Annotated in this window: 51 protein-coding genes and 1 riboswitch (1 of these 52 running past the window's edge); of the genes, 21 read left to right on the plus strand and 30 right to left on the minus strand. The window is 56.9% G+C overall.

The features are described 5' to 3' along the window. Together APT89_RS12850 and yvcK are read right to left on the minus strand one after the other, a co-directional pair. Positions 1–616 (minus strand): DDE-type integrase/transposase/recombinase (locus APT89_RS12850; RefSeq protein WP_446717759.1); only part of this gene is annotated, 616 nt, incomplete at its 3' end. A gap of 134 nt (positions 617–750) precedes the next feature. Then, a complete protein-coding gene (gene yvcK / locus APT89_RS12855) occupies positions 751–1659 on the minus strand; it encodes a uridine diphosphate-N-acetylglucosamine-binding protein YvcK (RefSeq protein WP_028012420.1) in 909 nt (302 codons plus the stop codon). A 225-nt stretch (positions 1660–1884) separates the two neighbouring features. Then, positions 1885–2018, plus strand: a riboswitch (molybdenum cofactor riboswitch). Between yvcK and moaA the strand changes: the two genes are divergently transcribed. The 6 genes from moaA to APT89_RS12885 all read left to right on the plus strand — a co-directional run bounded on the left by moaA (position 2006) and on the right by APT89_RS12885 (position 5485). Beyond that, positions 2006–2995 carry a GTP 3',8-cyclase MoaA gene (moaA, locus tag APT89_RS12860; protein WP_060572560.1) on the plus strand — a complete coding sequence of 330 codons (990 nt, stop codon included), beginning with the start codon at positions 2006–2008 and terminating at the stop codon, positions 2993–2995. Its footprint overlaps the riboswitch before it by 13 nt. 24 nt (positions 2996–3019) lie before the next feature. Next, complete coding sequence (gene moaB / locus APT89_RS12865; protein WP_023292963.1) at positions 3020–3532, plus strand: molybdenum cofactor biosynthesis protein B; 513 nt, start codon at positions 3020–3022, stop codon at positions 3530–3532. 3 nt (positions 3533–3535) lie between these two features. Then, on the plus strand, positions 3536–4021 hold the full coding sequence (gene moaC / locus APT89_RS12870; RefSeq protein ID WP_008501142.1) for a cyclic pyranopterin monophosphate synthase MoaC: 486 nt from the start codon (positions 3536–3538) through the stop codon (positions 4019–4021). Beyond that, positions 4014–4259, plus strand: a complete 246-nt coding sequence (gene moaD / locus APT89_RS12875; RefSeq protein WP_041910730.1) for a molybdopterin synthase sulfur carrier subunit — start codon at positions 4014–4016, stop codon at positions 4257–4259. Before moaC ends, moaD begins: the two co-directional genes overlap by 8 nt. A gap of 1 nt (position 4260) precedes the next feature. Beyond that, positions 4261–4713, plus strand: coding sequence for a molybdopterin synthase catalytic subunit MoaE (moaE, locus tag APT89_RS12880; protein ID WP_041910729.1), 453 nt, complete (start codon positions 4261–4263; stop codon positions 4711–4713). Between the two features lie 64 nt (positions 4714–4777). Beyond that, complete coding sequence (locus APT89_RS12885) at positions 4778–5485, plus strand: Bax inhibitor-1/YccA family protein (RefSeq protein ID WP_010428846.1); 708 nt, start codon at positions 4778–4780, stop codon at positions 5483–5485. A 105-nt stretch (positions 5486–5590) separates the two neighbouring features. On the opposite strand, the gene APT89_RS12890 is transcribed toward APT89_RS12885, so the two are convergent. From APT89_RS12890 to APT89_RS12900, 3 genes are read right to left on the minus strand one after another with little or no spacing between them, the layout of a single operon-like run. Then, positions 5591–6553, minus strand: a complete 963-nt coding sequence (locus APT89_RS12890) for a lysylphosphatidylglycerol synthase domain-containing protein (protein WP_028012425.1) — start codon at positions 6551–6553, stop codon at positions 5591–5593. After that, positions 6553–7791: a cardiolipin synthase ClsB gene (gene clsB / locus APT89_RS12895; RefSeq protein ID WP_045259955.1), complete on the minus strand. Its 1239-nt coding sequence runs from the start codon at positions 7789–7791 to the stop codon at positions 6553–6555. The genes APT89_RS12890 and clsB overlap by 1 nt, the downstream gene beginning before the upstream one ends. Continuing rightward, complete coding sequence (locus APT89_RS12900) at positions 7788–8549, minus strand: endonuclease/exonuclease/phosphatase family protein (protein ID WP_041910727.1); 762 nt, start codon at positions 8547–8549, stop codon at positions 7788–7790. Before APT89_RS12900 ends, clsB begins: the two co-directional genes overlap by 4 nt. A 133-nt stretch (positions 8550–8682) precedes the next feature. On the opposite strand from APT89_RS12900, the gene APT89_RS12905 reads away from it, so the two are divergent. Next, positions 8683–9093 (plus strand): YbhQ family protein, encoded by a 411-nt coding sequence (locus tag APT89_RS12905; RefSeq protein ID WP_028012428.1) that lies wholly within the window; start codon positions 8683–8685, stop codon positions 9091–9093. On the opposite strand, the gene APT89_RS12910 is transcribed toward APT89_RS12905, so the two are convergent. The 5 genes from APT89_RS12910 to cecR are packed head-to-tail and all read right to left on the minus strand — an operon-like array spanning position 9055 to position 14695. Next, on the minus strand, positions 9055–10161 hold the full coding sequence (locus APT89_RS12910) for an ABC transporter permease (protein ID WP_041910726.1): 1107 nt from the start codon (positions 10159–10161) through the stop codon (positions 9055–9057). The two genes, APT89_RS12905 and APT89_RS12910, sit on opposite strands and share 39 nt — an antisense overlap. Before the next feature lie 9 nt (positions 10162–10170). After that, positions 10171–11304, minus strand: coding sequence for an ABC transporter permease (locus APT89_RS12915; RefSeq protein WP_028012430.1), 1134 nt, complete (start codon positions 11302–11304; stop codon positions 10171–10173). Next, positions 11294–13033, minus strand: coding sequence for an ATP-binding cassette domain-containing protein (locus APT89_RS12920; protein WP_041910725.1), 1740 nt, complete (start codon positions 13031–13033; stop codon positions 11294–11296). Before APT89_RS12920 ends, APT89_RS12915 begins: the two co-directional genes overlap by 11 nt. After that, positions 13026–14021 carry a secretion protein HlyD gene (hlyD, locus tag APT89_RS12925; protein ID WP_060572561.1) on the minus strand — a complete coding sequence of 332 codons (996 nt, stop codon included), beginning with the start codon at positions 14019–14021 and terminating at the stop codon, positions 13026–13028. The genes APT89_RS12920 and hlyD overlap by 8 nt, the downstream gene beginning before the upstream one ends. Beyond that, complete coding sequence (gene cecR / locus APT89_RS12930; RefSeq protein ID WP_060572562.1) at positions 14021–14695, minus strand: transcriptional regulator CecR; 675 nt, start codon at positions 14693–14695, stop codon at positions 14021–14023. Before cecR ends, hlyD begins: the two co-directional genes overlap by 1 nt. A 205-nt stretch (positions 14696–14900) precedes the next feature. Here cecR and rhlE point away from each other — a divergent pair, with 205 nt between their 5' ends. Both rhlE and dinG read left to right on the plus strand, forming a co-directional pair. Further along, positions 14901–16283, plus strand: a complete 1383-nt coding sequence (gene rhlE / locus APT89_RS12935) for an ATP-dependent RNA helicase RhlE (RefSeq protein ID WP_028012434.1) — start codon at positions 14901–14903, stop codon at positions 16281–16283. Between the two features lie 97 nt (positions 16284–16380). After that, on the plus strand, positions 16381–18558 hold the full coding sequence (gene dinG / locus APT89_RS12940; protein WP_060572564.1) for an ATP-dependent DNA helicase DinG: 2178 nt from the start codon (positions 16381–16383) through the stop codon (positions 18556–18558). Here the strand turns inward: dinG and APT89_RS12945 are convergent. The 5 genes from APT89_RS12945 to APT89_RS12965 form a co-directional block, all read right to left on the minus strand. Beyond that, positions 18545–19048 carry a fimbrial protein gene (locus APT89_RS12945; protein ID WP_047362738.1) on the minus strand — a complete coding sequence of 168 codons (504 nt, stop codon included), beginning with the start codon at positions 19046–19048 and terminating at the stop codon, positions 18545–18547. The two genes, dinG and APT89_RS12945, sit on opposite strands and share 14 nt — an antisense overlap. A gap of 5 nt (positions 19049–19053) precedes the next feature. Then, complete coding sequence (locus APT89_RS12950) at positions 19054–20043, minus strand: fimbrial protein (RefSeq protein ID WP_060572566.1); 990 nt, start codon at positions 20041–20043, stop codon at positions 19054–19056. A 22-nt stretch (positions 20044–20065) separates the two neighbouring features. Further along, positions 20066–22609, minus strand: coding sequence for a fimbria/pilus outer membrane usher protein (locus tag APT89_RS12955; RefSeq protein ID WP_157846187.1), 2544 nt, complete (start codon positions 22607–22609; stop codon positions 20066–20068). 24 nt (positions 22610–22633) lie between these two features. Next, a complete protein-coding gene (locus APT89_RS12960) occupies positions 22634–23308 on the minus strand; it encodes a fimbrial biogenesis chaperone (RefSeq protein ID WP_060572569.1) in 675 nt (224 codons plus the stop codon). A 69-nt stretch (positions 23309–23377) separates the two neighbouring features. Further along, on the minus strand, positions 23378–23914 hold the full coding sequence (locus APT89_RS12965; protein ID WP_028012440.1) for a fimbrial protein: 537 nt from the start codon (positions 23912–23914) through the stop codon (positions 23378–23380). 255 nt (positions 23915–24169) lie between these two features. On the opposite strand from APT89_RS12965, the gene ybiB reads away from it, so the two are divergent. After that, positions 24170–25132, plus strand: a complete 963-nt coding sequence (ybiB, locus tag APT89_RS12970; RefSeq protein ID WP_041910719.1) for a DNA-binding protein YbiB — start codon at positions 24170–24172, stop codon at positions 25130–25132. A gap of 119 nt (positions 25133–25251) precedes the next feature. On the opposite strand, the gene ybiJ is transcribed toward ybiB, so the two are convergent. The 3 genes from ybiJ to mcbA all read right to left on the minus strand — a co-directional run bounded on the left by ybiJ (position 25252) and on the right by mcbA (position 26456). Continuing rightward, positions 25252–25512 carry a DUF1471 family protein YbiJ gene (gene ybiJ, locus APT89_RS12975; RefSeq protein WP_014883102.1) on the minus strand — a complete coding sequence of 87 codons (261 nt, stop codon included), beginning with the start codon at positions 25510–25512 and terminating at the stop codon, positions 25252–25254. A gap of 286 nt (positions 25513–25798) precedes the next feature. Next, entirely contained in the window at positions 25799–26065 is a 267-nt protein-coding gene (locus tag APT89_RS12980; protein ID WP_028012442.1) for a DksA/TraR family C4-type zinc finger protein, read from the minus strand. A gap of 124 nt (positions 26066–26189) precedes the next feature. Then, on the minus strand, positions 26190–26456 hold the full coding sequence (gene mcbA / locus APT89_RS12985) for a DUF1471 family periplasmic protein McbA (protein ID WP_028012443.1): 267 nt from the start codon (positions 26454–26456) through the stop codon (positions 26190–26192). A gap of 243 nt (positions 26457–26699) precedes the next feature. Here mcbA and rlmF point away from each other — a divergent pair, with 243 nt between their 5' ends. Next, positions 26700–27611 carry a 23S rRNA (adenine(1618)-N(6))-methyltransferase RlmF gene (gene rlmF / locus APT89_RS12995; protein ID WP_041910718.1) on the plus strand — a complete coding sequence of 304 codons (912 nt, stop codon included), beginning with the start codon at positions 26700–26702 and terminating at the stop codon, positions 27609–27611. 45 nt (positions 27612–27656) lie between these two features. Here rlmF and ybiO read toward each other — a convergent pair whose 3' ends face one another. From ybiO to rhtA, 6 genes are all read right to left on the minus strand, one after another. Continuing rightward, positions 27657–29870 (minus strand): mechanosensitive channel protein, encoded by a 2214-nt coding sequence (gene ybiO / locus APT89_RS13000; RefSeq protein WP_028012445.1) that lies wholly within the window; start codon positions 29868–29870, stop codon positions 27657–27659. Between the two features lie 124 nt (positions 29871–29994). Beyond that, the gene (gene glnQ / locus APT89_RS13005) at positions 29995–30717 is read right to left on the minus strand and encodes a glutamine ABC transporter ATP-binding protein GlnQ (RefSeq protein ID WP_028012446.1); all 723 of its coding nucleotides are present in this window, start codon (positions 30715–30717) and stop codon (positions 29995–29997) included. Next, complete coding sequence (glnP, locus tag APT89_RS13010; protein ID WP_003858462.1) at positions 30714–31373, minus strand: glutamine ABC transporter permease GlnP; 660 nt, start codon at positions 31371–31373, stop codon at positions 30714–30716. Before glnP ends, glnQ begins: the two co-directional genes overlap by 4 nt. A gap of 93 nt (positions 31374–31466) precedes the next feature. Continuing rightward, the gene (gene glnH / locus APT89_RS13015; protein ID WP_014831177.1) at positions 31467–32210 is read right to left on the minus strand and encodes a glutamine ABC transporter substrate-binding protein GlnH; all 744 of its coding nucleotides are present in this window, start codon (positions 32208–32210) and stop codon (positions 31467–31469) included. Between the two features lie 361 nt (positions 32211–32571). Beyond that, complete coding sequence (gene dps, locus APT89_RS13020; protein ID WP_008501171.1) at positions 32572–33075, minus strand: DNA starvation/stationary phase protection protein Dps; 504 nt, start codon at positions 33073–33075, stop codon at positions 32572–32574. A gap of 299 nt (positions 33076–33374) precedes the next feature. After that, complete coding sequence (rhtA, locus tag APT89_RS13025) at positions 33375–34262, minus strand: threonine/homoserine exporter RhtA (protein WP_049136965.1); 888 nt, start codon at positions 34260–34262, stop codon at positions 33375–33377. A 355-nt stretch (positions 34263–34617) separates the two neighbouring features. On the opposite strand from rhtA, the gene ompX reads away from it, so the two are divergent. Next, positions 34618–35136: an outer membrane protein OmpX gene (ompX, locus tag APT89_RS13030; RefSeq protein WP_028012448.1), complete on the plus strand. Its 519-nt coding sequence runs from the start codon at positions 34618–34620 to the stop codon at positions 35134–35136. A gap of 117 nt (positions 35137–35253) precedes the next feature. Here ompX and APT89_RS13035 read toward each other — a convergent pair whose 3' ends face one another. Both APT89_RS13035 and mntS read right to left on the minus strand, forming a co-directional pair. Next, positions 35254–36837, minus strand: coding sequence for a phosphoethanolamine transferase (locus tag APT89_RS13035; protein WP_028012449.1), 1584 nt, complete (start codon positions 36835–36837; stop codon positions 35254–35256). 269 nt (positions 36838–37106) lie between these two features. Next, positions 37107–37235: a manganase accumulation protein MntS gene (gene mntS, locus APT89_RS13040; RefSeq protein ID WP_014831181.1), complete on the minus strand. Its 129-nt coding sequence runs from the start codon at positions 37233–37235 to the stop codon at positions 37107–37109. 183 nt (positions 37236–37418) lie between these two features. Between mntS and mntR the strand changes: the two genes are divergently transcribed. The 7 genes from mntR (at position 37419) to iroN (ending at position 46949) form a co-directional block, all read left to right on the plus strand. After that, positions 37419–37892, plus strand: a complete 474-nt coding sequence (mntR, locus tag APT89_RS13045; RefSeq protein ID WP_028012450.1) for a manganese-binding transcriptional regulator MntR — start codon at positions 37419–37421, stop codon at positions 37890–37892. Then, positions 37889–38998, plus strand: a complete 1110-nt coding sequence (locus APT89_RS13050) for an anion transporter (RefSeq protein WP_028012451.1) — start codon at positions 37889–37891, stop codon at positions 38996–38998. Before mntR ends, APT89_RS13050 begins: the two co-directional genes overlap by 4 nt. 101 nt (positions 38999–39099) lie before the next feature. Further along, positions 39100–40194 (plus strand): HlyD family secretion protein, encoded by a 1095-nt coding sequence (locus APT89_RS13055; RefSeq protein ID WP_041910714.1) that lies wholly within the window; start codon positions 39100–39102, stop codon positions 40192–40194. Beyond that, positions 40191–41762 (plus strand): DHA2 family efflux MFS transporter permease subunit, encoded by a 1572-nt coding sequence (locus APT89_RS13060; protein ID WP_028012453.1) that lies wholly within the window; start codon positions 40191–40193, stop codon positions 41760–41762. Before APT89_RS13055 ends, APT89_RS13060 begins: the two co-directional genes overlap by 4 nt. Then, positions 41762–43285, plus strand: coding sequence for an efflux transporter outer membrane subunit (locus tag APT89_RS13065; RefSeq protein WP_060572571.1), 1524 nt, complete (start codon positions 41762–41764; stop codon positions 43283–43285). Before APT89_RS13060 ends, APT89_RS13065 begins: the two co-directional genes overlap by 1 nt. Before the next feature lie 102 nt (positions 43286–43387). Further along, entirely contained in the window at positions 43388–44428 is a 1041-nt protein-coding gene (locus APT89_RS13070) for an aldo/keto reductase (protein WP_041910712.1), read from the plus strand. Between the two features lie 346 nt (positions 44429–44774). Further along, positions 44775–46949, plus strand: coding sequence for a siderophore salmochelin receptor IroN (gene iroN, locus APT89_RS13075; RefSeq protein WP_120787296.1), 2175 nt, complete (start codon positions 44775–44777; stop codon positions 46947–46949). 44 nt (positions 46950–46993) lie between these two features. Here the strand turns inward: iroN and APT89_RS13080 are convergent, their stop codons facing one another. The 4 genes from APT89_RS13080 to iroB form a co-directional block, all read right to left on the minus strand. Further along, positions 46994–47950: an alpha/beta hydrolase gene (locus APT89_RS13080; protein ID WP_032647796.1), complete on the minus strand. Its 957-nt coding sequence runs from the start codon at positions 47948–47950 to the stop codon at positions 46994–46996. An 83-nt stretch (positions 47951–48033) separates the two neighbouring features. Beyond that, the gene (locus APT89_RS13085; RefSeq protein ID WP_032102662.1) at positions 48034–49263 is read right to left on the minus strand and encodes an esterase family protein; all 1230 of its coding nucleotides are present in this window, start codon (positions 49261–49263) and stop codon (positions 48034–48036) included. A gap of 101 nt (positions 49264–49364) precedes the next feature. Then, on the minus strand, positions 49365–53024 hold the full coding sequence (gene iroC / locus APT89_RS13090) for a salmochelin/enterobactin export ABC transporter IroC (protein ID WP_060572572.1): 3660 nt from the start codon (positions 53022–53024) through the stop codon (positions 49365–49367). Positions 53025–53165: 141 nt separating this feature from the next. Further along, a complete protein-coding gene (gene iroB, locus APT89_RS13095) occupies positions 53166–54281 on the minus strand; it encodes a salmochelin biosynthesis C-glycosyltransferase IroB (RefSeq protein WP_017384908.1) in 1116 nt (371 codons plus the stop codon). A 670-nt stretch (positions 54282–54951) separates the two neighbouring features. Here iroB and APT89_RS13100 point away from each other — a divergent pair. After that, complete coding sequence (locus tag APT89_RS13100) at positions 54952–56139, plus strand: efflux RND transporter periplasmic adaptor subunit (protein WP_023303343.1); 1188 nt, start codon at positions 54952–54954, stop codon at positions 56137–56139. Next, a protein-coding gene (locus APT89_RS13105) for a MacB family efflux pump subunit (RefSeq protein ID WP_060572574.1) crosses the window boundary here: on the plus strand, positions 56136–57671 show its 5' portion. Its footprint extends 405 nt past the window's final position; only the first 1536 of its 1941 coding nucleotides appear in the window; it begins with the start codon at positions 56136–56138; its stop codon lies beyond the right edge, outside the window. Before APT89_RS13100 ends, APT89_RS13105 begins: the two co-directional genes overlap by 4 nt.

The following is a 57671-nucleotide window of genomic DNA, read 5'->3' on the forward strand; positions in this document are numbered from 1 at the left end:
AGCCGTTGTCCATCGTCATCCTGTCCGGCAGGCCGTAGCGTTCAAACACGCTGACCAGCTGCTGCTGCACGGTCTCGCGCCGTTCATCGGTACAGTGCGCCAGGCACAGGGAAAAACGGGAGTGGTCGTCCAGCAGGGTGAGCGGATGGCAGCGGCCACCGCCATAGGGAAAGTGGCCCTTAAAATCCATCTGCCAGAGCCGGTTCGGCGCGTCATGTTCGAAGCGTCCCGTAGCCGGAACGCCCGGTGATGCGCCCGGCAGCAGACCGTGACGGGCCATCAGGCTATGGACGGTGCTGAAGGCGGGCATACGGTCCCCCTGGTCTTCAAGCCAGCGCTTAATCTTGCGGGCGCCCCAGCGTTGATGACGGTCATGCGCCATGCGCAGCAGGGCCGTGATGTCGTCAGATGAGCGGTTCGGGGAATGATGAGGTGCGCGGGAGCGGTCCTGAAGATCGGAGGCACCTTCCTCAGCCCAGCGCTGAAGCCACTTGTAGCCGGTGGCAGGAGAAATGCCGAACTGACGGCAGAGGAAACGGATGTTCGCCCCGTCCTGCGAGGCGAACAGTACAAACTCGGTACGTAATGACATGGTATCTCTCGCATCCCAGGGCATAAGCGACTCCATAAACGGGTTCTTATGCCTCAGTTGTAAGTGTCTACCATGTCCCCGAACAAGTGTTCACTATGTCCCCGGACCGTACAGTGGGAGAGGGCTGGGGTGAGGGCATCAGGCCGCACAAAGCGAACCTAACCCAACGCCTGAATCGCTTTCTCCAGCGCCTCGCGCAGCAGGTGGCGGTCGTGACGATATTTAATATCGCTGGCTTCCAGCGGCTCCTGCACCACCACGCGATCGCCAATCCCTGTCACATCCACTTTTGGCCCAACCACGACACCGTCGATAATTTTCTTACCGACGTACTGCTCCATCAGGTCCAGCTTGTCCGCCAGCGACAGGCTCGCCGCTGCCGGGCTCAGCTCACGGCCCAGGTTACCGATATAGACCATCGGGGCAGGGGTGCGACGTAGCGCCTGCGCCAGCTCTTTTACCAGCAGAATGGGCATCAGGCTGGTATAAAAACTGCCTGGACCGATCAGGATAAGATCCGCTTCACCAATGGCCTCCACCGCTTCCCGCGTGGCGGGCACGCTCGGATAGGTCATCAACTCCGTTGGCGGCAGGAGGAGCTGGTCAATATTCACCTCGCCGTAAACTTCATGCCCTTCGGCATCGATTGCCATCAAGTCAACCGGTTGTTCAGACATGGGGATCAGGAATGCATCCACCTTGAGCAGATTACGGATTAAGTTGATGGCTTCCAGAGGCCTTACGCTCAGATGATCCAGCGCCTTTAACATCAGATTTCCGAGGTTATGCCCGGAAAGTTCGCCATTGCCGCCAAAACGGTACTCAAACATCGCCGACGCGACGCTCGGCTCGGTAATTAACTGGTTCAGGCAGTTGCGCATATCTCCCCAGGCAATGCCGCCTTCAGCCCGCCTGATCCGCCCGGTTGAGCCGCCGTTGTCGGTGGTTGTCACTATCCCTGTCAGCCGTGAGCCCAGTGACGACAAAGAGGACATGACGCGGCCCAGGCCGTGGCCTCCGCCAAGAGCGACCACTCGGTCAAGATCCGCAAAAGTGCGATTGCGCATACGTATTCCTTATCACGTTCGATCGCGTAACAGTAACCTAACTACCCCCAAAAGACGATGCCTCACCCAATGCAAAATGACGTATATCAATGCGAAAATGCGGTTTTTAGGTATTCTGTAGCGAAAATGCAGGACTGAATCGCTATATACATAATTATATAGCGAAAAGCGACAATGGCGGAGTGTCGATTTCCACGCTACTATCGCCATAACCACGTTTTCAAAACTGAAAACATACACTCTAGCCCTGGCGCCTGTGTCGAATGATATGGCGCCCTGGCCGTGGCGGATTTGCCACCAGGGTACAGAAAGAAATGACTGTGCCTCCCGATCTGGAAAGGTGTACATGGCTTCACAACTTACTGATGCTTTCGCGCGTAAGTTTTACTACTTGCGTCTGTCGATTACCGATGTGTGCAACTTCCGTTGCACCTACTGCCTGCCCGATGGCTACAAGCCGGGCAGCGTCACCAATAATGGCTTTCTCTCCGTGGATGAAGTGCGCCGCGTCACGCGTGCGTTCTCTGAGCTCGGTACCGAAAAAGTCCGTCTGACCGGTGGCGAACCCTCCCTGCGCCGCGATTTCCCCGACATCATTGCCGCCGTACGCGAAAACGAACGCATCCGCCAGATCGCGGTGACCACCAACGGTTACCGCATGGCGCGTGACGTGGCCAACTGGCGCGACGCTGGCTTAACCGCGATCAACGTCAGCGTGGACAGCCTTGATGCCCGGCAGTTTCACTCCATTACCGGTCAGGACAAGTTCCGCCAGGTGATGGACGGCATCGATGCGGCGTTTACCGCCGGGTTCGAAAAAGTCAAAGTCAACACGGTGCTGATGCGCGACGTAAACCACCATCAGCTGGACACCTTCCTGGCGTGGATTAAATCCCGTCCCATTCAACTGCGTTTTATCGAGCTGATGGAAACGGGCGAGGGCAGCGAGCTGTTCCGCCGTCACCATATTTCCGGCATGGTGTTGCGCGATGAGCTGCTGAAACGCGGCTGGATCCACCAGATCCGCCAGCGCAGCGACGGCCCGGCACAGGTCTTTTGTCACCCGGATTACGAAGGCGAAATTGGGCTGATCATGCCCTATGAGAAAGACTTCTGTGCCAGCTGCAACCGCCTGCGCGTCTCTTCCGTCGGCAAACTCCATCTCTGCCTGTTTGGCGACGGTGGCGTGGATCTTCGCGATCTGCTGGAAGACGATGCGCAGCAGGCCGCGCTTGAAGCGCGCATTTCTGAAGCGCTGACGCACAAAAAGCAGACCCACTTCCTGCATCAGGGCAATACCGGCATTACTCAGAACCTGTCCTACATCGGCGGGTAATCAGTCTTTAGAAGGAACCAGAAGATGAGTCAGGTCAGCGCAGAATTTATCCCGACACGCATTGCTATTCTTACCGTTTCCGACCGCCGTGGCGAAGAGGATGATACCTCCGGCCACTGGCTGCGCGAGGCGGCCCATGACGCGGGGCATCACATCGTCGATAAAGCGATCGTGAAGGAGAACCGCTACGCCATTCGCGCGCAGGTCTCTCAGTGGATCGCCAGCGATGAGGTGCAGGTGGTGCTGATCACCGGCGGCACCGGCTTTACCGCAGGCGATCAGGCGCCTGAAGCGCTGATCCCGCTGTTCGACCGCGAGGTGGAAGGCTTCGGCGAGGTGTTCCGCATGCTCTCCTTTGAAGAGATTGGCACCTCCACGCTGCAGTCGCGCGCGGTGGCCGGCGTGGCAAACAACACGCTGATTTTCGCCATGCCGGGCTCGACCAAAGCCTGCCGCACCGCATGGGAAAATATTATTGCCCCGCAGCTGGATGCCCGTACCCGTCCGTGTAATTTTCATCCCCATTTGAAGAAGTAAACTATGTCACAACTGACCCACATTAACGCCGCTGGCGAAGCGCATATGGTGGATGTCTCCGCCAAGGCCGAAACGGTGCGCGAGGCGCGTGCTGAGGCATTCGTCACCATGCTGCCTGAGACGCTGGCGATGATTATCGACGGCAGCCACCATAAGGGCGACGTCTTTGCCACCGCCCGCATCGCCGGTATTCAGGCTGCAAAACGGACCTGGGACCTCATCCCGCTCTGCCATCCGCTGATGCTGAGCAAGGTGGAAGTGAACCTGCAGGCGCAGCCGGAGCACAACCGCGTGCGTATTGAGTCCCTCTGCCGCTTAACCGGCAAAACCGGCGTGGAGATGGAAGCCCTGACGGCGGCCTCCGTCGCCGCGCTGACCATCTACGACATGTGCAAAGCGGTGCAGAAAGATATGGTGATTGGCCCGGTTCGTCTGCTGGCAAAAAGCGGCGGCAAATCCGGTGATTTTAAGGTGGACAGCCATGATTAAGGTGCTCTTTTTCGCCCAGGTGCGTGAGCTGGTTAATACCGACAGCCTGACGCTGGACGGCTCTTTTGAAAACGTCGCCGCCCTGCGCGCGCACCTGGCGGCACAAAGCGACCGCTGGGCGCTGGCGCTCGACGAAGGCAAGCTGCTGGCGGCCGTTAACCAGACGCTGGTGGAGTTCACCCACCCGCTGACTGAAGGGGATGAAGTGGCCTTCTTCCCGCCGGTCACAGGGGGCTAAGATGGCTGAAACCCGAATTCTGGTCGGTCCCGAGCGCTTTAACGTCGGTACAGAATATGACTGGCTGGCGGAGCGCGATGAAGACGGCGCGGTCGTTACTTTCACCGGTAAAGTGCGTAACCACAATCTCGGCGACAGCGTAAAAGCGCTGACGCTGGAGCACTATCCGGGCATGACGGAGAAATCGCTGGCGGCAATTGTGGATGAAGCGCGAGGCCGCTGGCCGCTCGGGCGGGTCACGGTGATCCACCGCATCGGCGAGATGTGGCCCGGCGAAGAGATTGTCTTTGTCGGCGTGACCAGCGCGCACCGCGGTAGCGCCTTTGCGGCAGGGGAGTTCATTATGGATTACCTCAAAACCAAAGCGCCGTTCTGGAAGCGCGAAGCCACGCCGGAAGGCGAGCGCTGGGTGGAATCTCGCGACAGCGATAAACAGGCCGCCAGCCGTTGGTAGTCGGTTTACGTGGATGTGTTACTCTTAACGTGTGTGTCTTCTTAACCTTAATCAGGAGTGAATCATGGACCGATTTCCGCGTTCCGATTCAATAGTACAGCAGACCCGTAGCGGCCTGCAGACGTATATGGCTCAGGTGTACGGCTGGATGACGGTCGGCCTGCTGCTTACCGCGTTTATTGCGTGGTATGCGGCGAACACGCCTGAACTGATGATGTTTATCTTCTCCAGCAAAATCACCTTCTTTGGGCTGATTATCGCGCAGCTTGCGCTGGTGTTTGTGCTTTCTGGCCTGGTACAAAAGCTGAGTGCCGGAATGGCGACCACGCTGTTTATGCTCTATTCGGCGCTGACCGGTTTGACGCTCTCCAGTATTTTCATCGTCTACACCTACTCCTCCATCGCCAGCACCTTCGTGGTGACCGGCGGGATGTTCGGCGTGATGAGCCTGTACGGTTACACCACCAAACGTGACTTGAGCGGCTTAGGTAATATGCTGTTTATGGGGTTGATCGGGATTGTGCTGGCATCGCTGGTGAACCTGTGGCTGAAGAGCGACGCGCTGATGTGGGCCGTGACCTATATCGGGGTGGTGGTCTTCGTTGGCTTGACGGCCTACGACACCCAGAAGCTGAAAAACATCGGCGAGCAGATCGACGTGCGCGACAGTTCAAACCTGCGCAAATACTCGATTCTGGGCGCGCTGACGCTCTATCTGGACTTCATCAACCTGTTCCTGATGCTGCTGCGGATTTTCGGCAACCGTCGCTGAGGTTGCTTTGCCGGGTGGCGGTGCGGTCTGGTGCCCTCACCCTGACCCTCTCCCACGGGAGAGGGAACAAACACTAAAAACGGCAACAAAGTTGCCGTTTTGCTTTTATTTCGCCATTGCCTTTTCATTTTTCGCCCGTAACTTTTTCGCCCGGCTCTCCAGCACCAGATAACAGACCGTTGCCAGCGCCAGCGGCAGGAAGTAATAGAGCATGCGGTAGGCGAGCAGGGCGGCAATAATCGTCCCCTGTGAAACATGTTCTCCGGCCAGCAGCGCGATAAACACCGCCTCCAGCACACCAATTCCCGCCGGAATATGCACGATAACCCCGGCGATACTGCTCACCAGCAGCACGCCCAGCACGAAGAAGTAGTTCACGTCCTCGCCAATCAACAGCCAGATGATCGCCCCCATCGCCATCCAGTTGGCGCTGGATACCGCCATCTGCAGCACCGCGAACTTCCATGACGGCAGTACCAGTTTCTGCCCTTTAATGGTCATATGGCGGCGTTTGGCAAAGGCGCAGGCCCACAGATACACGGCGATGATCAGCAGCAGCACGATGCCGAGAATGCGCAGCGTGGCCTCGTCGATATACCAGTGCGCGGGCAGCTGCACCACGCCGATGGTGAAAATCACCCCGCCCAGCAGAATGTACCCCAGCCAGTTGGTGGTGATACTCAGTGAGAAAATGCGGGTGATGGTGCCACCCGGTAATCCGAGACGCGAGTACAGGCGATAGCGCATGCCGATGCCGCCCACCCAGGTGCTCAGCGTCAGGTTGAAGGCGTAGCAGATAAACGACACCAGCATCACCTGACGTTTAGCCAGCTTGTGGCCGCAGTAGGCGCGACCGAGCAGGTCGTAGCAGCCGTACATCAGGTAGCTGACGATAACCAGCCCTACGGCACCCAGCAGCACCAGCCGGTTATAGTTGCGGATAACCTTCCACACCTCTTCCCAGTCCACTTTCTGCGCGTAGACCACCAGCAGTACCGCGACCGCGATAAAAAATACCCAGGTGAGGATTTTTTTCGCCAGCCGCCAGCGAGGATGAGATTTTGACATCAGGGTTTGCCTCCATCTTCCGCTTCAACGCGGTCCTGGGTTTCCATTTCAGGTTGTACCGGCGGATCAACCTGCGCCAGCTTCGGCGTATGCGCCGGCAGCCAGCCGACCATCGCCGGGAAGTGGCGCAGGAAGTGGAACACCACCACGCCGATGCCAACGTTCCACCAGCTCCGTTTCGGCACCATGGACTCATCCACCCGCACACAGTCCTTATGGATAAGTCCCTGAAGGTTATCCCGCAGGGTCTGGTTAAACTGACGGTCGTGGATGATCAGGTTCGCTTCCAGGTTAAGCGACAGGCTCAGCGGATCGAGGTTACTGGAGCCGACGGTTGCCCAGTGGTCATCCATGACGGCCACTTTGCCGTGCAGCGGGCGGCGGCGGTATTCATATATCTGCACGCCGCTTTTCACCAGGTAGCGGTAGAGCAGGCGCGCGCCCACCTTCACAATCGGCATATCCGGCTCGCCCTGCACAATCAGTTTAACGCTCACGCCGCGTCGGGCCGCGTTGCGCATGGCGTGCAGAATACGGTAGCCGGGGAAGAAATAGGCGTTGGCGATAATCACTTCGCGCTTCGCATTGGCCAGCATCTTCAGGTAATGACGTTCAATATCGTCCCGATGCTCCTCGTTGTCCCGCCAGACAAACAGCGCCTGCGCTTCGCCGGGCTTGCGGTTCTCTTCCGGGCGATGACGGCGTCGCCACCAGCGGCGAGCGGCCTCTTTACCGGGCAAGTTTTCCAGCACGAACAGCTGGATGTCCTGAACCACCGGTCCCTCAATGCGGATCGCGTAGTCCTGCTTGGCCTCCGGGCCGTAATCCGACATATGTTCGGCGGAGTAGTTAATGCCGCCCACGAACGCCACCGTTTCGTCCACTACGACGATTTTGCGGTGCATGCGGCGGAACAGGTTGGTGCGCATGCCGAACAGACGCGGACCGGGATCGTAGTAGCGGAACACCACGCCGGCGGCGGTGAGCTCGTTAACAAATTCATCACTAAGATCCGGCGAGCCATATCCATCGAGCAGGGCCTCGATTTTTATCCCGCGCCGGGCGGCATGCAGCAGTACGCTGTGCAGCTGCCTGCCAACGTCGTCTTCAAACCAGATAAACGTTTCAAGGTAGACTTTCTGCTGTGCGTGGCTAATCGCCTCAAAGACCGCCGGATAGAAGTTATCGCCGTTTTCCAGCAGCGTAATACGGTTACCTTCCTGCCAGGTGCATTTCATAAGTGGATCTCCGCGCTCAGCGGGGCATGGTCGGAAAGATGTCGCCAGTTCAGTAACGCCAGCGCCGTCGGGCTGCTGGCATGCGCATTTTTCACGTAGATGCGGTCCAGGCGCAGCAGGGGGAAGCGCACCGGAAACGTCCGTGCGGGACGACCATGTGCCCGGGTGAAAATTTCCTCCAGTCCCGCTTTGACCTTCAGCGGATGGTTGGCGCGCTGCCGCCAGTCGTTAAAATCCCCGGCGACCACCACGGGTTCGCCTTCCGGCAGCGCATTGGTCCAGTCCGCCAGCATCTGCAGCTGCGCCTGGCGGTGGGCTTCACGCAGTCCGAGGTGAACGCAGCCCACGTGAACCGGAACGTCAAGTTCCGGCGGCGTGATGCGGCAGTAAAGCAGCCCGCGCTTTTCGCTCTCCCCGACGGAAACGTCCCGGTTCTCATAATGTTCTATAGGAAAACGCGACAGCACCGCATTACCGTGATGGCCTTCCGGATAGACCGCGTTGCGGCCGTAAGCGTAATCGCTCCACATGGTGTCGGCCAGGAATTCATAGTGCGGCGTATCGGGCCAGTTTTCGAAATGCATGGGGTGTACCTCGTGCGCGCCCATCACCTCCTGCAGGCAGACAATGTCCGCGCTGACGGTGCGTACCGCGTCGCGCAGCTCCGGTAAAATGAAGCGGCGGTTAAATGCTGTGAAGCCCTTATGAATGTTTATCGTCAGCACCTTAAGCGAGAAATGCTGCGTTTTTTTGCTCATAAACACCTTCCTGGGTGACTATCCCGATGAAAATAAAGTGTAGTCGGCGTCACAAAAAGATGCGGCGTTACGGAATTTTCCGTAAAGTGCGGTAGTCTGATTAAGCAGAGAAAAATCCTTCAGGAGAGAAGCCATGAAGTGGCAACAACGTGTTCGTGTCGCAACGGGTTTGAGTTGCTGGCAGATAATGTTGCATTTACTGGTCGTGGCCGTACTGGTGATGGGCTTGATGAGCGGCACGCTGGTGCGTGTTGGCTTAGGGCTATGCGTCCTCTATGGCGTCACTGTGCTGTCGATGCTGTTCTTACAGCGCCACCATGACGCGCGCTGGCGCGAGGTGGGTGATGTGCTCGAAGAGCTCACCACCACCTGGTACTTTGGTGCCGCGATGATCGTGCTGTGGCTGCTGTCACGCGTGCTGCAAAACAACCTGCTGCTGGCCCTGGCGGGTCTGGCAATCCTTGCAGGGCCAGCGGTAGTGTCGCTGCTCACTAAAGAGAAAAAGCTACGCAATGTTGCGTCTAAACATCGCATAGGCCACTGACCCCGTCGTGGCCGCTATGACCAGTAGCGGCCACAAACTTCCCCAGACAATGTCCAGACTCGCATCCTTCAGATAGATCTGCTTGGTGATATCCGTAAAGTGTCGAATCGGGTTTATCCACGTTAAATCCTGCAGCCACACCGGCATGTTCTCGACGGGCGACACGTACCCGGAGAGCAGAATCGCCGGCATCATAAAGACGAATACCCCGATAAATGCCTGCTGCTGCGTGGAGCAGAGCGCTGAAATCAGCAGCCCAAACCCCACCAGCGACAGCCCGTAAATCACCATCGTGAAGTAAAACAGCGCCAGCGATCCGGCGAACGGGATCTCGTAGGCCCAAATTCCCACTCCCAGCACGATGGTGGCCTGGAAGGTGGCGACGATCAGCGCCGGTACCGCTTTGCCGACGAAAATCTGCCAGGTGGCGAGCGGGGAAACCAGCAGCTGATCCAGCGTGCCCTGTTCGCGCTCGCGGGCCACGGACAGGGAGGTCACGATCATCACCCCGATGGTGGTGATCATGGCGATCAGCGACGGCACCACAAACCACTTGTAGTCCAGATTCGGGTTGTACCAGTTGCGCACCACCAGCTCGCTGTTATTGGGCTTCGGTTTGCCCTCCATCAGCTCCTGCTGATACTCCTTCACTATCTGCTGCAGGTAGTTGGCCGCTATCTGGGCGCTGTTGGAGTTGCGCCCGTCGAGGATCAGCTGCATTGGCGCGGTCTGGAAGGTATCCAGATTGCGGGAGAAATCCGCCGGAAAACGCACCAGCAGCAGCGCTTTTTGCGTGTCGATAGTGGGCTGGATCTCCTGCGGGCTTTTCAGCAACAGGATGTGGGTAAAGGCCTTCGCCCGGGCAAAACGCTGCGTCAGCTCGACGGCGTGTTTGCCGTTGTCTTCATTATAAATGGCAATGGTGGCGTTAGTTACCTCAAGGGTGGCGGCAAACGGGAACAATAAAACCTGAAGCAGCACCGGCAGCACCAGAATGGCGCGGGTTTGCGGCTCGCGCAGCAGGGACTGCAGCTCTTTGCGGATCAATGTCCATAAGCGGTGAAACATGTGCGCTCCTTAATCCAGTCGCCGTTTGGTTTTCAGCCACGTCAACCCGATAAACATCACCGCCGACGCCAGCAAAAACAGGGTATTGATAATCAGCACCACCGGAATATTCCCCGCCAGGAACAGGCTTTGCAGCGTGCTCACGAAGTAGCGCGCCGGAATGATGTAGGTCACAGCGCGGATCACCGCAGGCATGCTGTCTATCTGGAAGATAAACCCGGAGAGCATAATCGATGGCAGGAAAGCGGCGTTGAGCGCCACCTGCGCGGCGTTAAACTGGTTGCGGGTGATGGTGGAAATTAACAGCCCCATCCCCAGGGTGCTGAGTAAAAACAGGCTGGTGATAAAGAACAGTACCACCAGCGAGCCGCGATACGGCACGCCAAGAATAAAGACCGCGACCAGCATGCAGAGCAGCATCGCCAGCATGCCGAGGAAGTAGTAGGGGATGAGCTTGCACAGCAGCAGCTCAACCCGCGTCACCTCGGTGGAGAGCAGCGCCTCCATAGTGCCGCGCTCCCACTCGCGGGCGATGACCAGCGAGGTGAGGATCGCGCCAATCACCGTCATAATGATGGTCACCGCCCCCGGAATAATAAAGTGCTGGCTGATGGCGGCGGGGTTAAACCAGTAGCGCGTCTGCACATCAATGAGCGGTTCAAACGTCTCGCCCCGGTCTTCGGCGCGCTGCATCTGCCAGAGCTGCCAGATCCCCTCCGCATAGCCCTGCACGAAGTTGGCTGTGTTCGGCTCGCTGCCGTCGGTAATCACCTGAATCGGCGCATCGGCGCCCGGGCGCGCCATGTTGGCGGCGAAATCCACCGGGATGACGATCAGGCCGCGAATTTTCCCGGCCTGCATTTTCTGAATCAGTTCCTGCCGGTTGTCGCTGACGGTGGCGTCAATGTAGGGTGAGCCGGTCATGGCATGGGTGAAGTCCAGCGCCTCTTCGCTCTGCTGCTCCAGCAAAATACCGACCCGCAGCTTGCTGGAGTCGAGGTTAATGCCGTAGCCAAAAATAAACAGCAGCAGCAGGGGGATCACCACCGCAATCAGCCAACTGCTGGGATCGCGCACGATCTGCCGCGTCTCTTTGATGCACAGGGCGCGCACCCGGCGCCAGGAAAGGGCGTTACTGCGCATGAGCATTCTCCTTATCCCAGTCGTGGATGAGGGTGATAAACGCCTGCTCCATGGTCGGGTCTGGCTGTGCGTCGTCGGCGGCCTGCGCTTTCAGGTCATCCGGCGTGCCGTGGGCAATCAGCTTGCCGCGATAGACCAGCCCGATGCGGTCGCAGTATTCCGCCTCATCCATAAAGTGGGTGGTGACCATCACGGTCACGCCTTTTTCCACCATGCTGTTGATGTGCAGCCAGAACTCGCGGCGGGTGAGGGGATCGACGCCTGACGTAGGTTCATCAAGAAACAGGATATCCGGCTCGTGCATCAACGAGCAGGCCAGCGCCAGACGCTGCTTAAAGCCGAGCGGCAGCTCGTCGGTGGCGTGGGACGCAATATTCGTTAACCCGAAGGCGTCGCTCATGCGGCGGATTTTTTCATTCTGCGCCCGCCCGCGCAGGCCGTACACGCCGGAGAAAAAGCGCAGATTCTGCTCGACCGTCAGGTTGCCGTACAGCGAGAACTTCTGCGCCATATAGCCGAGATGCTGGCGCGCCTTGCCGGAGCTGACTTTAAGATCCATGTCCAGCACCAGCGCCTTGCCGGACGTCGGAACCAGCAGGCCGCACATCATTTTAAAGGTGGTGGATTTTCCCGCGCCGTTCGGCCCGAGCAGGCCAAATATCTCGCCGCGCTTCACCGCAAAGTTGACGTTGTCGGTGGCGGCGAAGTCCCCGAATTTTTTGGTGAGCGATTTTGCTTCGATAACCGTTTCGCCCGGCGTGCCTTCCACCGTGTGCAGGATTGCGCCAAGGGGCGATTCCGATGTGCCTGCACCGCCCAGAAGATCGATAAACGCATCTTCAAAGCGCGGGGCGGTCTCGTCCATTTCAATCTCAGGCATGCCCGGCGCACGGCGAATATCGTCGACGGTGGCCTCTTTTTTGAGGATCACGCGCACCGAGCGGCCCTGAATCATCCCGTCGCTCACCTGCGGCAGCTTCAGCACCCGCTGCAGCAGCCTGCGGTTGGACTCCTGCGGGCTGTGCAGAAGAAAACTGCGCCCGGCCATGGTGTGCGTCAGCTCGGTCGGTTCGCCCTGATAGAGCAGTTCGCCCTCGTTCATCAGCAGCACGTCCCGGCACTGCTCCGCTTCGTCGAGGTAGGAGGTGCTCCAGAGGATCAGCATCCCGTCGCCCGCCAGCTCGTGCACCATCTGCCACAGCTCGCGGCGGGAGATCGGGTCCACGCCGACGCCGGGCTCATCGAGCAACAGCACCTTCGGCTCGCCCACCAGCGTACAGGCCAGCCCCAGCTTCTGCTTCATCCCGCCGGAAAGCTTGCCCGCCAGCCGGTCGGTGAACGGGCCGAGGGAGGTAAATTCGAGCAGTCGGGCAAAGGTTTTCTGCCGGGTTTCACCGGTGACGCTGCGCAGGTCGGCGTACAGATTGAGGTTCTCCATCACCGTTAAATCTTCGTACAGGCCAAACTTCTGCGGCATATAGCCGAGCATGGCGTGGAGCGCGCCGTCGTCTTTTATCGGGTCAAGGCCAAGCACGCTGGCCGAGCCTTCATCCGGCTTCAGCAGCCCCGCCAGCATCCGCATCAGCGTGGTTTTGCCCGCGCCGTCCGGGCCCACCAGTCCGGTCACGTAGCCTTTCTGAATGGTGCAGTTCAGCGGCGCGACCGCCGGTTTATCCATTCCGGGGAAGCGTTTGACCAGATTGTTGAGCTGGATAACCGCATCATTCATGTCGTTCCCCGTCGTTTAAGGTCACGGTAACAGGCATGCCCTGACGCAGCGCGTCGTCCGCGTCGGTGACGATGATGCGCAGACGGTACACGAGGTCGGTACGCAGATCCGGCGTTTCAACGGTTTTCGGCGTGAATTCGGCGGTAGGGGAGACAAAGCCCACTTTGCCGTGATACGGCTTGTCCGGGCTACCGTCGGTATAGAGCAGCAGCTCGCGGCCCGGCTGCATCTGGCCGAGATTCGGCTCATCAATGTAGGCCCGCACCCATACCGGACGGGTTAAGGACAGCGTCAAGACGGTGCTGCCCGCGCTGAGCATGCTGCCCGGCTCTACCGCGCGGGTCATCAGCGTGCCGTCAGACGGGGCGGTTAAGATAGTGTCGCGCAGATCCAGCTCCGCCTGGGCAAGCTGCGCCTGCGCCTGCTCGAGGCTGGCCTTCGCCTGGGCGATGTCCTGCTCGCGGTTACCGGAGCGGTACTGGCTTAATTTATCCTGCGCGGATTTCAGCGTCGCCTGCGCCTGGTCGCGGGATGACCGCGCGTTTTCCAGATCGTTGGCGGAAATGGTGCGGCTTTTCCACAGCCCTTGCTGGCGGTTATAGAAGTTCTGCGCGTAGTCGTAGGCGGCTTTGGCCTGCTTAACGGCGGCAGCGGCCTGGGCAATCTCCTCATCGCGATAGCCTGCCAGCATCAGGTCATACTGCGCCTGGGCGACGGAGACGCCGGCTTTTGCCTGCATCAGCGCGTTCTCAAAGGGGGCTTTATCCAGCACGCCCAGCGTCTGCCCGGCTTTGATGGCATCGCCTTCGTCAACGCTCAGCGAGGCGAGACGTCCGCCGACGCGGAAGCTCATATTCACCGTGCGAATATCCACGTTACCGTACAGCGTCAGGCCCCGATCCTGCTGGCTCTGATACCACAGCCAGCCACCGATTCCCGCGGCAAGCAAAACAACAACCACCAGAACGATGGCGACAGGTTTTTTCATCACTTCAGACTCCTTTGCGTTAAGCCTTGCAGGATCAGATCGAGATGACAGGTGATGACCTGGCTAATCTGCGCGGCTTTATCCTCATCGAATTGTGCCCAGCCCGTGCGTAACAGGATGGTTTCACGCCCCAGACGGAAGGCGAGAATTTCGCCCAGCAGGGCGTGGGTATGCAAAATGGTGTCGGTATCGCTGGCGTCCCGCCCGGTGAAGGCGGCAATCAGCCGGGTCAGATGGGTGTGCATCGGGGCAATCACCTGATCGTGTACCAGCTGATAAGCGGCAGTGGGGGAGAGCTGCTCGCGGGAGATAAATTTGCTCAGGTTGAGCGTATCGTCGTGCGTCAGCAGGCGGATCATATTGTGGCAGGCATTGAGAATAAGTTGCCTGATAGCGGTACGATCCGGCGTCGGCTGGCTCAGCAGCGCGGTGGCCTCCTCAACGTGCGGGCGAAAATTGTTGCCAATAAAATCGGCAATCCACTGGGCGCAGGCGAGGTATAAATCCTCTTTTGAGCCAAAATAGTAGGTAATGGCCGCAATGTTTTGCCCGGCCTGGGCGGCGATATCCCGCGTGGTGGCATGCAGGCCATACTCGCCAAACTGCGCCAGCGCGGCGGCGATAAGCTGGCTTTTGGCCTGTTCACCTTTGGTTGTCGTCGGTGTCGTATTCATGTCGGCATTAAAAATTAATCAATCGATTGATTAAAATTATACCTGAATCGCTAAATCGTCGAGGGATACGACAGGGATATTTTATGCGCCACGTCACAAAAGCTGCTACACTCCGCACCTTCGCGACATTGTGGTTTTTGTCCTTCTATTCGTGATATCTCCCTGAAAACTACACCTGTGATGGTCGGGGCGGTTCGGAGTTTTTATGTCTTTTGATTCCCTTGGCCTGAACCCGGAAATTCTGCGCGCGATCGCAGAGCAGGGCTACGTTGAGCCAACCCCTATCCAGCAGCAGGCTATTCCGGCCGTGCTTCAGGGCCGTGACCTGATGGCCAGCGCCCAGACCGGCACCGGTAAAACCGCGGGCTTTACCCTGCCGCTGTTAGAGCTGCTGGTAAAAAACCAGCCGCACGCCAAAGGCCGTCGTCCGGTGCGCGCGCTGATCCTCACCCCAACCCGCGAGCTGGCAGCCCAGATTGGCGAGAACGTGCGTGAGTACAGCCGCTATCTCAACATTCGCTCGCTGGTGGTTTTCGGTGGCGTGAGCATTAACCCGCAGATGATGAAGCTGCGCGGCGGCGTGGACGTGCTGGTGGCAACGCCGGGCCGTCTGCTGGATCTGGAACACCAGAACGCGGTTAAGCTCGACAGCATTGAAATTCTGGTGCTGGACGAAGCCGACCGCATGCTCGATATGGGCTTCATTCATGATATTCGTCGCGTGCTGGCGAAGCTGCCGCCGCGTCGCCAGAACCTGCTCTTCTCCGCGACCTTCTCCGATGAGATCAAGGCGCTGGCGGAAAAGCTGCTGCATAACCCGCTTGAAGTGGAAGTGGCGCGCCGCAACACCGCTTCCGAGCAGGTGACGCAGCACGTTCACTTTGTGGATAAAAAGCGCAAGCGGGAGCTGCTCTCCCAGATGATCGGTCAGGGCAACTGGCAGCAGGTGCTGGTCTTTACCCGCACCAAGCACGGCGCGAACCACCTGGCGGAACAGCTGAATAAAGACGGCATCCGCAGCGCGGCGATCCACGGTAACAAGAGCCAGGGCGCGCGTACCCGCGCGCTGGCGGACTTCAAGTCCGGCGACATCCGCGTGCTGGTGGCGACCGACATCGCTGCCCGTGGCCTCGATATTGAAGAGCTGCCGCACGTGGTGAACTACGAGCTGCCAAACGTCCCGGAAGATTACGTTCACCGTATCGGTCGTACCGGCCGTGCGGCAGCAACAGGTGAGGCGCTCTCTCTGGTCTGCGTGGACGAGCACAAGCTACTGCGCGACATCGAACGCCTGCTGAAGAAAGAGATCCCGCGCATCGAAACTCCGGGCTATGAAGTGGACCCGTCCATCAAAGCGGAGCCGATTCAGAACGGTCGTCAGGGTGGTGGTCGCGGTCAGGGCGGCGGTGGTCGCGGCCAGCAGCCGCGTCGTGCTGAAGGTGGCGCGCCGAAGTCATCCGGCAAACCGCCGCGTCGTAATAACGACGGCAAGCCGGCCGGTGAAAGCCCGTGGCGCAGCGGCGAAGGGAAACCGGCAGGCGAGGGGCAGCGCCGACGCCGCCCGCGCAAGCCTGCTAACCCGCAGTAATCTGGAAGCCCGGTCGTAAAGCCGGGCTTTTCTTTTTGCGACGGCGAAGAGAAAGTGCCACAATAGTGGCTGTTTATACAGTATTTCAGGTTTTCCAATGGCTTTAACCGCGGCGCTGAAAGCGCAAATAGGCGCCTGGTATAAGGCGCTTCAGCAGCAGATCCCCGATTTTATCCCCCGAGCGCCGCAGCGGCAGATGATTGCCGACGTGGCAAAAACGCTCGCCGGGGACGACGGGCGACATCTGGCGATTGAAGCCCCGACCGGCGTCGGGAAAACCCTGTCGTATCTCATTCCCGGCATCGCTATTGCGCGGGAAGAGGACAAAACGCTGGTGGTCAGCACTGCGAACGTGGCCTTGCAGGATCAGATCTTCAGCAAAGATTTGCCGCTGCTGCGCAAAATCATCCCCGATCTCCGCTTCACCGCCGCCTTTGGGCGCGGGCGCTACGTCTGTCCGCGTAACCTGGCAGGGCTTGCCAGCAGCGAGGCGTCGCAACAGGATCTGCTGGCGTTTCTCGACGACGATCTCACGCCAAACAACAAAGCCGAGCAGGAGCTCTGCGCAACGCTGAAAGGCGATCTCGATGGCTATAAATGGGATGGCCTGCGCGATCACACCGATAAAGCCATCAGCGACGATCTGTGGCGCAGGCTCAGCACCGACAAGGCCAGCTGCCTGAACCGCAACTGCCACTACTATCGCGAATGTCCGTTCTTCGTCGCGCGGCGCGAAATTCAGGAAGCCGAAGTGGTGGTGGCTAACCATGCCCTGGTAATGGCGGCGCTGGAGAGCGAAGCGGTGCTGCCGGAGCCGAAAAACCTGCTGCTGGTGCTCGACGAAGGCCACCATCTGCCCGACGTGGCGCGCGACGCGCTGGAGATGAGCGCAGAAATTACCGCGCCCTGGTTCCGCCTGCAGCTGGATCTCTTCTGCAAGCTGGTCGCCACCTGCATGGAGCAGTTCCGGCCAAAAACCACGCCGCCGCTCGCGGTGCCGGAGCGTCTGAGCGACCACTGTGAAGAGGTCTATAGCCTCATTTCCTCCCTGAACACCATCCTGAACCTCTATCTTCCTGCGGCCCAGGAGGCGGAACACCGCTTTGCGATGGGCGAACTGCCGGACGAGGTGATGGAGATTTGCCAGCAGCTGGCGAAGCATCTGGAAAAGCTGCGCGGGCTGGCGGAGATGTTCTTAAACGATCTCAGCGAGAAAACCGGCACCCATGACGTTGTTCGCCTGCACCGCATTCTGCTGCAGATGAACCGTGCGCTCGGAATGTTCGAAGCCCAGAGCAAGCTCTGGCGGCTGGCCTCGATGGCGCAGGCGTCGGGCGCGCCGGTCACCAAATGGGCCACCCGGGAAGTGCGGGACGGGCAGGTGCATCTCTTTTTCCACTGCGTGGGCATCCGCGTGGCCGATCAGCTGGAAAAGCTCATCTGGCGCAGCGTGCCGCACGTGGTCGTGACCTCCGCCACGCTGCGCTCCCTGAACAGCTTCTCGCGGCTGCAGGAGATGAGCGGCCTGAAAGAAAAAGCGGGCGATCGTTTTGTCGCGCTGGATTCGCCGTTCAACCACTGCGAGCAGGGCAAGCTGGTCATTCCGCGCATGAAATATGAGCCGCTTATCGACAACGAAGAGCAGCACATTGCGGAAATGGCGGCCTACTTCCGCGAGCAGGTGGAGAGCAGAAAGTACCCCGGCATGCTGGTGCTGTTTGCCAGCGGACGGGCGATGCAGCGTTTTCTGGAACATGTGACCGACCTGCGCCTGCTTCTGCTGGTCCAGGGCGACCAGCCCCGTTACCGGCTGGTGGAAACCCATCGCAAGCGCATCGATAACGGCGAGCGCAGCGTGCTGGTGGGGCTACAGTCCTTCGCGGAAGGGCTGGATTTGAAGGGGGATTACCTGACGCAGGTGCATATCCATAAGATCGCCTTCCCGCCTATCGACAGCCCGGTGGTGATCACCGAAGGCGAATGGCTGAAGAGCCTCAACCGCTATCCGTTTGAGGTGCAAAGCCTGCCTGCGGCGTCGTTTAACCTGATTCAGCAGGTCGGGCGCTTGATCCGTAGCCACGGATGCTGGGGCGAGGTGGTGATTTATGACAAACGTCTGCTCTCCAAAAACTACGGCCAGCGGCTGCTGAATGCGCTGCCGATCTTCCCGATCGAGCAGCCGGACGTGCCGGAAGTAAAAAAACGCCCGGCAAAACTGGCTGCCGGGCGTCGAAAAAGCCTCCGTGCTAAGGGGCGCGGTCCTACTGGTAAGTGAATGTCACCTGAATCACGCTGCTGAACGTACCCGCGCTCACCGGCATGGAGGTGGCGTAATAACGTGCGGAAAGCGGAAACGTCGCCGTGTGGTCACTCGGATTAATGGCGACGTTAAAGGCGGCCTGTGGGGCAATGAGTATCTTGTCCTGACGGTCAGCCAGCTCCAGCGCCAGCCCTTTCGCGCTGCCTATATTGGCAAATTTTGTCGGGTGCGCGCTGTCTGCCTGGCCGTAGAAATAGGCGGTGGCGAGGGCAAGCGTGGCCGGACAATGCGACACCGAAAGGGAAAAGTCTTTCCACTCGCCGGTATCGCCTACATCTTTAAAATTGCCCGACACCGCCTGACCTAAATCTACCGTCAGGTTGCGGCTGGCACTGTCTACGACGCAAGTATTAGCGTAAATATTACCCGTCATCTGGATCTGGATATCATCCGCGTTAGCGTACGATGTCAGACCCAACAGCAGAATTATCAGTATTTTTTTCATGGCAGTTATTTATAGGCGAGAGTGAGGGTGGCGACCGTGTTCGCCGGGCCAGGGAGAACCTCCGGTTGCGTTTGCATGTAACGAACCTGGAACGGGATCTCCAGCGTTTCATTGGCTTCTGCCGGGCGCTGGGTGCTGACGTAGTTGTCGAAGGTGGCGATGTTGCCGTCAAACAGCATCCTGACGCCCACCCCTTTTGCCGCTCCGCTCTCGGGGGTCAGTTTTATCACCCCTTCAAATCCCTCTTCGTACCCGTTCGCACTGGTGATCTTCACTTCCGGCTGTACGGTAGTATTACAGTTCACGCTAACGTTGAATTCCTGAGCAGGTTGTGAGAGCGTGCCCACGCCAATAAAGTCGCTCACCGGGAAATCGCCCAGGTCGATGGTGAGGTTTTTTGGCAGCACAGAACATGTGACGGTTTGCAGGTTGATGTTTCCGGCGTAAGCGATATGGTTTGGCGAGCCGATCCCTTCATGGCCGAAGACGCCGATGCCAAACTCAGTTTGCGACTGCACCAGCGTACCGGACGTCACTTCGCTACTGGTTTTAACCAGTTCCAGCGTCACATCAAAATTGAAGGACAGTTGCCCGTCATCAGAGACATAGCCAATGGGCATGGCGCGCGAGTCGCACTGCACGCCACCGGCTCCGCTGATGCGTTGCCCTTTGTCGTTCATCAGCGCGATACCGATACCAGGAACACCGGAATCATAGACACCTTTCATGCCGGGGATTTCCGCACCGGTACCGTAATAGCAGGCGACGATTTCCAGCCCGCTGTCGATGGATTGATCGCAGTGCCCCGCAACATGCGCAGTCTGTTCCGTGCCGGGAATGGTTTCGCCCACCGCAAGCGTGGTCGGAACTGAAATCGAGGCGACGTTAATCATCTTCGGCATATCCGGCGTGGAACAGGTGGCCTTTGCGTGCGGCATAAATAACGCGGCGGTTCCCAGAACCAGTACAAAAAAGCATTGTTTCATCATGTTCATAATCGTTAGCCTGAACGGTGGATCAGTGACACTGCGCGGCAGCGTTAATGATGCTGGTTTTCTCTTTCTCATCCGTTAGTACATAGTCAGCGACGCAGTGCTCGCTCGCTTCCTGTCCCCAGGAGACGGTGAGATGCCCTTGCTGCGGTAGACCTGAGAGGTAGGTCTGGCCGCCACTGCCCACGATAAACTCGCTGTCCTTATCGTCGGTGGTCACCGTTGCGCCAAAGGGCAGCGGTTTCCCGTTTTGCGTGAGCACCATCAGTACCCGGTTCCCCACGCGGGTGTTAAAGCTGGCGCGCACCACGGCCCCGCGAGTTGGGGTGACGACCTGCGCGGCGTGGGTGACGTCGGCATTGTCCGACAGCGTTTCGGTATCCAGCGCAATGGTGTTGTGGCGATACGCGGTCACATACGGGACAACGGTGTAGCCGCGGAAGTCGGTTTCAACGCCGGTCTGGTTAGTGATGTGCGTCCCGTGCGTGCCCGGCGCTTTCACCAGCGCGATGGTCTCACCGAGCGGCTGGCTCAGGGTGATGCCGTTCGCATGGGCAACCACGCCGCCCTGCAGGCCGACGTTCACGGTCTGCTGATATTTGTCCTGGCTGACGCCGCCGCTCAGTTCGCCGTACGTTGCTTTGTAATCGGCATTGAGGCTGGTGGAGTTGCCGCTGCCGGTACTGCTCACCCCCTCCTGAATATTCCAGTTGAGGTTATCTTCTTTCAGCGCCGTACCGTTCAGACCGATATTCTGCGTGGTGCCATCTTTGGTGTTGTTCAGGTTGTAGGTGGCCCAGGTGTTATGCATCCAGTGGTCCAGCGGCACCGAGACGCTCAGCGCGAACTGGTTGTCGTTCGTCACCTCATTGCCGTCTTCGTCGCTGTCGCGGGTGTTTTTGTTCATGCTGTAGCTGAGGCTGTAGCTCACGCCGTGCCAGCTGTTGTTGTAGCTGACGCTCACCGAGGTCATGTCCTGGCTCTGGGTCCAGTAGGTCTCTTTCACCAGGCTCAGGGTTAGGGAACCCCAGCCTTCCGGCAGCGTCTGGTCGACGGTGGCTTCGGTACGGGCGCGGCGCTGCTGCGGTTCAGACCAGTCGTCAGAGCGGGTATACGACTCCATGGTGTCTTCCAGGGTGTAAAACCCTTTGCTGTTATAGCGGTAGCCGGCCAGCGAGAAGTTAGTGCCTGACTGGGCGATATCTTTGCTGTAGCGCACGCGCCACGACTGGCCTTTGCTGGCCTGCTGTTTTTTCAGCAGGGCTTTGGCGCGAGTAACGTCAATGGAGAAGGCGCCTAAATCGCCCATGTTTTTCCCGACGCCCACCGCCTGAGACTGATAATGGCTGCTCTGCTGAACGCCGCTGTAGGCGGTGATACCGTAGGGTAAACCGTAGATGGCGCTGCCCTGGGCAAACGGGGTCTTTTCGACATCGTTGTCATAGGAACGATAACGCCCGGCAGTCACGCTGTAGCGCAGGTTTTTTTCACGCTGCAAGACCGGCACGGAGGCAAACGGCACGACAAAATGGCTTTCGCTGCCGTCGGTTTCTTTCACGGTGACCTGGAGATCGCCGCTGCTGCCGGTGGGGTAGAGATCGTTAATTTCGAACGCGCCGGGGGCGACCGTGTTCTGATAAATGACGTAGCCGTTCTGGCGAACCACCACCAGCGCGTTGCTGTGTGCCGTGCCGCGGATAATCGGCGCATAGCCTTTCTCGCTGTCTGGCAGCATGTCGCTGTCGGATTTCAGCTCCACCCCGGTGTAGGGAACGCTGTCAAACACGTCGGCAGGGGATGAGCTCTGGCCGACGGTGATGTCGCTTTTCATTGCCACGATATCGCGCTGCGCATAGGTATAAACGGAGGTGAATTTCTGCTCCTCCTCATGGCCCGTGGTGCTGCGATTCCAGGTGGAATAGTTGCGAATGCGCCATGCGCCAACGTTCAGGCCTGGGCGCAGGTTTACGTACTGGCTGCTGTTATCCTGCTCACCGTGCTGTCGCGCGCGGCTGTGGCTGGCATTGGCGCTGTAATTAAGCAGGCCCGCAGTGATCCCTTCGTCAAACTCTTTCGGGTCAATGTAACCGCGAGGCACCTGGCCCAGCGCCGTTTGAGGGATGCTCATCAGCAGCTGCTGGTTGCGAACGCGAAAGGTGGCGGATGCCGCAGGAATGACATGTAAATCAGCACACTGGCCTTTGGCCATTAGCTGCGGAAATCTTTTGGTTTTGATGCCGAGGCTTTTTAATTCCTCAAGGCTAAAGCAAGGCTGCAGCGTGCTGTTGCCCTGCGAATCTTTCTGAAGCGTAAAGGTCACGTTGCGGGTATCAATTTTATTATTATTGATAAATACCGCGACCTCATATTTCCCCGGCGCCTGACCTGGCCCTTTTTCATAGATGGACAAATCGGTTTTACCCTGCCGGGGATTATCAATATCCAGCAGGGCAGGGTTAAAATAATCATCAGCCATAACCTGCTGCGCAAAGATCGCCATTGCCAGGCCACAGAGAATGACCAGCAATGAAGAAAATCGGCAGGTGAACGGCTTTTTATGGCTGTACATAATTATTTTATTAACGGGAAAAAATTAATGAACGGATTTCGACCAGGTATGGCTGATGCTGCCGTAGTCGGTAATAATGGAATACGTCACGTCCGCGCCCCCGACATTACCCGGTAAGATAAAATGTGTTTCCGTTTTCGGAACAGCCCAGGTTGCTTTCGCGATTTTATGACCGTTCAGCGTGACGGTCTGGAAATTCATATAAAACGGCGTGGGGTTATTCACCACGAGGTCGTTCCCTTTGCGGCGCCATTCAAGTTTATCCGCCACATCTTCTGGTCTGCCTTTTACCGCAGACGGGCGATACAGTAATTTAATTCGAGTATTAATGGCGATTTGCAGCGTATTTACCCCCTCAACGTGTTTTGAGGAAGGGATTGCTTTAATGTTCAACCAGTACAGGGATTCCCTGTCTTCCGGTAAATTTCCGCCCGTACGCACCACGCGCAGAACGTTATCTTCGTGCGCATCCAGACGGAAAAGCGGCGGGGTGATCAGGAACGGGGCTTTGGCCAGGTTTTTACCGCCGGAATCAACCCAGGACTGCACCAGATAATCCGTCGCATCTGGATTTGAAAGACCAAGAGAAGATTCCTTTTTATCTCCCTGATAGACCAGTCGGGTGCCGTTAATAATGACCCCAGCATGTGAAGCAGTTGCTACCAGTAAAAGTGTGCTCAGTAAATAACCGTGGCGCATAAAGATTTCTCAATGAATAGAGAAGATATTAATGCTCGCGAAAGCATTAATATCCCCGGATTGATAAGATCAGTTATAAATAACGGTGAAGGTTGAAACGGAGTTAGCAGGGCCTGCGGTAATTGCCGGGCCGGTTTGGATATAGCGTGCGCCGAACTCCAGATCGTTAACCGCCGTGCCGGAGGTTAACTGATACTGCTGAGACGGCGTATACAGGCTGACAGGCTGCTGCGAGGCATCCACCAGCTGAATCGCCACCCCTGTCGCCGCATCGGTATCTGGCGTTAAGGCAAGCGTCGAATTGTTATTCGCATCCGGTGTTCCGCCAAAGTTAATGGCGGCGGAGGTGACCGTGTCAGGACAATTCGTTAACTGAATATCAAACTTCGTTAAGGTGCTGGTAGAGCCTGCACCGGTAAATACCGTTTTAGACACTTTCCCCAGCTGTACATTTAATGGATTACTTAATCCATTTACGACCTGACAAGCAGAATCGATAATTTCGCCGGTGAAATTTATTTGCCCTTCACCGTTCGTTGCAGCAAACGTGGATGCAGAACATCCCACCGCTGCGGCGATGATTAAACCTAAAGCAACCTTGTTCATAGCAAATCCTGATATGTTTCGGGTGAGAGCGTTGCCTGGACGTTTTCACCGTTGACCCTTAATGACTTTCCGCTGGTTATTTAATCAAAAAATGTATGAATACGAATCTGCTATAGAAATCACAAATAATTGAAAAAAATCTTGTGTTTATTTTTTTCTATTAAAACAGAAGGTTGTCTTAAGGGATAAAAAACTAACGGATAGCCATTCATCAGGGCTATAGTGTTAACAAGATAGGCTGTCAGGAGGAATGTCGTGGATTATCGCAAAATTATCAAAGAGGTAGGACGTGGGAAAAACCACGCCCGCGACCTGGACCATGAAACCGCTCGCGCGCTTTACACCCGTATGCTCAACGGCGAGGTACCGGACCTGGAAATGGGCGGCATCCTGATTGCGCTGCGTATCAAAGGCGAAGGCGAAGCGGAGATGCGTGGTTTCTACGAGGCGATGCAGGCGCAAACGCTGCGCTTAACACCGCCAGTGGCAAAACAGATGCCGATTGTGATCCCGAGCTATAACGGGGCGCGCAAGCAGGCAAACCTGACGCCGCTGCTGGCGATATTGTTACATAAGCTGGGGTTCCCTGTGGTGGTACATGGGGTCAGCGAAGATCCCACGCGCGTACTGACAGAAACCATCTTTGAACTGCTGGGCATTGAACCGACCCTCCATGCCGGCCAGGCGCAGGCAAAGCTGGAGGGGAACCAGCCGGTCTATATTCCCGTTCGTGCGCTCTGCCCGCCTTTGGAAAAGCAGCTGGACATGCGCTGGCGCATGGGCGTGCGTAACAGTGCGCACACCCTGGCGAAGCTGGCAACGCCGTTTGCTGAGGATGCCGCACTGCGCCTTTCCAGTGTTTCTCATCCGGAGTACGTGACGCGCGTCGGTCAGTTCTTTGCCGAAATCGGTGGACGCGCACTGCTGATGCACGGAACAGAAGGGGAGGTGTACGCCAACCCGCAGCGTTGCCCACAGCTGATGCTGATCGATTCTGTCGGTACGCGCGTTGTGCTTGAGCGCGGGGAAGAAAACAGCGATGTGATTCTGCCGGAGTCAAAAGATCCGCAGGTTACCGCGCACTGGATTACGCAGTGCCTGGCCGGAAGTGTGCCGGTCCCACAGTCGATCAAACTGCAAATGGCCTGCTGCTTGCTGGCGACAGGGGAGGTAGAGACGGTGGAAGCGGGGTTACAGCGGGTGGCACAGTCGTTTTAAGCAAAAAAAAGCCCGTCCAGTGGCGGACGGGCAAGCAAGGGTAACAAACAACAGGGTCAATGAGGGTTGGAGCAGCTCACCAGAGGGTTTGGCGAGGGTACAGCATTCATTTCAGGCGATTATTTGTAGATAACCGCAGTACCGCTCAGCTTGTTATTGGTGTTAGCGGAGGTGATGGTGTATCCGCTTGCACCGGCAGCAGCGGCTTTCTCAGCCAGCTTGGCTTCCAGGCCGTCCAGCGTGGTCGCGCCTTCTGCACTTACCACACCGATTTTATTCATGCTCTGGGCCTGAGTGGATGAAACAGGCTCTACGGCGAATGCGCCGAAAGACAGAGCGGACAGGGCAACAGCAGCTACAGCATATTTGATGGTTTTCATAATTAATCTCTCGCAGGTGTTTTCTGTTAAGGGGACGATGTTCCGTCGATGTGATAAGTATCACGTTTTTTCCTGAGGGATAAAATCGAATAGAATTGACGTGATCGGTCAAAAAAATTGAATGACAAATAACTTATTGAATATTAATAAATTCAAACCAGCGCTTTACACTTCTTGTGGATGCGCTTTACAGAAGAAAGATGAAGGGCACATTTTGCTACGCGGTTCGCTAAAAACCGTGAGCGTAAAGGTAAGTGCAGGCAGGGTTAACTTAGGTAAAGGATAGTCAGCGTAACTGGCTATCTTTCGATCCTCTGCGATTATAACCTGAATGTGACGCATTTTTTGAATCTTTATCCTGCTGGCAGGTAATACATAACCTTACGCCTGGAATGGCTTTACGCCGCGCCTCCGGGATCGGCTCTCCGCATTCTTCGCACTCCTTCAAACTTTCGCCGCGCGGAATCTCACCGCGAGCGCGCGCAACCGCATCTTCAATGGTACTGTTGATCTGTTCGTTAACGGCGTCGTCATTCGCCCAACCGGAAGCCATGGCATCCTCCTGAAATCGGTTTATACCCTGCTTTTAATATGGGGTTAAAAAATGAACAATCAAGATAAAGCGGAAATGAACTGCATCCGGCGGGCAGATGCAGTCTTGTTGTGGAGGAAAAAAATTATTTATAGATGGTTGCTGTGCCGTACATATGGTTATCTCCGCCAGCGGAGTTCACGACAAAGCCTTTCGCACCTTCCTGGCGGGCTTTTTCGGCCAGTTTATTCTGCAGATCGTCCAGGTTACTTGCGCGACTTACCGAGACGGTGCCCGCCGGACGCAGCTGGCTAGTATCGGTACTTTCATTCAGTGACTGAACGGCCATCGCAGAAAATGAAGCCGTTGCCAGGGCGCCGGCGATAACAGCAAGGGTCAGGTACTTTTTCATAATCACATCCTCATGAGGAAACAACAGGTGATTCCCTTTAAGTTTAGAAGCCTGACGAGTGTGACTTAGCGCAAATATTTGATGATGATCTGCTTATTTTTTGAACGATAAAAACTGACAATTCGCTGACAGATCATAGACGTAGAGGTGTTTGATTTACGGTGTTTTTTTAAGCGCCGCAGAGAAAGATTTACCGCTGGGCCAGCACAGGGTATCTTACGCCGCTGTTTAAAGGAGAACGCCATGACTTCCCAAAAGCCGGGATTGCACCCACGAAATCGCCACCGCAGCCGCTACGACATGAACGCCCTGTGCCAGAGCTGCCCTGCGCTGCAGGACTATATTGTCCAGACCCCAGCGGGTGAGCCGACCGTCAATTTTGCCGATCCGCAGGCGGTGAAAACGCTGAACAAAGCCCTGCTGGCGCATTTTTACGGTGTGGCTCACTGGGATATTCCGGAAGGCTTTCTCTGCCCCCCTGTGCCGGGCCGCGCTGATTACGTTCATCACCTTGCCGATCTGCTTGCCGAAGATCGTGACGGCGCTGTACCGCAGCAGGCTTCCATCCTGGATATAGGCACCGGGGCAAACCTGATTTACCCGCTGATTGGCGTACATGAATATCACTGGCGCTTTACCGGGAGCGAAATCGGCGCCGAGGCCTTTGCCAGCGCGCAGGCGATTATCAGCGCGAACCCTGGCCTGAGCCGTTCCATTCGTCTGCGTCGTCAGAAAGAGGCGGCTTCCATCTTCAACGGCATAATTCATAAAAACGAAAGCTATGACGCTACGATGTGCAACCCACCGTTTCATGATTCGGCGGCAGCGGCTCGCGCGGGCAGCGAACGTAAACGCCGCAACCTCGGTCAGGCGGAAGACGCCGCGCTGAACTTCGGCGGGCAGCAGCAGGAGCTGTGGTGCGAGGGCGGTGAAGTTGCCTTCATCCTGCGCATGATTGCGGAAAGCCAACAGTTTGGCCGTCAGGTGAAGTGGTTCACGACGCTGGTTTCTCGTGGGGATAACCTGCCGCCGCTCTACCGCGCGTTGAGCGAAGCAGGCGCCGTAAAAGTGGTGAAAAAAGAGATGGCGCAGGGCCAGAAGCAGAGCCGCTTTATCGCCTGGTCGTTTATGGACGATAACAAACGTCGCAAATAGTATCCCGCCGTAGGCCGGGTAGGGCAAAGCCGCCACCCGGCTCGGTTACAGCGTCGGCTCCTGCGGAGGGAGCGGCGAGGCGGGCGGCGACAATACCTGATACGTCTGCACCGGCGTTCGCACGTTCGCCAGATCGAAGTGCTTTTTCACCATGCTGTCGAGGGCAAAGCGCACCGTCCACTGCTTCAACGGCTGGGTGGTGAACGACACGCGCAGGGTGAACGCCGTGTTGGTCAGCCCAACGATGCCGGCAAACGACGGTTCGCCAATCACCAGCCCGCGAATATCCTCCATTTCCATCAGTTCACTGACCGCATCCCGCAGCGCCTGCTTCGCTTTGTCTGCATCTTCATGACGATCCACATCGTAGTTGGCCACAACGGAGCCAATGCCGCGCACAAAGTTGGCGAAGGTAGTGATCGATGACCAGGGAATGATGTGATATGCCCCGGTATCCTGACGCACGCCTACCGAGCGAATCGACATCCGCTCCACGGTACCGGTCAGCGGCCCGATGGTCACCAGATCCCCTGTGTTCATCCCGTTCTCAAACTGGATAAAGATGCCGGTAATAATATCCTTCACCAGCGTTTGCGAGCCGAAAGAGATCGCCAGCCCCAGCGCGCCTGCACCTGCCAGCAGCGGGGCGATATTCACGCCGATTTCCGATAGCACAATCATGATGGTGATGGTGCTGATGATCACCGCCAGCGCGTTGCGGAACAGCGTCAGCAATGTGCGGGCCCGTGCGCTGGGGAGCGGTCTACCGTGAATATCCGATACCAGACGGTTCTCGATAAGGCTCGCCAGCAGCGTCCAGCCGACGGCGGAGAAGAACAGAATCAGCGCGATACGAATTAAAATATCGACGGTCTTCTCGCCTGCGCCGTTATGCAGCCAGTTCCAGAAATCAAACAGGCTCCACGCATTCAGCAGCAGCATGATCGCCACGCAGACGGTCAGAATGCGCGCCACCTTAAGCGATACCGACATCCAGCCGTTCACCCGTTTTTGCAGTTCCGGGTAATTACGCTGCACCTGCGGCGACAGGGTGATGGTTTTCGAGATCCAGCGGGACAACAGCCCGGACACAAACGCCGCGATGCCGATAATCGCCAGGCTTTTAAACGTCGCCCCCATCATAAATTTCAGGCTGTTTCCCGGGTCGAACAGCGAGAAGAAGCACAGCACTATAAAATACGCGCTTGCCAGCCAGTGCCACACCAGCGCGAAGGCGCGGATAAACAGACTGAAGAAAGAGAGGGAACGGTCGGCCAGATGCAGCAGACTCTCGGTGATCGTCCTTTTATTGTGAAAGATAAGGTACAGAGACCAGACGGTAATACAGAGCATAATCAGCACGTTCGCCAGCGCGCCAAACTGCACGTTGACCTGGTTGGAGATAATCGGCACGGCAACCAGCAGGCCGTATCCTATCAGCCCGCTGAGCACGCTTAGCCGCACGGCCCAGTATTTCGCGCTGTCGTCGTTGATGTTGAAAGGGCGAAGTTCAGGCACGCGCGGGCAAAAGATGACGCGCAGCACCGCTTTAAAAAATTCGATGAGCGCAAACGCATTCAGGAAGAGCGCCTGCTGGAAGGCAATGGTTTTGTTGCCCGTATTGAGGCGGTCCGCCAGCACCTGACCGACAAACAGCGTCAGGGCCAGCAGCAGTAAATCGATGATAAACGCTCCGGTAATCATGGCCGGGAGGTGCAGCCAGCTGCTTTTATGCTGATTTTTTTTCCGTCCCCAGTGGCCCATCTTCCGGTAGAGCGGCCAGGCGCACAGGCGCAGCAGCCAGTAAAAAATGAACACGGCACCCGCCAGAATCGCAAACTGCGTGGCGGCTGCGGTGAAGGTGTGGGGATTAAAAGGTTTATGCGAGGTGCCAACAAGATTTCGATAGAGCTGGGCAAAACGTGACGACAGGGCTTCCCCGTAGCGACGGCTGATGTCGGTGACGTTTTCCAGTACCGTCTTTTCCTCTTCGATCTGCGGTGGCGTAATGGTCGGAACCGGATCCTGAGGCGGCGTGGCGGCCACCTTCCTCAACTGATCGATCAGCTCCTGCCGGGAGGTGTCATTCTCAAGGACGTCGGCAAGTGCGCTATAGGCCGCTTTTTTTTGTTCTGCATCCGGCTCCGGAGGCGGCGTATTTTGCTGAGTGGCAGTTGCTCCGGTGGTGACGCCGGGGATTGCCACGGCGAGCGATGGCGTACTAAACAGGCTTATCAACAGCAGCAGGATCCACGGCACGGCGTCCTCCGACAAAAATATCGTGCAAAATGATAAGTATAGAGGGCGAGAGGCGGAGGGGAGTTTTTGGGAACAATCTGGCGTAAAAAAGCCGGGCAAGCCCGGCTCGGTATGTAGCGAGGGATCAGGAGACGTGCTGCAGGAACTCCTGCAGACGCTGGCTAGGCGGATTCGCGATCAATTCCTGCGGGTTACCGTCTTCGGCGATGCGGCCTTTATCAATAAAGATCAGGCGGGAAGCCACTTTCTCAGCAAAGCCGATTTCGTGGGTCACGATCACCATCGTCATCCCTTCTTCCGCCAGATCCTGCATGACTTTCAGCACCTCGTGGCGCAGCTCCGGGTCGAGTGCGGACGTCGGCTCATCAAACAGCATCATCTTCGGTTTCACCGCCAGCGCGCGGGCAATCGCCACGCGCTGCTGCTGGCCACCGGAGAGCTCGGAAGGGTAGTGGTGCGCACGCTCCGCCAGGCCAACCTTCGCCAGCAGATCTTTTGCCAGCGCTTCCGCCGCCGCTTTGTTGGCACCGCGCACGCGCAGTGGGCCAAACATCACGTTTTCCAGCGCCGTCAGGTGCGGGAACAGGTAGAACTGCTGGAACACCATGCCCGCTTCCTGACGAATCAGACGCTCGTCCACTTTCGGGTCGTTTACCTTCAGACCGTCAACGATCAGATCGCCGCTGGTGATCTCTTCCAGCTTGTTGATGCAGCGCAGCAGGGTCGATTTACCGGAACCGGAAGGCCCGATAATCACCACCACTTCACCCTGCTTGATATTCAGATCGATATTGTGCAGCACCTGGGTTGGGCCAAAGTGCTTGGAGACGTTTTTAAATTCAATCACAGGATTTTCATCCTTCTTTCAAGACGGCGCAGAACGAAGCTCAGTACCAGCGTAATGATCAGATAAACGACGGCGACCGCACTCCAGATTTCCAGCGCGCGGAAGTTGCCTGCAATAATTTCCTGGCCCTGACGGGTCAGTTCGGCCACGCCGATAACGATGAACAGCGATGTATCTTTAATGCTGATGATCCACTGGTTACCCAGCGGCGGCAGCATGCGGCGCAGCGCCAGCGGGAGAATAACGTGACGGATCGTTTCGCGACGAGAAAGACCTAATGCCAGACCGGCTTCGCTGAAACCTTTATGAATCGACAGCACCGCCCCGCGGGTGATTTCCGCGATGTAGGCGCCCGAGTTGATCATAATGGTCACGACGGCCGCGCTGAACGGATCGATGCGCAGGTCGGTAAAGGCCATTGGCAGGGCGAAGTAGATAAACATGACCTGCACGACAATCGGGGTGCCGCGGATCACTTCGATGAAAACCAGTGCGATGTGGTTTGCAATCCAGCCACCGTAGGTGCGGGCGAAACCGGCGACAAGACCGATAATCAACCCACCTACCAGACCCAGGACCGAAATCCACAGGGTCATTTTAGCGCCTTCAAGCAAGAGTGGAATGGCAGGCCAGATGGCGCTCCAGTCAAACTGCATGATGTATTCCTGTATACCGTGGTGAAAAACGAAAAATGTAGGCCCAGCCAGCGTGAGCGCCGCCGGGCGCTATAAACCTGAATTCAGGTAAAATTATTTAGGCTCAGTACCGAACCATTTTTTATAGATTTCGTTGTAAGTGCCGTTCTCTTTCAGCGTTTTCAGTGCGCCGTTAACTTTCGTGCGCAGATCGTCGCTGCCTTTCGGGAACGCGATACCGTACTGCTGAGCTTCCAGAGAGTCGCCCACGGCTTTGAACTTGCCGTTACCAGCCGTTTTAATGAAGTACAGGATGTTCGGCGTGTCGTGCAGAACAGCGTCAGCACGGTTGGTGCCGAGTTCCATATACGCGTTGTCAATGTTCGGGAACTGGCGCAGGTCTTTGGTTTTGATGTTCGCTTTCGCGTAATCCACGGAACCGGTGCCGCTTTTTACTGCCACCACTTTACCGTCGAGGTCTTTCACGCTTTTTACGTCGTTATTATCCGCTTTGACCATCACCAGCAGGCCGCTTTTGTAGTAGCCGTCAGAGAAGTCGATCGCTTTTTTACGTTCTTCGGTAATGGTGATGCCCGCCAGCGCCAGATCGACGTTTTTGGTTTGCAGCGCCGGGATGATGCCGCTGAAGTCCATCGGCTTCAGGGTGTAGTCCAGTTTGAGTTCTTTGGCGATAGCGGCCCACAGATCAACATCAAAACCAACGTATTTGTCACCCTGTTTGAATTCAAACGGAACGAACGCCGTGTCGGTCGCCACAACCAGTTTGTCGGCAGCCTGAGAGGACACCGCAAAAGCCAGGGTAAGTGCAGCCAGTGAAACTTTTAATACAGACTTCATAGCATTTCCTTTTATATCCACGGGGCGATCCCCTGCGAGAACGACTGGCACAATGAAAAAATCGTGCCAACTTTACAAGCTGTTGTTTTACAAAGGGGATGAAATCATACATTGCACAAAAAGCGTGGCAATGATGTCGTGTTGCACCAGCATGGAGCACCATTTTGGTGCGCTTCGTTTGGGTCAACTGACGGGGAGATATTAAGCGTAAATTCTGACGAAAAAACAATCTTCCATTAACGGTTGTGTGAGGTGATTATTACAATTTATTCACTTTTGCACCGTCTCAGGCAAAAACTGTGCACCATAAATGTGCAAAACCCTCACCAGAGGCGAGGGTTTGACAGGAAAGTCTTATGGATTACTCGATGTTAGATTCGATAAACCACAGGAACTGATCCAGGTCGCGGGATGCGGCGGTGAAGATGTCTGCGGTATCTTCATCCTTGGCTTCGCTAATCGCTTTGCGCACGTCATTGGCCACAATCGCGTAGCGGTCCGCCAGCTCTTTCAGGTGATCCTGAACAGTGTGGATATCCAGCGGGTAGCTTTTCAGCGGCGTTTTGCTGTTGATCACCTGCGTGGTCCCAAGCGCGACACCACCCAGCTGAACGGCACGTTCAGCCATCGTATCGAGGTGTGTCACCAGTGCTGTGCGGAAGCCATCCAGCATTTCATGGACGGCAATGAAGTTTGCACCGCGCATATTCCAGTGGGCCTGTTTGGTGATCAGCGAAAGATCGATGAACTGGATCACCTGGCGATTCAGCAACTCAATGGTCGCTTTTTTGTCGCTATCCGATACATCGTTACGGGTATAAAGCAGATTAGACGCTTTCGTTTTCACCAGTTTAGCGGTACTCATAATCTCATATCCTCTTGATGTTTATGTCCCAGGTAATTACGGAACTAAGTATAGCACCGGATTTTTTCTCTGCGGTCTGGCTGTGCCTATCGGTTTAATAGCAAGAAGGAGGTTGATAATTTAATTCATTGAAATTAATAGATAATTTTAAAATTGATACAGATCAATCTTAATTCGCCTGGAGGGGAATGGGTGGGGAAGGATATTTCGGTTATATGACAAACTATGTAAGAAATTATAACGGATGGCATTCTGGCCTTTATTCTGCATGGCCGTGAAGCCATGCAGAATATATGGCATTAGCCGATGTCGATTTTCTCAACTTTAGGTTCAGGGCGCATGGTGAGCGTTGACCCCATTGACGCCGCGATAATTGAGCAGAGCGCCAGCGTCTGGGTAAACGTCAGCGTTTCGCCCAGGAACACCATCCCGGAGATCGCCGCAAGGGCGGGCTCCATGCTCATCAGAGTGCCAAATATGCGCGTCGGCAGACGCGTCAGGGCAATCATCTCCAGAGAATAGGGGAGAGCCGTTGAAAGAATAGCGACCGCCAGCCCGATGGGCATGACTGACCATTGCCAGATAGACTCCGTGGCCTGCGCCATACCGATCGGCACAAAAACGATAGCCGCAATCACGGAACCCAGGGCGACCGTTGCCGGGCCATGCTCTTCACCCGCTCGCTGCCCGGTGAGTATATAGACAGCCCAGCAGGCTCCTGCTCCCAGCGCCAGCGCTGCGCCCGTGAGATCAATCTCAGAGACATTCTGGCCGAGCGGCAGCAGGAACCATAAGCCCAGAACGGCCAGCACGACCCAGATAAAATCCACCGGACGACGTGACGAGAAAAGCGCGACCGCCAGCGGGCCGGTAAACTCCAGCGCGACGGCAATCCCCAGCGGGATGGTCTGGATGGAGAGGTAGAACATATAGTTCATTGCCCCGAGGGACAGACCATAAAAAAGCAGGGGGAGACGTTGCTCTTTTTTGAAGCGCAGACGCCAGGGTTTGAAGATGACGACCAGTATCGCCGTTCCCAGCACGATACGCAGGGCTGTTACCCCGGGCGCACCCACCAGTGGAAAAAGCGATTTTGCCAGCGAAGCACCGCTTTGGATGGACAACATGGCAATAAGTATGACGGCTACCGGCAACCAGACCGACGACGTGCGGGAAAACCCAGGCATCCTTTCTCCTGTCAGCTAATGTCAAGTGGAGTAAAGGTTGCAGTGTAAAGGAAATATACAGCTACGGTTGAGACTACGTTGAAAAAAAAGACCCGTGAAATCCGTAAAATGGTTAAGCGCTGGTGGATTTATCACCTGAAAGATTAGGAATAATCTGGATGAATGTAACGGCGCAGACGCGCAATATGGGCGTTTAGTAGGAAAAATCGCATGTGATTTGAAAGAGTTAGCTGAGGTTGGAAACGTTCTGTTACAGGAAAGGCCTCATTAGACATCACGAATCACAAAGAGTTTCGCAAATTTTTTTGATATATTTAAAACTTACGGACTTACTTGAAGCACATTTGAGGTGGTTATGAAAAAAATTGCATGTCTTTCAGCACTGGCCGCTGTACTGGCTGTTTCCGCAGGTACCGCTGTAGCTGCTACTTCTACTGTAACTGGTGGTTACGCTCAGAGCGATATGCAGGGCGTGATGAACAAAACCAACGGTTTCAACCTGAAGTATCGTTACGAGCAGGATAACAACCCGCTGGGCGTGATCGGTTCTTTCACCTACACCGAGAAAGATCGTACTGAAAACGGCGCATACAACAAAGGCCAGTACTACGGTATCACTGCTGGTCCAGCTTACCGTCTGAACGACTGGGCGAGCATCTACGGTGTTGTAGGTGTTGGCTACGGTAAATTCCAGCAGACCGAAAACCAGGGTCTGAACCGCACTGCAAGCAACAGCGACTACGGCTTCTCCTATGGCGCAGGCCTGCAGTTCAACCCAATCCAGGACGTGGCTCTGGACTTCTCCTATGAGCAGAGCCGTATCCGCAACGTTGACGTTGGCACCTGGATCGCGGGCGTAGGTTACCGCTTCTAATCACTTCGGTGAGCTAATAAAAAATCCGCCCAATGTGGCGGATTTTTTTTTAGCTTTTCCCTCTCCTTGTGGGAGAGGGTCAGGGTGAGGGCATCAGACCGCACGAGATCGCACAGCTTACTTACTCTTAATATCAAAAATATCGGTACCCAGATGGTTATAGTCAACTTTCTGTAATTTGAAGTTGGTAACGTACACTGGGGGCGCTTTCTTGTTGGAGATAAACGGGTAATCATTTTTTATCTCTTTGGCCTTAATCCCCGTCCACTGCGAGAAGAACTGCAGGAAATCATTCGCCGAGCGCCGCGCTTTGATAACGCGATGCGTTTTATCATCACTCGACAGCACCATAAACGGCACCTGGAAATTTTGCTGGAACTGGTCGTCGTGCGCCAGATACTGCACTTCTTTGCCACGCTCTTTAAACGCCAGCCCGTGATCAGAGAAATAGACCACAGAGAAGCTTTCGCCCGTGTTGCGCAGCTGATCGTAAAGCTTGCTGAGCAGCTCGTCGGTTTGCGTCATGGTATAGAGATAGCAAGAGGTCTCTTTCGACTGCACAAACTCCGCGTATTTACCGCCAGTGCGATCGCAGGCCTGCGGGTGCGATCCCATCAGGTGCAGAACAATCAGCTGCGGCTGGGTGCGCGGGGTAGCAAAGACCTGCGCCGTCATCTTCAGCAGCGCCTCGTCTTTGGTGTTTTTGTCGGCTTCAAAATCGCCGCTCTTCAGGAACTGCACTTCGTCAGCACGCTTAGCAATACTGGCGATGGCGGTGTCGTATTCGCCAATTTGCCCCTGATTGGAGAACCACCAGGTCTGAAAACCGGCGCGGTTGGCCAGCGTGACAAAATTATCCTGAAACTGAGGTTTGCCATCCACTACGCGGTTCAGCGTCAGGCCGAGCGATTTCTGCGTCGAGCCGCTGGCCGCCACATAATCGGTAAACAGGGTGCCGTTGACAGAGCTGGCAAACGGTGTGTTATTCCAGTGCCCGCCAAATGCGCCCAGCGCGTCGCGACGTGCGCTCTCGCCAATCACCACCACATAGGTATGGTATTTCGGCTTAACCGCCAGCACGTTCCAGGTGTCTTTCATATTGGAAAGTTCAGCCATGCGCGCCTGCTCGTCGAGAACCTCTTTATTGTTCACGACGACGTCTTTAACGAAACGGAACACCGGATAGCCCGTATCTTTCAGCTTGAACACGCCGCCCCAGGCCAGGTTTTGCACCGGCGCAACGAAAAACGTCCCCACGCTAAACGCCAGGCACAGAGACTCCATTTTTCCCCATGATCTCTTCGCGTCTGCTTTGCGACGAACCGCGATGACGCCAAGCGCAAAGATAAAGAGGCCGACGACGTAGCTGTACCAGGGGAAGATCGTCAGGATCTCCGTCGACTCTTCCATATTGGTGGAGTGCAGCGCCAGCAGGGTGTTGAAGTTTGGCGCGCCGTAGGCCTGGCCAAACGGGAAATACATCGCAGCAATCAGCGAACAGACCCCTACCAACGCTTTCTGCACGCGCGGGGCCGCTCGCCACAGTACATGCAGGATGCAGGTGAAAGCCACTGCATAAAGCAGGCTGAAGGGATAGCCGAGCGCAAAGTTAATTAGCAGCGACTGCAAAAAGTAAAATCCCGTCCACGGGCTTAAGGCCCGGCTGCGGGTAACGATGGTATCTATCAGGGTTACATTCATAGGTCACTATCACAAAAACGCCATGTGCTCACCCTGGCGCCAAGGGTCAAAGCCTGCCGGACAGTGCGTGGAAAGGGAATGAGAGGTCCGCTTCAGCGAGCCGCAAATTGTGCAGGGCTGCAAGAAGATAGTGCGAGCGTGAATTAAGGTCAACAGTTGCTAAACAGATGTTTTGCGAAGGGGGCTGCAAATCCGCAAAAATTATCGGGAATTGGTCAGTTTACAGCGGAAGTGTGACAGAAAAATGAAGCGGCGTACCGCAACGCCGCTTAGTGGGAAGGTTTGTCGTCCTGATGCGGTTTGTTGTTAAACATATCGCACAGCATGTTCAACAGCATTAAGCGCACTTTAAAAGGAGAGTGGGTAAACACGGTCATGCACCTCTTGAATTCGTTCATGAGACCTCCTGATGTTTGATCCCTTCGATCCGTGAAGGGTGACTGCATTACATACAGATATAGCACAGGCTATATTGTATAGCTATGGCTATTTCGTTAATTTTTTGTGCTTGTGGAGGGATGGTTTACAATGTGCGCTCTCGATACCGGGCGCTGGAAGCGTCACCCCAATGAGGAAGTACAATGAACCGTCGCGCAGGTAAGCCAGCCATTAAAAAAACGACGCAACTGGTGAATGTTGAAGAACATGTCGAAGGTTTTCGCCAGGTCCGTGAAGCGCACCGGCGTGAACTGATTGATGATTATGTTGAACTGATTTCCGATCTGATCCGCGAGGTTGGGGAAGCGCGTCAGGTCGATATGGCCGCCAGGCTCGGGGTTTCGCAGCCGACGGTCGCTAAAATGTTAAAACGTCTGGCCTCGGTAGGCCTGATCGAAATGATCCCCTGGCGCGGCGTGTTTCTGACGCCGGAAGGGGAGAAGCTTGCGCAGGAGAGCCGCGAGCGCCATCAGCTCGTCGAGAACTTTTTGCTGGTGCTGGGCGTCAGCCCGGAAATTGCCCGTCGGGATGCGGAAGGAATGGAGCACCACGTTAGCGAAGAGACGCTGGTGAAGTTTCGCGAATTTACCCTTAAATATGGTCCCTCCGCTGAATGAAAATCCCTGGACTGCAGGCCCTGTCACGCGATCGTTTCTTCCATCTCTTATTAATCATTGGCGCCGGGTTAAGCCTGTTTGTGCCGTTTGCGCCACAGGCCTGGTCTGCGGCGATTGACTGGCGCACCATCATCACCCTGAGCGGGTTAATGATGCTGACCAAAGGGGTCGAGCTGAGCGGCTATTTTGACGTCCTAGGGCGTAAAATGGTGCGCCGTTTTGCCACCGAGCGCAGGCTGGCCCTGTTTATGGTATTCTCCGCCGCGGTGCTGTCGACGTTTCTGACCAACGATGTGGCGCTGTTTATCATCGTACCCCTCACGCTCACCCTGCGTAAGCTGTGCGAGATCCCGGTCAGCAGACTGATCATCTTTGAAGCGCTCGCCGTTAACGCCGGTTCTCTGTTGACGCCCATCGGCAACCCGCAAAATATTCTTCTCTGGGGACGTTCCGGTCTGTCATTCGCCGCCTTTACCTGGCAGATGGCGCCTCTGGCGCTGGTGATGATGTTGTCGCTGCTGGCGGTCTGCTGGTTCGCGTTTCCGGATAAAAAGCTGCAATACCATAGCGGGACCACGGGCCCGCAGTGGCAGCCGCGGCTGGTCTGGAGCTGCCTCGGGCTGTATATCGTCTTTCTGTTCGCCCTGGAGCTGAGGTATGAGCTGGCGGGCGTCCTGCTCGTCGCCGCGGGCTTTGTCGTGCTGGCGCGGCGCGTGCTGGTGAGCGTGGACTGGACGCTGCTGCTGGTCTTTATGGCGATGTTCATCGACGTGCATCTGCTTATTCAGCTTCCCGTGCTGCAAAACGTTCTGCACAGCGTCAGCACGCTGTCGCAGCCGGGACTGTGGCTGACGGCGATTGGCCTGTCGCAGTTTATCAGCAACGTGCCTGCCACCATTCTGCTGCTTAACTACGTTCCGCCGGACACGCTACTGGCCTGGGCGGTGAACATCGGTGGGTTTGGGCTGCTGCCCGGCTCCCTGGCAAACCTGATCGCCCTGCGCATGGCCAATGACCGTCGCATCTGGTGGCGCTTCCACCTCTGGTCGATCCCGATGCTGCTCTGGGCTGCGGCGATCGGTTTCGGACTATTCCTTCTCATATAGTGCGCAATTTGTCAGTTTTTCCTGGCAAATGTATAGCAACGTCCTAGCTTTAGTGAACGGCATAGTGTGATGCCGCTCACTGACAGGACCGTTGCTGAATTATGGCAGAAGAACAAAATCCACCTGCTGACGAGCAGGATAAAAACAATAACGAGCGTAAACGCCCGGGCAAAAAACCGTTAATTATCCTTGGCATCGTGGTCATCGTGATGGTGATCGTGGCGCTGGTCTGGTGGTTTTTAACCCGCAACGAAGAGACCACCGACGACGCCTTTACCGACGGCGACGTGGTGACCATTGCCCCCAAAACGGCGGGCTACGTTACCGAGCTTCGCGTGCGGGATAACCAGCGCGTGAAGAAAGGGGACGTGCTGGTGGTGATCGATCCTCGCGATACCACCGCCCAGCGCGATCAGGCTCAGGCTCAGCTTGGGCTGGCTATCGCGCAGCTGCATCAGGCCCAGGCGCAGCTGGCGCTCTCAAAAGTGCAGTATCCCGCCCAGCGTGACGAAGCCAAAGCGCAGGTGCTGAAAGCGCAGGCCGATCTGGCGAACGCGCAGGCGGAGTACCGGCGCCAGCGCGGCGTCGACCCGCGCGCGACCACCCAGCAAAGTATTGATTCTGCGAACGCTCAGCTGCGCAGCGCCCAGGCTGGCCTTGCCAGCGCACAGGCGCAGCTGGAAGTGGCGGAGCAGGTACAGCTGCAAATCCGCCAGCAGGAGACCAACGTCGAAGCCCGCGAGCGTCAGGTCGAACAGGCGAAAGCACAGCTGGAAACGGCCAATCTGAACCTCTCTTACACCGAAGTCCGCGCCCCGTTCGACGGCTTTGTCACCAAACGCAACGTGCAGCCCGGCACGCTGGTTCAGGCGGGCACCGCGCTGTTCTCGCTGGTCTCCCCGAACGTATGGGTGGTGGCGAACTTTAAAGAGTCCCAGCTTGAGCGCATGAAGCCCGGCGATAAGGTTAGCGTCTCCGTGGATGCCTGGCCGGATATGGAGCTTGAAGGCCATATCGACAGCATCCAGCAGGGCAGCGGCTCGCGCTTCTCCGCCTTCCCGTCGGAAAACGCCACCGGTAACTTCGTGAAGATTGTTCAGCGCGTACCGGTAAAAATCGTCATTGATAAAGGTCTGGATCCGAACAAGCCGCTGCCGCTGGGGCTGTCGGTTGAACCGAAGGTCACCGTGGAATGACGGATCATAGCCACGATAACTGGAAGCCCGCCAGTAACCCGTGGGCGGTGGCGATTGTCGTCACCCTGGCGGTGTTCATGGAAATTCTGGACACCACCATCGTCAACGTCGCGCTGCCGCACGTGGCGGGGTCGCTCTCGGCCAGCTACGACGAATCCACCTGGGTACTGACAAGCTACCTGGTGGCGAACGGCATCGTGCTGCCCATCTCGGCGTTCCTGAGCCGGCTGTTTGGCCGCAAGCAGTTCTTCCTCATTTGCATCGTGATGTTCACCATCTGCTCGTTTCTGTGCGGCATCGCCACCGAGCTGTGGCAAATCATCCTGTTCCGCGTAATGCAGGGCTTCTTTGGCGGCGGGCTACAGCCCACCCAGCAGTCGGTGCTGCTTGACTACTTCAAGCCGGAGGACAGGGGCAAAGCGTTTGGGCTTTCCTCCATTGCGATTATCGTCGCGCCGGTGCTCGGCCCGACGCTGGGAGGCTGGATCACCGACAACTACTCCTGGCGCTGGGTGTTCTTTATCAACATCCCGGTGGGGATTGTGACGGTGCTGGCGATCTACCAGCTGCTGGAAGATCCGCCGTGGGAGAGCAAATCAAAAGAGAAGCTGACCATCGACTGGACGGGGATCGGCCTGATCGCCCTCGGTCTGGGTTGTTTGCAGGTCATGCTCGACCGGGGCGAGGATGACGACTGGTTCTACTCGAACTTTATCCGCACCTTCGCGGTGCTGACGCTGGTCGGCATTATCGGCGCAATCTACTGGCTGATGTATGCCAAAAAGCCGGTGGTGGATCTGCACTGCATGAAGGACCGCAACTTCGCGATCTCCAGCCTGCTGATGGCGGGGATGGCGATGATCCTCTACGGCAGTTCGGTGGTGATCCCGCAGCTGGCGCAGCAGGATCTGGGCTATACCGCCACCTGGTCCGGGCTAGTGCTCTCGCCCGGCGCGGTGCTGATCGTGCTGACCATCCCGCTGGTGCTGAAGCTGATGCCGGTGGTGCAGACGCGCTGGATCATCGCCTTTGGCTTTACCTGCCTGGCGGTGTCGTTCTTCTGGTCGCGCACGCTGACGCCGGATATTGACTTCGAAACCCTGGTGCTGTTCCGCAGCGCCCAGTCGATTGGTCTGGGGTTCCTGTTTGTGCCGCTCACCACCATCGCCTTCATCTCGATACCGAGACGGCTCAACGCCGATGCGGCGGCGCTGTTTACCATGTTCCGCAACGTGGCGGGGTCCATCGGGATTTCACTCTCGACGGCGGCCATCACCGAGCGCGCGCAGGCGCACAGCGCGCACCTTGCCTACCACGCCTCGCCGTTTAATGAGCAGTTCCAGCTGGCGATTCGCGAAAGCGCCCAGGCGATCCAGAACTTCACCACCCAGGTGGGCGATCCGACCGGGATTGCCACCGGGCGGATGTACCAGACGATGATCGAGCAGTCCCGCTTTTTGGCCTACATCGACGTCTTCACTATCCTGAGCGCGGTGGCCTTGTTACTGATTCCGTTTTGTTTGTTGCTCTCGCCGGTTAAGAGCGAGGGGAGTGCAGGAGCACACTGATGATACACAGACGTTTACACCCCCTGATGATAATGATGCTGCTGGTGGGCTGCGCCGTCGGGCCGGACTACCAGCAGCCTGCGCCACCCGCCGTTACGCACTGGAACGATAAGGGCGACAGCGCGGTAAAATCGCAAACCACCTCCGCCGCGACCAATCCGCGCTGGTGGAAAACCTTCGGCTCGCCGCAGCTCGACAGTCTGGTTGAACGCGCCATCGCCGGTAACCTGACGCTGCAGCAAACGGTACTGCGCATTGCCGGGGCGCGTGAACAGATTAATCAGGCGGGCGGCGCGTTTTATCCATCGGTCAACGGCAATCTGCAGGCGACGCGCCAGCAGCTCGGGCTGGAAGGGGAGCTAAAATCCCACGGCGTGTACGACCAGCTGGATAATGTCGACCCTGAACTCAGAGGCGCGCTGGGGCCGCTGACGCAGCCGATTAACCTTTATCAGGGCAGCTTCGACGCCCAGTGGGAAATCGACCTCTGGGGCAAGGTGCGCCGTCAGGTGGAAGCCGCCGAGGCGCAGCAGAAGGCCGCCATCGAACAGCGTAACGATGCGCTGGTGTCGCTGGAAGCGGAAGTGGCGCGCGCGTGGCTCCAGCTGCGCGGGGCTCAGAGCATTATCGCTACCCTGAACACCCAGATTAAAAGCGCGCAGCAGACGCTGGACCTGACCGAAAGCCGCCAGCGCGGCGGGCTGTCACCGCAGATGGACGTGGAAAACGCCCGGGCGCAGCTGGGCAATCTTGAAGCCCAGCTGCCGCAGTATCAGGCCCAGGAACGCCAGGCGATGAACGGGCTGGCTATTCTGCTCGGCAAGCCGCCGGGGGCGCTGGATAGCGAGCTGCAATCCGCGCAGCCAATGCCCGCGCTGCCGGATATCGTGCAGACTGGTATACCGTCCACGCTGGCGCGCCGCCGTCCGGACGTGCGCGAAGCGGAGGCCAACCTTCATGCCGCCACGGCGCAGATTGGCGTCTCGGTGGCCGAACTGTTCCCGAGCTTTACCCTCTCCGGACAGTTTGGCCTGCGCAACAGCGAATCCGGCTGGCTGACCGACTGGAGCAGCCACTTCTACAGCTTCGGCCCGCAGGTCTCCATCCCCATCTTCCAGGGCGGTCGACTCGTCTCCAGCGTGAAGCTGGCGCGCGCGCAGCAGGGCGCTGCGGTACTGGACTATCGCCAGACGGTGCTGACCGCGCTCGGCGATGTCGAAAACGCGCTGGTGAGCTATCGCACCGACCAGCGGCGTGAGGCGGGCCTCGCGAAAACCATTGATGCCCTGCAAAACGCCTTTGACCTGGCGAGCGACAGCTATCGCCAGGGGATCGCCAGCTTTATTGACGTGCTGGACGCCCAGCGGCAGCTGGCGCAGGCCGAGCAGCAGCGCGCGCAGGCGCAGGTACAAAGCGCTCTCGATCTGGTGGCGCTCTACAAGGCGCTCGGCGGCGGCTGGGAGCCGTATCAGCAGGTACAGCTCCCGGACTACAGCGTCTTTGGCGACGCCCCGCGCGGATAAATTCAGAGGATTGGGCAAGAAACGGACAGGAACGCCACATTCGCGATGGCTGAGGGGCGGGTATAACTATCGGGTACCCAATCGACATGCGAGGATTATCTTATGCGTTATCAAAAACTGGGCAACACCGGTCTGTTCGTTTCTGAACTGTGCCTCGGCACCATGACCTTCGGCGGAGAAGGCGGCATGTGGGGCAAGATTGGTCAGCTGCAGCAGAGCGAAGCCGAACAGCTGGTGGGTCGCGCGCTGGACGCGGGTATCAACTTTATCGATACCGCGGACGTTTACTCGGAAGGGCGCTCGGAGGCGATCCTCGGCCAGGCGCTGAAAAACCTGAAAATCCCGCGCGAGAACGTGGTGGTTGCGACTAAAGTATTTGGCGAAACCGGGACGGCAGGAGTGAACTCGCGCGGCAGCTCACGCTATCACATCATCAGCAGCGTGAAGGAGAGCCTGCGCCGCCTGCAGCTCGATCATATCGATCTCTATCAGCTTCACGGTTTCGATCCGGCCACGCCGATTGAGGAGACGCTGTATGCGCTGGATAACCTGGTGCAGCACGGCCACGTGCGCTACATCGGCGTCTCGAACTGGGCGGCGTGGCAGATAGCCAAAGCGCTCGGGATTTCTGAGCGTTTGGGGCTGGCGCGTTTTGCGTCATTGCAGGCGTACTACACCATCGCCGGACGCGACCTTGAGCGCGAGCTGGTGCCAATGATGCAGAGCGAAGGCGTCGGGCTGATGGTCTGGAGCCCGCTGGCGGGCGGCCTGCTGAGCGGAAAATATGGTCGCGACGGGCAGAGCGAAGCCGGTAGCCGCCGTCTGGCGTTCGACTTCCCGCCGGTGGACAAAGATCGCGCCTTTGACTGCGTGGACGTGATGCGCGTGATTGCCGAAAGTAAGGGCGTCTCCGTCGCACAAATCGCGCTGGCGTGGCTGCTGCACCAGAAGGCGGTGACCAGCGTCATCATTGGCGCGAAACGCGTTGAACAGCTGGACGACAACATTGCCGCCACCGGGATCCGTCTCAGCGAAGACGAGCTTCAGCAGCTTGATGCGGTGAGCGCGCTGCCGCGGGAATATCCTGGCTGGATGCTGGAGCGGCAGGGGGAGTATCGCCGCAATCAGCTCGCGCAGCAGTAACCTTTCTTTCCCCGGTGGCGCTTGCGCTTACCGGGGCTGCGTTCCCTTGTAATGACATATTAACGTTATGTCACTACACGAAATACCAATGGGCTGTTCTCTTCTTCCGCTGTTTCAGTATGCCAGCTTTACGAACGCACAGGGTGGTACCCGGGAAGAATCACTCCGGGCCAATGCGTGCGTTTCATTAATGCGCGCATCCGTGTATTAAGGATTGCCTTAATCCTCTCCAAATGATATTAATTATCATTCTTATTATAAAAATAATGGCAGTTTAAAATATCTGGCAAGGATGTGAGCTTAACGATCGATCACTTTTACGTTAGGCATGTATTAGGGAATGGGTATGAGAATTATCAAGATCTTCTGGCCGCTCACTGCGCTCCTGGCAGGGTTGAACAGTCAGGTATCACTGGCAAAATCCTCCGATGATAACGACGAGACCCTGGTGGTGGAAGCCACCGCTGAGCAGGTACTCAAACAGCAGCCGGGCGTGTCGATTATTACCAGCGAAGATATTAAAAAGAACCCTCCGGTCAACGATCTCTCCGATATTATTCGCAAAATGCCCGGTGTCAATCTGACCGGCAACAGCGCCTCGGGTACACGTGGTAATAACCGCCAGATCGACATTCGCGGCATGGGGCCGGAGAACACCTTAATTTTAATTGATGGTGTGCCGGTGACGTCGCGCAACGCCGTGCGTTATAGCTGGCGTGGAGAGCGTGATACCCGCGGCGACACCAACTGGGTGCCACCGGAACAGGTTGAGCGTATTGAAGTGATCCGCGGCCCTGCGGCGGCACGCTACGGTTCGGGCGCAGCGGGCGGGGTGGTGAACATCATTACCAAACGCCCTACCAACGACTGGCACGGTTCGCTGTCGTTATACACCAACCAGCCGGAAAGCAGCGACGAAGGCGCTACGCGTCGCGCCAACTTCAGCCTTAGCGGGCCGCTGGCTGGCGATGCGCTGACCATGCGCCTGTACGGAAACCTGAATAAAACCGATGCCGACAGCTGGGATATTAACTCCTCGGCCGGTACGAAAAACGCGGCCGGGCATGAAGGGGTGCGCAACAAAGATATTAACGGCGTTGTCTCGTGGAAATTAAATCCGCAGCAAATTATCGATTTCGAAGCCGGATATAGCCGTCAGGGGAATATCTATGCGGGCGATACGCAAAATAGTTCTTCCAGTGCCGTCACTGAAAGCCTGGCGAAATCCGGCGAGGAGACGAACCGCCTTTACCGGCAGAATTATGGCGTTACGCACAATGGTATCTGGGACTGGGGTCAAAGCCATTTTGGTGTCTATTATGAGAAAACCAATAACACCCGCATGAATGAAGGATTATCCGGTGGCGGTGAAGGGCGTATTTCGGCGGATGAAAAGTTCACGACCAATCGCCTGAGCTCCTGGCGAACCAGCGGCGAGCTTAATATTCCGCTGAATGCGCTGGTCGATCAAACGCTGACCGTGGGCGCGGAGTGGAGCCGCGATGAGCTCGACGATCCTTCCTCTACCAGCCTGACCGTGGATGACAGTGATATCGGCGGCATTTCTGGCTCGGCTGCGGATCGCAGCAGTAAAAACCATTCCCAAATCAGTGCGCTGTATATTGAAGATAATATTGAGCCGGTTCCCGGCACGAATATCATTCCCGGCCTGCGCTTTGATTATCTCAACGAGTCCGGCGGTAACTTCAGCCCCAGCCTGAACCTCTCGCAGGAATTGGGCGATTACTTCAAAGTTAAAGCGGGGATTGCCCGAACCTTTAAAGCACCAAACCTGTATCAATCCAGCGAAGGTTATCTGCTCTACTCGAAAGGCAACGGTTGTCCAAAAGATATTACATCGGGCGGCTGCTACCTGATCGGTAATAAAGATCTCGATCCGGAAATTAGCATCAATAAAGAAATTGGGCTGGAGTTCGCCTGGGAAGATTACCATGCCAGCGTGACCTACTTCCGCAATGACTACCAGAATAAGATCGTGGCCGGCGATAATGTTATCGGGCAAACCGCTTCCGGCGCATATATTCTCCAGTGGCAGAACGGCGGGAAAGCGCTGGTGGACGGTATCGAAGCCAGCATGGCGTTCCCGCTGGTGAAAGATCGTCTGAACTGGAATACCAATGCCACCTGGATGATCACCTCGGAGCAAAAAGACACCGGTAACCCGCTGTCGATCATCCCGAAATACACCATTAATAACTCGCTTGACTGGACCATCACCCAGGCGTTCTCTGCCAGCGTCAACTGGACGTTATACGGCAGACAAAAACCGCGTACTCATTCGGAAACTCGTAGTGAAGATACTGGCGGTCTGTCAGGTAAAGAGCTGGGCGCTTATTCGCTGGTGGGGACGAACTTCAATTACGATATTAATAAAAATCTGCGTCTTAACGTTGGTGTCAGCAATATCTTAGATAAACAGATTTACCGATCTTCCGAAGGGGCGAATACCTATAACGAGCCTGGCCGGGCTTATTATGCCGGTGTTACCGCGTCATTTTGATCGTAGTGTTACAGGTGTACTGCCCGCGTCAAGGCGGGCAGTGTTTAGCGGCTTAATGAATGACAGCCTGCTGTGTTACCTGCGTTTTCACCACTGATATCTAACAGCGCTCCGCGGAAGGAGGCGTTGAACATCGGCCCGTGTCCCAGGTTTGGGAAATCCCAAAAGGCGGCATTGACGCCTTTATCTTCCAGCGTGGCGAGGGTGGCATGAATTTTCGTCAGCACTCCGGCAGCATGCGTTTCCCGGTTATCGCCCGGCGTCGCCGAACCTTCCATTATCATCAGGCGCCTGGCGCAGTATTGCGACGGCTCAACCGCCGTGATGCGGCTCAGTAGCGCATCATGGCCTCTGCCCAACGACGGGCTGGCGCTGTAATACGTCCGGAAATAAGGGGAAGACAGCCATGCATCCAGCACGAACAGGCCGCCGTAGGAGTGCCCCCACAGGCCGCGACGCTGCCGATCGATATTCAATCCCTGTTCCACCTTTGGCGCTATACGCGTTTCCAGTAACTGGCGAAAGTCGTTGCTACCCCCACTCTTACGGCTAAAACGCCCGTTGCGGGTATCCGTTTTGCCGCTTTCTGCTGCTGGCGTATAGTCGTAGGCCCTGCCGTTGAGATCGAAGGGGAGGTTGGTCTGATACCCGACAGCCACAATCACCGGCGGTGATTTTTCTGCCAGCTGTTTGAGCAGGTCGTCGTTCAGGCGGTCCATAACTGCGTTGCCGTCGAGCATATATAAAATCGGGTAGCCCGACGCCGGTGCGGCTTTATTTGGCACGGCCGTCCATACCCGATAATGGCGGCTGCCATCGGCGGAGTCGAACGAGTTGACGCTGAAATGGTAAAACGCAGAGCCTTTATCGGCGATATTCGGCCCCAGTGGCTGCATATCCGGCTTTGCGAAAGCGTGCGCATTCCAGATAAGGGTGAGACCAGAAAGAAGAGTGACAAGCGCCTTGCGTGAGCGTGTTGGGCGATACTCGCGGGCATACATCTGATGTTTATTCCTTTTCCGCAGGTGACATTTTCTTTATTCAGGAAGCCTGTACAGTTGCCTGAAAGTGTTCGCGGGTCAAGTCAACCCTGGAGTAAACCAAGCCCGTCAATCAGTGCGCCGCGCCACCATGCGTAATCGTGACCCCCGGTATACATTGCGCAATGGCTGTCTACGCCAGCGGTAAGCAACTGCTGATGCAGCCGCTGAACGTGGGGTACCGTCGAACCTTCCAGCGATCCCACGCACAGGCGGATGCGCACGCCCTGCGGCGGGGCAGAAAGCAGATGTTCGCTCACCCATGACGAATCGGTTTCGCTGAACACGTTTGGCCGGCTGGCACCCTCTGGCGTCCACCACATCGAAGGGGAGTGGCTGAGCGCCAGCCCGAACGTTTCCGGTGCGTAACGAGCGGCCATGAGCGCGCTGACCCCGCCGAGGCTCTGTCCGGCCAGCACGGTGCGCGAACGGTCTGCCCACCGCCGCTGCGGGTGTTCGGCGCGGATCGTCGGCAACAACTGGCCGGCGATATCCTTTATCAGCTCGCTGCGCCCGCCGAGTATCGCAGTTCGCTCGTGTTCATCGATATTATCGATGCCAAGTACAGCCACAGGCACGATGCGTCCGTTGTTTATGGCGGCGTCAATTGCCGCGCATACGCCAAGGTGATCGAACCAGGTTTCACCATCGGGCAGTACCACCAGGCCGAGGGGCTGCGAAACATCAACGTCCGGCAGATAGAGCCGAACCCGGCGCGATTCCCCGGCGAGAGTGCGCGCCGAGGTAAGCAATTGCCCGCTGGGTGACCCGCCGCGCCATTCGGACTGGGCGGGGGCTTTATCAAGCGCCAGCACCGACTCCTGTGTGCTTCCCCGAACGTTGATCCCCGGCGTTTTGTTTAGCGGATCGGCGTGCCCGACGAGGGTAGCAAAGCGGCCTCCGGACTGTGCAATCGTCTCGGCCGGGGTGCCGGGGGGGATTTCCACCAGCGAATAGGAGCCGCAGTAGCTTGCGGGTAAACGCAGTGTCAGAGTCCAGATATCCGTCGCGGGAAGGGCGGTCATCATCCCTTTCGCCACGTGCTCTTTATCCGTCACCCGATTCAGACGCAGGTAAACGCCCTGTAGAGGGTGCCTGGCGCGCCACAGAAATGTCACATCACGCTCGTCTTTCGCTCCGTCGACTGGCGTCACCAGCGGTACATTTAGCGACTCAGCGTCTCGCCAGAAGTCAGAAAGGTTAGCAATGTGGCCTGCTGCCAGCTGGCTGCGCAGCCTGGCGATAGCAGAGGGATGTTGTTGCATGTTCAGCATTCACTCTCTTTGAATATGAAGGGTGTCAGTATAAATAGCTAAAGCGGCTATTCCGGGAACAGCCGCTTTAGCGCGTGTTTTGTAATGTCTTACGTGCGCAATTACTCTTCCACGATTTCCCCCGTGATGTCGTGCTGGCGATGGGGAACAGAGCTGCCGACGCTGTCATGCCACAAGCGGGTGTAGAGGCCGCCGGCCGCTAACAGCTGTTCGTGGGTGCCGTATTCCGCAAGCTGCCCCTTATCGATAACGGCAATCAGATCGCAGCGCTGCGCGGTGGTCAGACGGTGCGCCACAATCAGCGCCAGGTGCTTCCCGGCGTGCGCGACGTCTGTTAACGATGACATCAATCGCTCTTCGGATGTGCGATCCAGGCGTGACGTGGCTTCATCGAGCAGCAGGATGTGAGCATTCGCCAGTTGTGCGCGGGCCAGCGCAATCAGCTGGCGCTGACCTGCGGACAGATCGGCACCGCCGTTATTCACCGGTGTGCGGAATCCCTGCGGCAGATTGCGCACCGTCTCATACAGCCCTGCCTGTTGAGAGGCAATCTCAACGTCGTCATTGGTACTGGATGGCCGTGAATAACGAATGTTTTCCGCGATATCACCACTAAACAACGCCACATCCTGATCGACCAGCCCAATCTGGCGACGGTAATCGGCAAGCGAGGCATCATCAATTATCCGATCGCCAATGCTGATCCTGCCGTGGGTGGGGGAATACAATCCGGCGATCAGCTTAATCAGCGTTGACTTACCCGCACCGCTGCGACCAACGACCGCGACGACCCTTCCCTCAGGGATTGTCAGGGTAAGTTTGTTCAGCGCGGGTTGAGGACTGTCGGGATAACTGAACGTGACCTCATGAAGATGCAGCGCGCCGGTGGCGGGCGGTGCGGAAGAGGGCTCGATGTTCTCTGTGCCTTCGGTCGCCAGCAGTTCATTGATATGTTTGCCGCTGGCTGTCGCCTGCTGCCAGGCGTCGACAATTCCTGATAACTGCTGCACTGGCCCATAGAATTGCCCCAGCAGCAGGAAGAAAGCCGCCAGCACCCCGGCGGTCATTTCGCCTTCGGCGACTCGCGATGCACCCACCAGAAGAACGGCGGCATAGGAGGCCTCGGTGCAGAAGGTCAGGAACGGGAAATAGACGGCAAGGTATTTTTGAGCACGTACGCGGGTCGCACGGAACCGATCCGATAACGCGCGCAGCCGGGCGGCTTCCTGTTCCTGCTGGCCATGCGATTGCACAACGCGCAAGCCGGAGACTTTCTCCTGCAGGGTGCTGTTGACTTTGCCTATTTCCAGCCGCGCCTGCGCATAAGCAGGGGAGCTGAGGCGGCGATAAATCCAGGTTGCCAGTGCGACCACTGGCACCGCGCTTAATGCCGTCAGCGCCAGGAGCGGGTCGAGCCAGAACATGGCGGCGGCGATGGCGAACATTGTCACCAGGCTGGTGGCTGCACCGGCAAGGCCGTTTTGCAGAAAGCGGGCGAGAGAGTCCACATCTACGGTCATGCGGGTCAGACGCGAATCGACATGCTTTTCATGCCATGGGAGACCAAGACGCAGCATATGGCCGAAGCTGCGCAAGCGCACCGTATGCTGGACTGACTCTGCCGCTCTGGCGGCGAAGACAGTCTGTAGTGAATAACAGCACCAGCTCACGGCCACCAGGCACAGGGCGAATAGGGCACAGAGGCCGATAGTCGACATATCGCCTGTGGCAACGCCGGAGTCAATGCCGCGCTGCAGCAGTATAAGTACCCCGACGCCTGCCGCCGAATCGAGGGCGATCAGCAGGGCGGCGATGACGAACATCCACGCCACGGGCTTCAGCAGCGACGTGACTTTGCGGCCTTTACCGGCCAGCGCCTGCTGTACTGCATTTTCCGGCACGCGCGTCATACGGGCGACAAATCCTTTATCCCCCGTCTGCGCCGCATCGTCTTGTGGCGCTGGTACGGCCGGCCACAATCCGTTAGGCCCACTGTGGGAAGGCGCGAGGAAATCGCCGTCGCCGGTCATCAGCGCGCGGAACGCCGGACAGCGCGCTTCAAGTTCTGCCTGGGTTCCGGTGTCCACCACCCGGCCCTTATCCAGCACCACAATCCGGCTGGCTAACTGAAGCGTCGAACGGCGTCGGGCAATCACCAGCAGCATATGCTTTTCGTCAGCATAGCGACTCAGCGCGGTGTTGATCTCCGCTTCAGTACCGGCATCGACCGCCGAGGTGGTGTCATCGAGGATCAACACTTCCGGCGCGGTAATGAGCGCCCGTGCCAGCGCGATTCGCTGCCTCTGTCCGCCGGAAAGATTCGTACCGCGTTCGGTTAATTGGGTATCGAAACCTTTCGGCAGGGCGTTGATAAAATCGCTGGCTCCTGCTGCCCTCGCCGCGAGGCGAATGTCGTCCGCCGTTGCCTGAGGGTGCCCGTAGGCGATATTTTCCGCCACCGTACCGGCAAACAGAAAAGCATCCTCAAACACAACGCCTACCCGACGACGAAGCGCCTCCAGCCTGAGATCGCGGAGGTTCTGTCGGCCTGCGCTGGTGTTGAGCCATATCTCTCCGGCGCTGGGATCGTAAAAACGCGCCAGCAGCATCAGCAGCGTGGATTTCCCGGAACCCGATGCGCCCACTACCGCCACCGTTTCACCGGCGTGCAGGGAAAAGGAGACATCGCTGAGGATGCGTCTGCCGCCACGGTACTCGAAGCTCATATTCTCCAGTTGCAGCCCGATAACCTGACCGTTAACCGTCTCCGTCCCGTCTTCCATCTGCGAACGGGTGTCGATCAGAGCAAACACGCGCTCCACGGACGCCTGGGTGCGCTGGGCGATAACCAGAAACGATGCCAGTACACGGGTTGGCCCGGTCAGCATCGCGAGGAAGCTGGCAAACGCCACGAAGGTGCCGAGATCGATGCGCCCGTGCATAACCGACCAGCCGCCGTAGCACAGCAGGACGATTTGCCCGAGCACCGGGAGCGCCAGCATGGTGGCACCTGGCATCGCCTGCGAGATGGCCGCGCCGATGCGTACCCGCACCATCTGCCGCGACTGGCGATCCAGCCAGCGCGTTTCACGCAGCTCCGCCACGCAGGATTTTACCACTGAGATCTGCGCCAGCACCTCGCGCATATGTTCGGTGAGATTTGCCAGTCGGTCCGAGGCCAGCCCGGTTTGCGCAAAGACCCGGCGACGCGCGCGCAGCGCAGTGATAGCCAGGCATGCCAGTACGCACACGACGATGAGCGTCATGGCGGGTGACATCCACAGCATCACGGCAATGCCGGCAATGTAATAAGTGAACACCGCCAGCGGCACCGGGCACATCTGTAGCAGGGTATGCACCTGCTGCAGATCGCTGTTGGTCCGTGAAATCACCTGCCCGGTGCGCAGTGCGTCCTGGCCTGCGCCGTCAAGTTTTTGAATACTGTCGAATGCCCGTCCTCGCAGGGTGTGCTGCACCCAGAGCGAGAGCTCCCCGGCATAACCGCGGCGCACGTAGTTACCGATGAAATCAAAAAAGGCAATCAGCAATAGCCCGCAGGCCAGCCACGGCAGACGAGTCGGATTGCCCGCCAGCGCGTCGTTCACCGCTTGCCTTGTCAGCAACGGCGTCAGCGCGGCCAGCAGAATGGTCGAGACCGACGCTACCACTACGATGATGCTAAGTTTCTTACGTTCCCAGCACACGCGTGCCAGGCGAACTATCCAGGACCGCGCAGGAGTGGGAGAGTGAGTCGCAGGCATTAAGCCTCCTCCGTCTGTAAACAATAGGATCCAAGTCGGATCGCTGTGCAAAAAAAAGCGCCAGCCCGATCCGGTCCCGCATTGTTACGGGCGTATCTCCTGGATGCGTGCTGGCGTATGATCGTCATGACGGCGTAGTGGCTACCCTTTCTGTACCCTCGCGATCAGGCTTTTCGCCACCTCGCTCGGACAGGGTTGCGCTGCCATTTCCGCCGCTACCTCTTCAGAGGCGTCGCGAAGCGCGCGATTGTCGAGGAAAGCATTGATCATGCTGCTCGACAGGCCGTCGTCGCCGGGGATGATCCCGCAGCCGCGTTCGACAACAGCGCGGGCATTTACCGGGCGATCGGCACCCTGGCCGAAGACGATCTGTGGAATACCGGCGTGCAGTGCCGTCAGGGTATTGCCCGCGCCACCATGATGAATGAAGCCATCTGCGCCGTTCAGGAAGGCTCCCATGGGTATCCAGTCGACCAGGCGAACATTTGAGGGCAGTGAGCGCAGATCCGACCGCGCATTGGCCGAAAGATGCAGGATGATCTCGGCATCGACTTCACTGGCGGAATCCATCACCCAGGCGATCAGGTCAAGGCCGTCGACCATCGGTTTGACGGTACCGAGACTCACCAGCAGACGTTTACGGTCGGGCGTCCTCTCCCACCACGGTTCCCACACCGCGCCGCCGTTGTACGGGACGTACTGCATGGGAATAATGGGTTCTCCGTCGTTTTCAAGAATGCTCATGCTCGGTGGTGTTACGTCGATCCAGGCCATATCGCGCGGTGCGGCCCCAACGCCGTGGCGATGATAGGCGTCCGCGAGCGAACGCGTTACGCCTTTGATATGCCAGGGCGTATGGCCGAAGCCGACGGTTTGCATTACGACCGGTATATCGTATTTGGCGGCAATCAGAGGCCCGATGACGCCGAGCGGCGGGTAGATGATGAGATCGGGCCGCCAGTGTCCGGCAAACTCCACCAGGTGGTCGGCCATCTCTTCGCTGAAGAATGAGAAGTTGCCCATTTTTGTGCCGATGTTGCTTTCTTTTCGCTGTGCCTCGCGGCGGCGATAGTCAGCTTCAGAATCAAAACCGGGTGCGGCGTCAAATACCACCAGCCCTGCTTCTGCCGCTTTTTGGGCGAATTTTCCTCCGCTGGCGATCAGCACTTCATGGCCGTTAACGCGAAACGCCTGTGCCAGAGACAGCACAGGATACAGCAGCCCATAGAGAGGCGGGCCTACAAACAAAATACGCATGAGAAAATCCCTCTCCGCTTGACGAACTAAATCAGGAAGTCGACGCAGTCATATGCCAGCAGCAGGACGTTAATTTTCGTTAAGCCTGCTTTGACAGACGCTGCGTCCTTTTTGAGTTTCATCAGCCTTACGAACGGTCCTGTCGCTGACTATTCCGTGACGTAGGCTGGTGAATCGGGAATTCCTTGTCCCGGCTTCCATTAACGCTTACGCGCCGTTGTCCTTTTGAACAGCCCAGGCGGCGTCGTGCTGCCACGCCGCGGTGTTCAGATGCATTTGTTGAGTGTGAGACCGTTCAACAAACCTGGAGAGGCTTGTTTTCTGATACCTCTGTATACCTTGCCAGATAAACCATCAGTGCAAATGCTAATGATAATAATTACTATTATCATATGTGAGTTGCAACTATAATTAAGCACTTAATGCACAATGAATCGATTATGGGAAAAATCGCAGGTGGGGCTCAGCAAAAGGGGACTCTGTGGATTTAGGCACAAAATCCCACGCTTGCGGCGGTTTACAGGCGGACCTGGTGATTCTGTGTAATTGATGGCGGGGGTCTACGATGACGCTACTTCACCAAATAGCGCGGGTTTACCTCCCGTAAATACTGGCGATGTTACTATGATGCCTGATTCACTGCTGTTTATCGTTATGGAAAACCTGCGTAATGTTAACAAAATTCCCTCCCCGACGCGTAATGACCTGTGCTGCGGCTCTGCTAATTATTTTTAGCATCGCCTTGTTCTTCTTCCTGAGAAGCCCCGAGGTTCCTGAGTATGTTACCGCTCCAGTACGCATCGGCGATATTGAAAACGCCGTACTTGCTACCGGTCGAATTGATGCGATTGAGCGGGTCAACGTTGGGGCACAGGTTTCTGGCCAGGTTAAGTCGCTGAAGGTGAAGTTAGGCGATCGTGTCACTAAAGGGCAGCTCATCGCTGAAATTGATGACGTGCCGCAGCGGAATGATTTACGCAACGCAGAAGCTGCTCTCAACGTGGTAAAAGCGGACCTTCAGGCTAAGCAGGCGCAGTTGAAGCAAGCCTCATTGCGTTTTAAGCGCCAGCGCCAGATGTTAAATGAGGATGCCAGCTCGAGAGAAGATTTCGAAACGGCTGAAACCACGCTGGCCAGTACCCGCGCTGAGCTATCGGCACTGAATGCCAAACTCGTCCAGGCGCAAATTGATGTTGACAAGAAAAAGGTCGATTTGGGTTATACAAAAGTTGTTGCTCCCATGGACGGCATTGTTATTGCCGTTGTCACCCAACAGGGCCAAACGGTTAACTCCAGCCAAAGTGCGCCGACCATTATCAAACTCGCACGTCTGGACGTGATGACAATTAAAGCCCAGATCTCTGAGGCGGATATCACGCGAATTTCACCGGGACAGAAAGCCAGATTCACCATTTTCTCTGAGCCGGATAAGCATTATGACGCCACGTTACGTACCGTTGAACTGGCACCTGAGTCGGTTATGAAAGATGATAGCCTTGCCAGCAGTAGCTCAGCCTCAGGGTCAGGCACGTCAAATGCTTCGGTGTACTACAACGCGCTGCTGGATGTCCCCAATCCAGAAAATCGGCTGCGAATTGCCATGACAGCACAGGTGACCTTGCTGGCTGGAGAAGCTAAAAATACGTTACTGGTGCCGATTCAGGCTGTGCACAAGGTGAGTGGCAACAAACAGCAGGTGCAGATATTGACCAGTGATAACCGGCTGGAAACCCGTGAGGTCAAAACCGGCATTACTAACAGTGTGGATATCCAGATCCTGGACGGTGTAAAAGTCGGGGAACATGTTGTGTTATCGCAGCCGGGTGAAAAAGCGCCCGGGGAAGGGTTTGTATCTTGAGTAATATCATAGAACTCAAGGGCATCAGCCGCACCTACAGGAACGGTGGACAGGATCTCACCGTGCTTAAAGAGATTGATTTGACTATCGCTGCTGGGGAGATGGTCGCGATCATCGGCGCCTCCGGTTCCGGTAAGTCAACCCTGATGAATATTATGGGCTGTCTCGATGTCCCTGATTGTGGCGATTACTTTATCAGCGGTCAAAATGCCGCCCAGCTTTCACCTGACGATCTGGCAAGGATCCGCCGTGAGCACATCGGTTTTATCTTCCAGCGTTATCATTTAATGCCCGACCTGAGCGCGTTAAGTAACGTTGAAATTCCGGCGATTTATGCCAACAGTGAGCGCGAAAAGCGCCGTCTGCGCGCGGCGACATTGCTTGGAAGACTCGGGCTGGAAGGTCGTGAACATCATAAGCCGGGAGAGCTTTCAGGCGGCCAGCAGCAGCGTGTGAGTATTGCCCGCTCGCTGATTAACGGCGGTGAAATCATTCTGGCGGATGAACCCACCGGCGCGCTGGATACGCAGTCCGGTCAGGAGGTACTGTCAATACTCAGTGAACTGAATCAGCGTGGCCATACCGTGGTTATGGTGACACATGATATGAAGGTAGCGCAGCATGCTAACCGTATTATTGAGCTGCGTGACGGTGAAATTATTTCTGATACCGGCAGTCGTGTTACCTCCGGGGTTGCCCTTAAACGACCTGACAGCGTTCAGCAAAGCTGGTGGCAAAGTATTGTTGACCGTACCCGTGAATCCCTGCACATGGCGTTAAAAGCGATGAATGCGCATCGCCTGCGCACGACGTTAACCATGACGGGCATTATTTTTGGTATCGCCGCGGTTGTTACGGTGGTGGCACTGGGAGAAGGCGCGAAACAGCGAACCCTTGATAATATCAAGGAGCTTGGAACCAACGTGGTGAGCATCTACCCGGGAAGGGATTTCTTTGACGACAGCACTGAAGCCATTCGTACACTGGTCCCGGCAGACGCCGAAGCATTAGCAAAGCAGGGGTTTGTTGACAGCGTCAGCCCCGAAGTTAACGCTTCCGACAACATTCGCTTTCTGGGTAAATCCGCTACCGCCACGATCAATGGCGTTGGGCGCGATCATTTTCGCGTAAACGGTATTGAACTGTTGCAGGGATCAACTTTCCAGGACGATCGAAATGCCTCGCAGGAAGTCATCATTGATGAAAACGCCCGCAAGGCGTTATTTGACGATGCGGGACTCAAGGCACTTGGGCAAATCGTTTTTCTGGGTTCCGTGCCTGCACGGGTTGTCGGCATCGCCAAAGGGAACAGCCGAAGCTATGCGCCTAATCGCATTAACGTCTGGATGCCTTACAGCACGGTGATGTATCGAATGACAGGAAAACCGGTGTTGACCAGCATCAGCGTAAGGCTTAAGGATGATGTTGCCAACGAGGCAGCGGTCAGCGCTATTTCTCAGCTTCTCACTCAACGCCACGGCGTGAAAGACTTCCAGCTTTATAATTTCGAGCAGATTCGACAATCAATCGAA

This window comes from Enterobacter sp. 50588862, assembly GCF_001462935.1.
Taxonomy (GTDB): domain Bacteria; phylum Pseudomonadota; class Gammaproteobacteria; order Enterobacterales; family Enterobacteriaceae; genus Enterobacter; species Enterobacter bugandensis.

What these genes read in the sequence shown, in the direction of transcription:
- glnP (WP_003858462.1), bottom strand. Translation starts at nt 31,373, where the DNA reads ATGCAGTTTGACTGGAGCGCCATCTGGCCTGCCATTCCACTCTTGCTT.
- ompX (WP_028012448.1), top strand. Translation starts at nt 34,618, where the DNA reads ATGAAAAAAATTGCATGTCTTTCAGCACTGGCCGCTGTACTGGCTGTT.
- APT89_RS13050 (WP_028012451.1), top strand. Translation starts at nt 37,889, where the DNA reads ATGAAAATCCCTGGACTGCAGGCCCTGTCACGCGATCGTTTCTTCCAT.
- hlyD (WP_060572561.1), bottom strand. Translation starts at nt 14,021, where the DNA reads ATGAAAAAACCTGTCGCCATCGTTCTGGTGGTTGTTGTTTTGCTTGCC.
- APT89_RS12955 (WP_157846187.1), bottom strand. Translation starts at nt 22,609, where the DNA reads ATGTACAGCCATAAAAAGCCGTTCACCTGCCGATTTTCTTCATTGCTG.
- dinG (WP_060572564.1), top strand. Translation starts at nt 16,381, where the DNA reads ATGGCTTTAACCGCGGCGCTGAAAGCGCAAATAGGCGCCTGGTATAAG.
- moaD (WP_041910730.1), top strand. Translation starts at nt 4,014, where the DNA reads ATGATTAAGGTGCTCTTTTTCGCCCAGGTGCGTGAGCTGGTTAATACC.
- APT89_RS12965 (WP_028012440.1), bottom strand. Translation starts at nt 23,914, where the DNA reads ATGAACAAGGTTGCTTTAGGTTTAATCATCGCCGCAGCGGTGGGATGT.
- rlmF (WP_041910718.1), top strand. Translation starts at nt 26,700, where the DNA reads ATGACTTCCCAAAAGCCGGGATTGCACCCACGAAATCGCCACCGCAGC.
- APT89_RS12945 (WP_047362738.1), bottom strand. Translation starts at nt 19,048, where the DNA reads ATGAAAAAAATACTGATAATTCTGCTGTTGGGTCTGACATCGTACGCT.
- APT89_RS13080 (WP_032647796.1), bottom strand. Translation starts at nt 47,950, where the DNA reads ATGTATGCCCGCGAGTATCGCCCAACACGCTCACGCAAGGCGCTTGTC.
- APT89_RS13055 (WP_041910714.1), top strand. Translation starts at nt 39,100, where the DNA reads ATGGCAGAAGAACAAAATCCACCTGCTGACGAGCAGGATAAAAACAAT.
- iroC (WP_060572572.1), bottom strand. Translation starts at nt 53,024, where the DNA reads ATGCCTGCGACTCACTCTCCCACTCCTGCGCGGTCCTGGATAGTTCGC.
- ybiJ (WP_014883102.1), bottom strand. Translation starts at nt 25,512, where the DNA reads ATGAAAACCATCAAATATGCTGTAGCTGCTGTTGCCCTGTCCGCTCTG.
- APT89_RS13060 (WP_028012453.1), top strand. Translation starts at nt 40,191, where the DNA reads ATGACGGATCATAGCCACGATAACTGGAAGCCCGCCAGTAACCCGTGG.
- yvcK (WP_028012420.1), bottom strand. Translation starts at nt 1,659, where the DNA reads ATGCGCAATCGCACTTTTGCGGATCTTGACCGAGTGGTCGCTCTTGGC.
- iroB (WP_017384908.1), bottom strand. Translation starts at nt 54,281, where the DNA reads ATGCGTATTTTGTTTGTAGGCCCGCCTCTCTATGGGCTGCTGTATCCT.
- APT89_RS12885 (WP_010428846.1), top strand. Translation starts at nt 4,778, where the DNA reads ATGGACCGATTTCCGCGTTCCGATTCAATAGTACAGCAGACCCGTAGC.
- glnH (WP_014831177.1), bottom strand. Translation starts at nt 32,210, where the DNA reads ATGAAGTCTGTATTAAAAGTTTCACTGGCTGCACTTACCCTGGCTTTT.
- moaB (WP_023292963.1), top strand. Translation starts at nt 3,020, where the DNA reads ATGAGTCAGGTCAGCGCAGAATTTATCCCGACACGCATTGCTATTCTT.
- APT89_RS12950 (WP_060572566.1), bottom strand. Translation starts at nt 20,043, where the DNA reads ATGAACATGATGAAACAATGCTTTTTTGTACTGGTTCTGGGAACCGCC.
- APT89_RS13035 (WP_028012449.1), bottom strand. Translation starts at nt 36,837, where the DNA reads ATGAATGTAACCCTGATAGATACCATCGTTACCCGCAGCCGGGCCTTA.
- APT89_RS12920 (WP_041910725.1), bottom strand. Translation starts at nt 13,033, where the DNA reads ATGAATGATGCGGTTATCCAGCTCAACAATCTGGTCAAACGCTTCCCC.
- APT89_RS12900 (WP_041910727.1), bottom strand. Translation starts at nt 8,549, where the DNA reads ATGAGCAAAAAAACGCAGCATTTCTCGCTTAAGGTGCTGACGATAAAC.
- APT89_RS12890 (WP_028012425.1), bottom strand. Translation starts at nt 6,553, where the DNA reads ATGTCAAAATCTCATCCTCGCTGGCGGCTGGCGAAAAAAATCCTCACC.
- APT89_RS13070 (WP_041910712.1), top strand. Translation starts at nt 43,388, where the DNA reads ATGCGTTATCAAAAACTGGGCAACACCGGTCTGTTCGTTTCTGAACTG.
- moaA (WP_060572560.1), top strand. Translation starts at nt 2,006, where the DNA reads ATGGCTTCACAACTTACTGATGCTTTCGCGCGTAAGTTTTACTACTTG.
- mntR (WP_028012450.1), top strand. Translation starts at nt 37,419, where the DNA reads ATGAACCGTCGCGCAGGTAAGCCAGCCATTAAAAAAACGACGCAACTG.
- APT89_RS13065 (WP_060572571.1), top strand. Translation starts at nt 41,762, where the DNA reads ATGATACACAGACGTTTACACCCCCTGATGATAATGATGCTGCTGGTG.
- cecR (WP_060572562.1), bottom strand. Translation starts at nt 14,695, where the DNA reads ATGAATACGACACCGACGACAACCAAAGGTGAACAGGCCAAAAGCCAG.
- APT89_RS12960 (WP_060572569.1), bottom strand. Translation starts at nt 23,308, where the DNA reads ATGCGCCACGGTTATTTACTGAGCACACTTTTACTGGTAGCAACTGCT.
- APT89_RS12980 (WP_028012442.1), bottom strand. Translation starts at nt 26,065, where the DNA reads ATGGCTTCCGGTTGGGCGAATGACGACGCCGTTAACGAACAGATCAAC.
- APT89_RS13085 (WP_032102662.1), bottom strand. Translation starts at nt 49,263, where the DNA reads ATGCTGAACATGCAACAACATCCCTCTGCTATCGCCAGGCTGCGCAGC.
- rhtA (WP_049136965.1), bottom strand. Translation starts at nt 34,262, where the DNA reads ATGCCTGGGTTTTCCCGCACGTCGTCGGTCTGGTTGCCGGTAGCCGTC.
- mntS (WP_014831181.1), bottom strand. Translation starts at nt 37,235, where the DNA reads ATGAACGAATTCAAGAGGTGCATGACCGTGTTTACCCACTCTCCTTTT.
- dps (WP_008501171.1), bottom strand. Translation starts at nt 33,075, where the DNA reads ATGAGTACCGCTAAACTGGTGAAAACGAAAGCGTCTAATCTGCTTTAT.
- clsB (WP_045259955.1), bottom strand. Translation starts at nt 7,791, where the DNA reads ATGAAATGCACCTGGCAGGAAGGTAACCGTATTACGCTGCTGGAAAAC.
- rhlE (WP_028012434.1), top strand. Translation starts at nt 14,901, where the DNA reads ATGTCTTTTGATTCCCTTGGCCTGAACCCGGAAATTCTGCGCGCGATC.
- mcbA (WP_028012443.1), bottom strand. Translation starts at nt 26,456, where the DNA reads ATGAAAAAGTACCTGACCCTTGCTGTTATCGCCGGCGCCCTGGCAACG.
- moaE (WP_041910729.1), top strand. Translation starts at nt 4,261, where the DNA reads ATGGCTGAAACCCGAATTCTGGTCGGTCCCGAGCGCTTTAACGTCGGT.
- moaC (WP_008501142.1), top strand. Translation starts at nt 3,536, where the DNA reads ATGTCACAACTGACCCACATTAACGCCGCTGGCGAAGCGCATATGGTG.
- iroN (WP_120787296.1), top strand. Translation starts at nt 44,775, where the DNA reads ATGAGAATTATCAAGATCTTCTGGCCGCTCACTGCGCTCCTGGCAGGG.
- APT89_RS12905 (WP_028012428.1), top strand. Translation starts at nt 8,683, where the DNA reads ATGAAGTGGCAACAACGTGTTCGTGTCGCAACGGGTTTGAGTTGCTGG.
- APT89_RS12910 (WP_041910726.1), bottom strand. Translation starts at nt 10,161, where the DNA reads ATGTTTCACCGCTTATGGACATTGATCCGCAAAGAGCTGCAGTCCCTG.
- APT89_RS12915 (WP_028012430.1), bottom strand. Translation starts at nt 11,304, where the DNA reads ATGCGCAGTAACGCCCTTTCCTGGCGCCGGGTGCGCGCCCTGTGCATC.
- APT89_RS13100 (WP_023303343.1), top strand. Translation starts at nt 54,952, where the DNA reads ATGTTAACAAAATTCCCTCCCCGACGCGTAATGACCTGTGCTGCGGCT.